General features: G+C 71.8%; 47 protein-coding genes and 1 other RNA gene. 32 read left to right on the forward strand and 16 right to left on the reverse strand.

The window, feature by feature from the left end:
- Positions 1-3: 3 nt before the first annotated feature.
- Together INP57_RS16415 and INP57_RS16420 are read right to left on the reverse strand one after the other, a co-directional pair.
- Positions 4-1152 (reverse strand): alpha/beta hydrolase, encoded by a 1149-nt coding sequence (locus tag INP57_RS16415; protein WP_200071086.1) that lies wholly within the window; start codon positions 1150-1152, stop codon positions 4-6.
- 175 nt (positions 1153-1327) lie between these two features.
- Positions 1328-2845, reverse strand: coding sequence for a peptide deformylase (locus INP57_RS16420; RefSeq protein ID WP_200071087.1), 1518 nt, complete (start codon positions 2843-2845; stop codon positions 1328-1330).
- 243 nt (positions 2846-3088) lie between these two features.
- On the opposite strand from INP57_RS16420, the gene INP57_RS16425 reads away from it, so the two are divergent.
- Positions 3089-4345, forward strand: coding sequence for a DegT/DnrJ/EryC1/StrS aminotransferase family protein (locus tag INP57_RS16425; RefSeq protein WP_307850116.1), 1257 nt, complete (start codon positions 3089-3091; stop codon positions 4343-4345).
- A 130-nt stretch (positions 4346-4475) separates the two neighbouring features.
- Here INP57_RS16425 and INP57_RS16430 read toward each other — a convergent pair whose 3' ends face one another.
- Together INP57_RS16430 and INP57_RS16435 are read right to left on the reverse strand one after the other, a co-directional pair.
- Positions 4476-5078 (reverse strand): response regulator transcription factor, encoded by a 603-nt coding sequence (locus INP57_RS16430; protein WP_200071088.1) that lies wholly within the window; start codon positions 5076-5078, stop codon positions 4476-4478.
- Positions 5075-6217 carry a sensor histidine kinase gene (locus INP57_RS16435; RefSeq protein WP_200071089.1) on the reverse strand — a complete coding sequence of 381 codons (1143 nt, stop codon included), beginning with the start codon at positions 6215-6217 and terminating at the stop codon, positions 5075-5077. Before INP57_RS16435 ends, INP57_RS16430 begins: the two co-directional genes overlap by 4 nt.
- Positions 6218-6428: 211 nt before the next feature.
- Here INP57_RS16435 and INP57_RS16440 point away from each other — a divergent pair, with 211 nt between their 5' ends.
- On the forward strand, positions 6429-7898 hold the full coding sequence (locus tag INP57_RS16440) for an alpha/beta hydrolase (protein WP_200071090.1): 1470 nt from the start codon (positions 6429-6431) through the stop codon (positions 7896-7898).
- A 184-nt stretch (positions 7899-8082) separates the two neighbouring features.
- Entirely contained in the window at positions 8083-10641 is a 2559-nt protein-coding gene (locus INP57_RS16445; RefSeq protein WP_200071091.1) for a tetratricopeptide repeat protein, read from the forward strand.
- A 4-nt stretch (positions 10642-10645) separates the two neighbouring features.
- Here the strand turns inward: INP57_RS16445 and INP57_RS16450 are convergent, their stop codons facing one another.
- The 4 genes from INP57_RS16450 to INP57_RS16465 all read right to left on the reverse strand — a co-directional run bounded on the left by INP57_RS16450 (position 10646) and on the right by INP57_RS16465 (position 19713).
- Entirely contained in the window at positions 10646-11935 is a 1290-nt protein-coding gene (locus INP57_RS16450) for a TIGR02679 family protein (protein WP_307850118.1), read from the reverse strand.
- A gap of 298 nt (positions 11936-12233) precedes the next feature.
- The gene (locus INP57_RS16455) at positions 12234-16574 is read right to left on the reverse strand and encodes a TIGR02680 family protein (protein ID WP_307850119.1); all 4341 of its coding nucleotides are present in this window, start codon (positions 16572-16574) and stop codon (positions 12234-12236) included.
- Complete coding sequence (locus INP57_RS16460) at positions 16571-17845, reverse strand: TIGR02678 family protein (protein WP_200071092.1); 1275 nt, start codon at positions 17843-17845, stop codon at positions 16571-16573. The genes INP57_RS16455 and INP57_RS16460 overlap by 4 nt, the downstream gene beginning before the upstream one ends.
- Positions 17842-19713, reverse strand: coding sequence for a DUF2397 domain-containing protein (locus INP57_RS16465; protein WP_200071093.1), 1872 nt, complete (start codon positions 19711-19713; stop codon positions 17842-17844). The genes INP57_RS16460 and INP57_RS16465 overlap by 4 nt, the downstream gene beginning before the upstream one ends.
- Positions 19714-19988: 275 nt before the next feature.
- Between INP57_RS16465 and INP57_RS16470 the strand changes: the two genes are divergently transcribed.
- Positions 19989-20924, forward strand: coding sequence for a cobalamin biosynthesis protein (locus INP57_RS16470; RefSeq protein WP_200071094.1), 936 nt, complete (start codon positions 19989-19991; stop codon positions 20922-20924).
- A 325-nt stretch (positions 20925-21249) separates the two neighbouring features.
- On the opposite strand, the gene INP57_RS16475 is transcribed toward INP57_RS16470, so the two are convergent.
- From INP57_RS16475 to INP57_RS16485, 3 genes are all read right to left on the reverse strand, one after another.
- Positions 21250-22116, reverse strand: coding sequence for an SURF1 family cytochrome oxidase biogenesis protein (locus INP57_RS16475; RefSeq protein ID WP_200071095.1), 867 nt, complete (start codon positions 22114-22116; stop codon positions 21250-21252).
- A gap of 57 nt (positions 22117-22173) precedes the next feature.
- On the reverse strand, positions 22174-23037 hold the full coding sequence (locus INP57_RS16480; protein ID WP_200071096.1) for a fructosamine kinase family protein: 864 nt from the start codon (positions 23035-23037) through the stop codon (positions 22174-22176).
- 242 nt (positions 23038-23279) lie between these two features.
- The gene (locus INP57_RS16485; RefSeq protein WP_200071097.1) at positions 23280-23747 is read right to left on the reverse strand and encodes a low molecular weight protein-tyrosine-phosphatase; all 468 of its coding nucleotides are present in this window, start codon (positions 23745-23747) and stop codon (positions 23280-23282) included.
- 156 nt (positions 23748-23903) lie between these two features.
- Between INP57_RS16485 and cobC the strand changes: the two genes are divergently transcribed.
- From cobC to INP57_RS16505, 4 genes are read left to right on the forward strand one after another with little or no spacing between them, the layout of a single operon-like run.
- On the forward strand, positions 23904-24941 hold the full coding sequence (cobC, locus tag INP57_RS16490) for an Rv2231c family histidinol phosphate aminotransferase CobC (protein ID WP_200071098.1): 1038 nt from the start codon (positions 23904-23906) through the stop codon (positions 24939-24941).
- Between the two features lie 31 nt (positions 24942-24972).
- On the forward strand, positions 24973-25833 hold the full coding sequence (locus INP57_RS16495; protein WP_200071099.1) for a Nif3-like dinuclear metal center hexameric protein: 861 nt from the start codon (positions 24973-24975) through the stop codon (positions 25831-25833).
- A complete protein-coding gene (locus INP57_RS16500) occupies positions 25830-26555 on the forward strand; it encodes a zinc ribbon domain-containing protein (RefSeq protein WP_200071100.1) in 726 nt (241 codons plus the stop codon). The genes INP57_RS16495 and INP57_RS16500 overlap by 4 nt, the downstream gene beginning before the upstream one ends.
- The gene (locus tag INP57_RS16505) at positions 26555-27772 is read left to right on the forward strand and encodes a bifunctional RNase H/acid phosphatase (protein ID WP_200071101.1); all 1218 of its coding nucleotides are present in this window, start codon (positions 26555-26557) and stop codon (positions 27770-27772) included. The genes INP57_RS16500 and INP57_RS16505 overlap by 1 nt, the downstream gene beginning before the upstream one ends.
- A 248-nt stretch (positions 27773-28020) precedes the next feature.
- Here the strand turns inward: INP57_RS16505 and rnpB are convergent.
- An RNA gene (rnpB, locus tag INP57_RS16510) (RNase P RNA component class A) lies at positions 28021-28418 on the reverse strand.
- A 268-nt stretch (positions 28419-28686) separates the two neighbouring features.
- Here rnpB and INP57_RS16515 point away from each other — a divergent pair.
- The 10 genes from INP57_RS16515 to INP57_RS16560 all read left to right on the forward strand — a co-directional run bounded on the left by INP57_RS16515 (position 28687) and on the right by INP57_RS16560 (position 39428).
- Positions 28687-29211 (forward strand): NAD(P)H-dependent oxidoreductase, encoded by a 525-nt coding sequence (locus INP57_RS16515; RefSeq protein WP_200071102.1) that lies wholly within the window; start codon positions 28687-28689, stop codon positions 29209-29211.
- A gap of 582 nt (positions 29212-29793) precedes the next feature.
- The gene (locus tag INP57_RS16520; protein WP_374220949.1) at positions 29794-30096 is read left to right on the forward strand and encodes a hypothetical protein; all 303 of its coding nucleotides are present in this window, start codon (positions 29794-29796) and stop codon (positions 30094-30096) included.
- 6 nt (positions 30097-30102) lie between these two features.
- Entirely contained in the window at positions 30103-30678 is a 576-nt protein-coding gene (locus tag INP57_RS16525; protein WP_200071103.1) for a hypothetical protein, read from the forward strand.
- Positions 30653-33550 carry an ATP-binding protein gene (locus INP57_RS16530; protein WP_200071104.1) on the forward strand — a complete coding sequence of 966 codons (2898 nt, stop codon included), beginning with the start codon at positions 30653-30655 and terminating at the stop codon, positions 33548-33550. The genes INP57_RS16525 and INP57_RS16530 overlap by 26 nt, the downstream gene beginning before the upstream one ends.
- Positions 33547-35496 carry a hypothetical protein gene (locus INP57_RS16535; protein WP_307850120.1) on the forward strand — a complete coding sequence of 650 codons (1950 nt, stop codon included), beginning with the start codon at positions 33547-33549 and terminating at the stop codon, positions 35494-35496. The genes INP57_RS16530 and INP57_RS16535 overlap by 4 nt, the downstream gene beginning before the upstream one ends.
- A 56-nt stretch (positions 35497-35552) precedes the next feature.
- Complete coding sequence (locus INP57_RS16540) at positions 35553-36134, forward strand: hypothetical protein (protein ID WP_200071105.1); 582 nt, start codon at positions 35553-35555, stop codon at positions 36132-36134.
- Between the two features lies 1 nt (position 36135).
- On the forward strand, positions 36136-37125 hold the full coding sequence (locus INP57_RS16545) for a C40 family peptidase (RefSeq protein ID WP_200071106.1): 990 nt from the start codon (positions 36136-36138) through the stop codon (positions 37123-37125).
- A gap of 98 nt (positions 37126-37223) precedes the next feature.
- Positions 37224-37682 carry a hypothetical protein gene (locus tag INP57_RS16550; protein ID WP_200071107.1) on the forward strand — a complete coding sequence of 153 codons (459 nt, stop codon included), beginning with the start codon at positions 37224-37226 and terminating at the stop codon, positions 37680-37682.
- An 84-nt stretch (positions 37683-37766) separates the two neighbouring features.
- Entirely contained in the window at positions 37767-37955 is a 189-nt protein-coding gene (locus INP57_RS16555) for a hypothetical protein (RefSeq protein WP_200071108.1), read from the forward strand.
- Positions 37956-37961: 6 nt separating this feature from the next.
- Entirely contained in the window at positions 37962-39428 is a 1467-nt protein-coding gene (locus INP57_RS16560; protein WP_200071109.1) for an RNB domain-containing ribonuclease, read from the forward strand.
- A gap of 89 nt (positions 39429-39517) precedes the next feature.
- Here INP57_RS16560 and INP57_RS16565 read toward each other — a convergent pair whose 3' ends face one another.
- Both INP57_RS16565 and INP57_RS16570 read right to left on the reverse strand, forming a co-directional pair.
- A complete protein-coding gene (locus INP57_RS16565; RefSeq protein WP_200071110.1) occupies positions 39518-40486 on the reverse strand; it encodes an SRPBCC family protein in 969 nt (322 codons plus the stop codon).
- A 45-nt stretch (positions 40487-40531) separates the two neighbouring features.
- The gene (locus tag INP57_RS16570) at positions 40532-40855 is read right to left on the reverse strand and encodes an ArsR/SmtB family transcription factor (protein WP_200071111.1); all 324 of its coding nucleotides are present in this window, start codon (positions 40853-40855) and stop codon (positions 40532-40534) included.
- A 213-nt stretch (positions 40856-41068) separates the two neighbouring features.
- Here INP57_RS16570 and npdG point away from each other — a divergent pair, with 213 nt between their 5' ends.
- The 11 genes from npdG to INP57_RS16625 all read left to right on the forward strand — a co-directional run bounded on the left by npdG (position 41069) and on the right by INP57_RS16625 (position 50559).
- Positions 41069-41746: an NADPH-dependent F420 reductase gene (gene npdG, locus INP57_RS16575; RefSeq protein WP_233627648.1), complete on the forward strand. Its 678-nt coding sequence runs from the start codon at positions 41069-41071 to the stop codon at positions 41744-41746.
- 44 nt (positions 41747-41790) lie between these two features.
- A complete protein-coding gene (locus INP57_RS16580) occupies positions 41791-42195 on the forward strand; it encodes a DUF4326 domain-containing protein (protein ID WP_200071113.1) in 405 nt (134 codons plus the stop codon).
- A gap of 189 nt (positions 42196-42384) precedes the next feature.
- Positions 42385-43344 carry a glutathione S-transferase family protein gene (locus tag INP57_RS16585; protein WP_200071114.1) on the forward strand — a complete coding sequence of 320 codons (960 nt, stop codon included), beginning with the start codon at positions 42385-42387 and terminating at the stop codon, positions 43342-43344.
- A 222-nt stretch (positions 43345-43566) separates the two neighbouring features.
- The gene (locus INP57_RS16590; RefSeq protein ID WP_200071115.1) at positions 43567-44445 is read left to right on the forward strand and encodes a helix-turn-helix domain-containing protein; all 879 of its coding nucleotides are present in this window, start codon (positions 43567-43569) and stop codon (positions 44443-44445) included.
- Positions 44432-44620, forward strand: coding sequence for a DUF397 domain-containing protein (locus INP57_RS16595; protein WP_200071116.1), 189 nt, complete (start codon positions 44432-44434; stop codon positions 44618-44620). The genes INP57_RS16590 and INP57_RS16595 overlap by 14 nt, the downstream gene beginning before the upstream one ends.
- Before the next feature lie 63 nt (positions 44621-44683).
- Positions 44684-45592, forward strand: a complete 909-nt coding sequence (locus INP57_RS16600; RefSeq protein WP_200071117.1) for a transporter substrate-binding domain-containing protein — start codon at positions 44684-44686, stop codon at positions 45590-45592.
- 277 nt (positions 45593-45869) lie between these two features.
- Positions 45870-47345 (forward strand): sensor histidine kinase, encoded by a 1476-nt coding sequence (locus tag INP57_RS16605; RefSeq protein WP_200071118.1) that lies wholly within the window; start codon positions 45870-45872, stop codon positions 47343-47345.
- A gap of 265 nt (positions 47346-47610) precedes the next feature.
- The gene (locus INP57_RS16610; RefSeq protein ID WP_200071119.1) at positions 47611-48021 is read left to right on the forward strand and encodes a roadblock/LC7 domain-containing protein; all 411 of its coding nucleotides are present in this window, start codon (positions 47611-47613) and stop codon (positions 48019-48021) included.
- The gene (locus tag INP57_RS16615) at positions 48018-48380 is read left to right on the forward strand and encodes a DUF742 domain-containing protein (RefSeq protein WP_200071120.1); all 363 of its coding nucleotides are present in this window, start codon (positions 48018-48020) and stop codon (positions 48378-48380) included. The genes INP57_RS16610 and INP57_RS16615 overlap by 4 nt, the downstream gene beginning before the upstream one ends.
- A complete protein-coding gene (locus tag INP57_RS16620) occupies positions 48361-48969 on the forward strand; it encodes a GTP-binding protein (protein ID WP_200071121.1) in 609 nt (202 codons plus the stop codon). The genes INP57_RS16615 and INP57_RS16620 overlap by 20 nt, the downstream gene beginning before the upstream one ends.
- Positions 48970-49284: 315 nt before the next feature.
- Positions 49285-50559: a cytochrome P450 gene (locus INP57_RS16625; RefSeq protein WP_233627649.1), complete on the forward strand. Its 1275-nt coding sequence runs from the start codon at positions 49285-49287 to the stop codon at positions 50557-50559.
- Positions 50560-50601: 42 nt separating this feature from the next.
- Here the strand turns inward: INP57_RS16625 and INP57_RS16630 are convergent, their stop codons facing one another.
- A complete protein-coding gene (locus tag INP57_RS16630) occupies positions 50602-51819 on the reverse strand; it encodes a cytochrome P450 (RefSeq protein ID WP_200071122.1) in 1218 nt (405 codons plus the stop codon).
- 376 nt (positions 51820-52195) lie between these two features.
- Between INP57_RS16630 and panB the strand changes: the two genes are divergently transcribed.
- Together panB and INP57_RS16640 are read left to right on the forward strand one after the other, a co-directional pair.
- Positions 52196-53050, forward strand: coding sequence for a 3-methyl-2-oxobutanoate hydroxymethyltransferase (gene panB, locus INP57_RS16635; protein WP_200071123.1), 855 nt, complete (start codon positions 52196-52198; stop codon positions 53048-53050).
- Between the two features lie 319 nt (positions 53051-53369).
- Entirely contained in the window at positions 53370-54155 is a 786-nt protein-coding gene (locus tag INP57_RS16640) for a DUF8817 family protein (protein WP_200071124.1), read from the forward strand.
- Between the two features lie 90 nt (positions 54156-54245).
- Here the strand turns inward: INP57_RS16640 and INP57_RS16645 are convergent, their stop codons facing one another.
- On the reverse strand, positions 54246-55991 hold the full coding sequence (locus INP57_RS16645; RefSeq protein ID WP_200071125.1) for an NAD+ synthase: 1746 nt from the start codon (positions 55989-55991) through the stop codon (positions 54246-54248).
- Positions 55992-56073: 82 nt separating this feature from the next.
- Between INP57_RS16645 and INP57_RS16650 the strand changes: the two genes are divergently transcribed.
- Positions 56074-57645: an alpha/beta hydrolase gene (locus INP57_RS16650; RefSeq protein WP_200071126.1), complete on the forward strand. Its 1572-nt coding sequence runs from the start codon at positions 56074-56076 to the stop codon at positions 57643-57645.
- Positions 57646-57671 lie beyond the last annotated feature (26 nt).

Raw genomic sequence — 57671 nt, forward strand, 5'->3', positions numbered from 1 at the left:
TCGTCAGGCCGCGGAGGCCACCTGCCGCGGCCCGGTCACGGCAGCACCGAGGGCGCTCCGCAGCGCGCGAGCGGCCAGCTGGCGGCGCACCGAACGCGGCGAGAGCTCCGCGAGCAGCCAGCCCACCGCAGCGGGCAGCACCCGCGGCAACCGTTCCGCAGCGCAATGCCCGGCATCGGCGACCAGCCACACCACCGCCTCCGGCCGGTCGCCCAGCGCCGTGGTGTCCCGCAACGGGATGTAGGGGTCGTTGCTGCCGTTGATCGCCAGCAGCGGGCAGCGCCCGATCGAATTCAGCAGGCCCTGCCTGCGCAGCGAGAACTCCTGCGAGAACCGGTTCGACTCGGCGCGGTGCGGCAACTGGTCCAGCCCGAGCGCGTTGCCGATGATCCCGGCCATCCCGCCGGGCAACCCGAGCACGTCCACCGCCGAACCGTTCGCGCCCACCGGCCCGCCGACCTCGATCGCCGCGTCCACCCGCCCGGTCAGTGCGAGCTTCGCGGCCCAGTGCCCGCCGAAGCTCAACCCGAGCATCGCCGTTCGCACGCAACCGGTGCGTTCCGCGAGCCGCCGAGCAGCCCCGGCCAGCACCAGATCCGAGTCCGCGGCCAGCGGTACCCGCGACTCACCGGTCCCCGGCATGTCGACCGCGGCCACGGTCAACCCGGTGCACAGCGAGATCGCCAGCGCGATGCGATGCAGCTCGATCTTCCAGGTGTCCACCCCGCCGCACAGCAGCAGCAACTGGTCGCTGACCGCGCGGGGGCGCCGGTACACGTGCGCGACCACGCTGGTGGGCTCGCCGCGGTACGGCACCTCCACCGCGTAGCGGCGGAACGTCACCGGGAGGCACGCCGAGGCGTGCCGGAAGCACTCCAACTGCCGCTGGTAGGCGTCGTGCCGATCCGAGGTGGCCAGGCAGGGGAAACGAGCCGCGCCCCAGCACGCCGCGGCGCGCGCCCACTCCTTCGCGGACTCGGCGTGCCTGGCCTCGGAGGCCCACACCGGGACCCAGCCGCTGCGTCCGCGGCCCCACACGTCGTCGATCCGCTCGCTCGCGCGTGCGATCACGTGCGCGGGGACTCCCCAAGCGCGGAACTGGCGGGCTCGTTCGGCGAACAGCTCCGTCGCCTGCACGGGAAAGGTGAACATGCCGCCTCGCCTCCCTGGTTCGGCCGCGGATACGGCGTGCGCAGGGAAAAACCGCCCGCGGTGAGCCCGATGGTGACGCACCGCGCCGCACCGGCCAAGGATCAGCCGCGCACGCAACCCCAATGTACGTGCGCATTCGTGCGTTGATCTCGCACTGTGCCTCCGTGCGGGTGGCTCAGCCCTCGGCCGGGTAGTGCCAGTTCGCCCCGCTGCCGCGGTACTGCTCGACCGGGATCGGGTGCACCTCCGGCAGCAGGTGGTCCCGGCACAGCACGCCGCAGAGGTGGTCCACCTCGTGCGCGACCAGCCGCGCGATGCCGCGCTCGAAGATGGTGATCCGCCGCTCGCCGCTGATGTCCTGGTGCTCCACGTGCACCACCAGCGGCCGCGGGACCAGGCAGCGCACGTCGAAGAAGCTCAGGCAGCCCTCGTACTGCTCGTCGCCCTGCTCGCTCGACTCGATGATCCGCGGGTTCAGCAGCGTGATCAGGTCGTCGCTGCCGGGCGGGCGCACGATCGCGGCGGCCCGCTCGATGCCGATCTGCGGCGCGGCGATCCCCATTCCTTTGCCGAAGGTGTGCGCCTTGGCGATCCGCTGCGTCGCCGCGTGCAGCTCGTTGATCACCCGGCGGGCGTCCTCGGCCTCCGCGGGCAGCGTGAACGGCCGGGAGGGCCTGCGCAGCATCGGGTCGCCTTCCTGCACGATGCCCAGCGCCGTCATCGTCTCGCTCGGTTTCGGTGGCCCGGAGCGCGCCGCGCGCACGTGATTGCGGAAATGCCATTCCAGCCGGTAGCGGGCGTGCATCGGCGGATCTTCGGTGGACCACGAGTAGATCGTGCGGTCGTCGTCGTGCCGGGTCTCGACCGCGGTCTGGAACGGCATGGACTCCGCGGTCATCGAGGTGTGCAGCCCCCACACCGCCGGGTCCAGATCGGTCGGGAAGTCCAAGGTCACCGATAATCGCCGGGTCGGCAGTCGCACCGCGCGCCGGAACCAGTGGCCCCACTTGTCGTCGCTGACCGTGTAGGTGTACTCGATCCACGCGCTTTCGCCGGGATACAGCGGAAATCGGCCGGAGTCGTTGGCGAACAGCAGCCACACCTCCTTGAAGGCGTCCCGGTCGTGCTGCACGCTCCAGCGCATCGGTTCCTGGCGCTGGTCCCCGTACCACGCCTGAAGATCGACTTCTTCCCAGGTCAGCGGGTTGTCCCGGTAGAGCTGGTTGGAGCGCTCCGGATCGCCGGGAAAGCGGTCCACCGAGATCCGGATCAGGTAGCGGGTGATCGGCTGCTGACCGTTGTTGACCAGAAGTCGCCGCATGGTGGCGCGGTAGGAACCGTTGTCGTAGAACAGTTCGGCGTGATCGTGCTCGACCACCAGACCGCCGGCGGGTTCCACCGGTGCCGGGGGAGCGGGTGGCGGCTTGCGCGGCGCCGGAACCGCGTTCTGCTCCCGCCAGGCCCGGCGCAGCGAGCCACCGGCGTTCAGGGCGCCGTCGGCGGCCTGGGCGAACTCCCGGGAAGCGTGCTCGCCGCCGCTCTCCACCTTCGACACGTACGACCGGCTGTAGCCCATCTCCCGCGCCAGCGCCGAGCGCGAGAGTCCCCGCACATCCCGCCACCTGCGGAATTCGGCCACGAACACGTCCTGCTGCGGCGCCGCGTCGAAGTCCGCTTTCGGTTGGCCGGTCATGAGGACCCCATCGCCGTCGCGTCCGGGCGTGCGTGTGCGTGAACGCACCGTGAGCAGTTGCTCAGACTACGCGCACACCGGGGGTCCGAGGTTCGCTCGAACTCGGGTTCCAGAACGTCGGCGGCAATTTCACGCAGATGGCGGGTAGCTGATCGGACCATGTCAACCGAAGTCTTTGTTTGCACAACGAGTGCGTGTTCATCGGACGCGTCCCGGTGGCGCCGCGCGGAAGGGGCTGATCACGTGAGCAGCCCGCTGGCCATCCACGGTGGGCCTCCGGTGCTGCGGACCATGGCGCCGCAGGTGCCGTGGCCGCCGATCGACATCAACACCGCCGTCGCGGTCACCGCCCAGCTCTACAACGCGGTGTCGCTGCCTGGCCGCACCGGTGTGGTCGCCGAGCTGGAGAGCAGACTCGCGGAGTTCTTCGGCGTGCGCCACGCGGTCGTCACCTCGTCCGGCACCGCGGCGCTGCACTCCGCCTACGCGGCGCTCGGCCTCGCCGACGGTGACGAGGTGATCGTGCCCGCCTACACCTCGCACGCCACCGCCACGCCACTGCTGCACCTGCGGGCGAAACCGGTGCTGGTCGACTGCGACGAGCTCGGCAACCTCGACCCGGAACGGGTGCGAGCGGCGATCACTCCGTTCACCAAGGCCATCGTCGCCACGCACATGTGGGGCGTGCCCGCGCGCATCGAAGCGCTCGCCGACCTCGCCCGGCAGCACGGCATCGCGCTCGTGGAGGACGGTTCGCACGCGCACGGTGCGGCGATCGGCGGCCAGCGGATCGGCACGTTCGGCAGCATCGCCGCGTTCAGCACGGGCGGGTCGAAACCGCTTTCCGGTGGGGAGGGCGGTTTCGTGCTCACCGATGATGATGATTTGTACTACCGGGTGCTGTTGCACGGCCAGGACGGCAGCCGCTGCCGCAGCGAGATCCCGATCGACCACCCGCTGCGCAGGTACGCCCTCACCGGCACCGGCCTCGCGCACCGGATGCATCCGCTGGCCGCGGCGCTGACGCTCGGCCAGCTCGGCGAACTGGACCGGCGGCTCGGCGGCCGCAGGCAGATCGCCGCCCGCGTGATCACCGAGCTGCGCGAACTGCCCGGGATCTCGGTGCCCGAGGTGCCCGGCCGCTACGCGCCGTCCTGGTACGCCGTGCCGCTGCTGCACCGGCCGGAGGAACTGGGCGGATTGCCGGTGGACGCGCTGGTCGCCGCGTTGCGCGCGGAAGGCTGCTTGGAAGTGGACCATCCGCGGGCACCGCGGCCGCTGAACGAGCACCCGCTGTTCGACGCGCCGAACCGGTTGTTCCCGAACCTCCCGGAGGGCTGGCCGCGCTACCGGCCGGGGCAGTATCCGCGGGCGGAGCGCAGGCATCGCAACACGCTCACGCTGAAGGTGCCGCACAACGACCCGGAACTGGCCGACGGCTACATCCGCGCGTTCCGCAAGGTGATCACCCACCACCGCACGCTGATCGGCCCGGACTAGCCTCGATCGCCCAGCCGCCCGTCACGAGCGGGCACCCGCTGCTGTTGAGATGCCTGCTGCTCGGATCCACTGAGGACAGTCGCGCGCTCTGCCGGTTCGCTTCGTCGACGGCCCAGCGGCGCGCGGGAGGCTAGAGCCAGTCGTGTTCGCGGGCGTAGCGGGCGGCTTCGTGGCGGGTGCGGGTCTGGGTTTTCTGCATCGCGTTCGAGAGGTAGTTGCGGACCGTTCCCTCCGCGAGGTGCAGCCGAGCGGCGGTGTCGGCGGCGGAGAACCCGTCGCGGGTGGCGCGCAGGACGTCGAGCTCGCGGTCGGTGAGCGGGCAGTCGTCGACGACGGCGAGCGCGGAGACCTCCGAGTCGATCCAGCGCTTGCCCGCGTGCAGCGTCTTGATCACCGAGGTGATGTGCGCGGGTTCGGCCGACTTGCTGACGAAGCCCTGCACGCCGAGCTTCAGCGCCTTGCGCAGCACGCCGGGCCGGGCGTGGCGGGTGAGCATGAGGACCACCTGCTGCGGCCGCGCCCTGCGGATCTCGGCGACGGCGCCGAGCCCGTCCACCCGCGGCATCTCCAGATCGATCACCAGCACGTCCGGCTCGTGCCGCAGCGTGGCGGCCACCGCGGATTCGCCGTCCTCGGCCTCGGCGAGCACGGTGATCTCGCCCTCCAGCGGTAGCAGGGCCGCCAATGCCTTGCGCAGCAAGGCTTCGTCGTCGGCTAGCACCACCGTGGTCATCGGTTCTCCTTCCGAGCAGGCCGGGCGGGGAAGGTCGCCGTGGTCCGGAACCGGCCGTCCCGCCGGGAGACCTCCAGCTCGCCGCCGTTGTCCGCGAGGCGTTGGCGCAGCGTGGAAAGCCCGCTCAGTTCCGGCGGCCCGGTCTCGTGCGCGCCGTCGTTGACGATGGTGATCCCGGAGGCCGACAGCGTGATCCGCACCTGGCGCGCTTGGGCGTGGCGCAGGATGTTGGTCGTCGTCTCGCGCAGGACCTGGCCGAGCAGTTCCCCCGCGTGCGGATCGGCGTCGGCTTCGCGGTCGATGTGCACGAAGATTCCCGCGGCCTCGAAGAGGTTCTTCGCGTTCTCCAGCTCCGCGGACAGGTTCAGCTGCCGCTGGGCGTGGGCGAGTTCCTTGGTCTGCGCAATGGTGTCGCCGACCAGGGCGTGCACCTCGCCCAGTTCCTCGCGTGCCCGGCCGGGATCGCGGTCGAGCAGCTTCTCGGCGAGCGCGACCTTCAGCTTGACCACGTGCAGGGTGTGGCCCTGGATGTCGTGCAGGTCGCTGGCGAACCGCATCCGCTCCCGCATGACCGCCAGCTCCGCCTCGCGCTGCCTGGACTGCTCACGCTCGACGATCAGGTCGGAGAACTTCTGGTTGAGCAACGCGAACACGGTCGCCACCGGGACGGTGAGCAGCGGCACCACGACGTAATGGAAGGCGCGTCCGCCCGGGTCGTCGCCGAACACGAGCAGATTCGTCGAGCCCAGCGCGGCGATGAACACGCACAGCGCGGAAAGGGTCGCGAGCCGACGGCGGGGCAGCTGCGGGATCAGCAACGACACCACGACGCAGATGCCGTAGACCGCGGCGGAGCTGTCCGTCAGCGCCCCGGCCAGCCAGGTGGCCGCGGTCACGACCAGGCAAGGCCGGGCGACGCGGCGGGAATCGTCCGCAGTCCAGCGCTCGGCCAGCACCAACGCGGCCGCCATTCCCACGAGCTGGAGGAGGACGTGTCCCCACGAGCGTGCGGTGAACGCCAGGAACACGCCGACGACGATCAGCGGCGGGAGCGTCGAGAACAGGTTCAGCGAGCGCACCCGGTCCTGCACGGCACGGCCGGTCCAGGTCCGGCGGTCCACCGGCAGCGCGGTTGGCATGGTCCTCCGAGGTCGGACGGTTCCCTGCCGATCATCTCTGCCGCGCCGGGTCGCCACCAGTGACGTCACGTCAGGTCTCGGTGGCCAGGAACGTCACGGCGCACCGGTGACGCCGCCGCACTACTGCGCGGGCGCGGATCTCGCTGGAATCGGGCAGCACGACGAGATCGACGACCTGGCGGTGGTTCTCCCACCGCGGAAAGGAAATCCGATGCGAAAACTTGCGCTGCCGGTGGCCTTCGCCGCCGTCGCCGCGGCGACCGCGGTGCTGGTCCCGGCGGTGTCCGCCGCGCCTGCGGCTCCGGAGGAGCTGAACTGGGGGCCGTGCCCGGACACCGGCATCCCGACGCCGGACCTGGAATGCACGACGGTGCAAGTGCCCCTGGACTACGCGGATCCGGACGGCCGCAAGATCGACCTCGCGATCTCGCGGCTGCCGAGCAAGAACCCGGACAAGCGACGCGGCGTGCTGCTGACCAATCCGGGCGGTCCCGGCGGTGCGGGCCTGAACTACCCGCAGCTGCTGACGAACCCGGCTTTCCCGGCGCCGCTGCCGCAAGGCGTGCGCGAGCAGTACGACGTGATCGGCATCGACCCGCGCGGCGTCGGGCACAGCGACCCGGTGACCTGCGACCTGACACCGGAGCAGCTGGCGATCGGCAACCTGCCGTACGCGAACGGCCCGGCGGACGTCGTGCGGCAGGCGGAGGTCGCGAAGGCGGAAGCCAGGCAGTGCGCGGACTCCGCGACCGGATCGATGCTGCCGCACATGACCACGGCGAACACCGCGCGGGACATGGACCGGGTCCGCGCGGCGCTCGGTGAGTCCAAGGTGTCCTACCTCGGCGCGTCGTACGGGACGTACCTGGGCGCGGTCTACACGACGATGTTCCCGCAGCGCAGCGACCGGTTCGTGCTGGACAGCAACCTCGGCCCGGGCGGCTACGACATCGAAGCGATGCGCGGCTTCGGCCGCGGCATGCAGGACCGGTTCCCGGACTTCGCGAAGTTCGCCGCCGCGCACCCGGAGCACGGGCTGGGCACGACTCCTGCCGAGGTGACCGCCAAGTACCACGAGCTGGCCGACCGGCTGGACCGGAATCCTGTCGCGGGCTACGACGGATCGATCTTCCGCGGCATGACGTTCACCTTGTTGTACAACGACGATCTGGGCACGTTGGCGCAGGGGTGGCGCGCCCTCGATCACGGCGAGGACCCGAAGCTGCCGGGTGGCGTCCCGACCGCGACGGACAACGTCATGGCCGCGCGGTTCGCCGTGGTCTGCGGCGAGTCGGATTGGCCGCGGTCGGTGCAGAGCTACCAGCGGGACGTGGCGGTCGACCGGAAGCGGTACCCGCTGATCGGCGCGGCCGCCGCGAACATCTCGGCGTGCGCGTACTGGTCGAAACCGGCGGCAGAGCCCCAGGTGCGGATCACCGACCGCGGCCCGTCGAACGTCCTCATGGTGCAGAACGAGCGGGACCCGGGAACACCGCTGGCCGGCGCCCGCGAGCTGCGCTCGGCGCTCGGCGACCGCGCCCGGATGGTGACGGCCGATCAGGGCGGGCACGGCGTCTACGTGTTCGGGGCCAACCAGTGCGCGAACAACGCGGTGAACGACTTCCTGGTCACCGGTGCGCGACCCGAGCAGGATTCCTCCTGCGCGGCGGAATCCCGCTGAACGAGCTCGGACGAAACCCGGCCGATCGCCATCCGCGGTCGGCCGGGTTCGCGTTCGGCGGCGAGTCCGCACGCGGAACCGGAGCCTGTCGGGCGGGGCGTGCACACCATCGGCATTCGATAGGCCCGCGCATCAGGTGTAGAAGTGGATGCCGAGATCAGGACGCACCGGCGGGAGGACGCGGGTGGAGAGCGAGGATTCGCGGAACGAGCCGGAAGACGTCGTGCTGAACTCGGTCGGTGGCGGAGTCAACGGCCCGGTGGTTAAGGCGAGCCGTATCCGGGACGTGATCATCCACCAGCACGCCGGTCCGCGGCCGAATCTGCCGCACCGCATCGGCGCGGTGCCTGCTCGCGTGGGGTGCTTTCAACAGCGCCGGCCGGTCGACGCGGGCGAGTTCGTGCCCGCGGGAACGGGACGAGTGCTCTCCGGCCTCGGCGGGGTGGGCAAGACGCAGCTCGCGGCCGAGCTGGCCGAACACTTGTGGTTCGAAGGCGAGATCGAGCTGCTGGTCTGGGTCGCGGCGAGCTCCCGAGAGGCGATCACCTCGGCCTACGCCGCCGCTGCCGCCGAACTCGGCTGGGACCCGGACGGGAACCCGGAGCGCGGGCCGGAACGGTTCCTGGCCGGACTCGCCTCGTCCTCGTGGCGTTGGCTGGTGGTGCTCGACGACCTGCGCAGTCCCGGCGACGCCACCGGTCTGTGGCCGCCGGACCGGCCGCAGGGCCGGACGCTCGCCACGACGCGGCGTCGCGACGCCGCGTTGGTGCACGATCGGCGCGAGCTGGTCGACATCGGCGTGTTCACCGCGGAACAGTCGCTCGCCTACCTGACGGCTCGGCTGGCCAACCGGCCGCAGGGTGCTGAAAGCGCCGCCGAGCTCACCGGTGCCGAAGGCGCCGCCGACTTCGCCGGTGCCGAAGGTGCCGCCGAGCTCGCCGCCGACCTCGGCCACCTCCCGCTGGCGCTGGCGCAGGCCGCCGCCTACCTGCTCGATGAGGATCTGGATTGCCACGAGTACCGGGCGCTGCTGGCCGATCGGAGCCGCAGGCTCGCCGACGTGCTTCCCGAGCAGGAGGCGCTGCCGGACGAGCAGGTCGATCCGGTGACCGCGACCTTGGCGCTGTCGGTCGAGCTGGCGGGGCGGCTGCGACCAGTGGGCTTGGCGCCGAAGGTGCTGGAAGTCGCCGCGATGCTCGACCCGCAAGGCATCCCCGCGGAAGTGTTCACCAGCACGGCGGTCCGCGCGTACCTGGAGCGGGTCACCGGTGACGCCGTGGATCAGCACGCAGTGCGCAGCGCGCTGCGGTGCCTGCATCGGCTGAACCTGATCACCGAGGACAGCGGCGCGAACTCGCGGCGAGTGCGGGTGCACGCACTGGTGCAGCGCGCGGCTCGGGACCAGCTCACAGCAGACCAGCTCGGTGCACTGGTGCACTCCGCAGCGGACGGGCTGTACGAGACGTGGCCGCGGGAACGTTCCGGGGACCTGATCCCTACCTTGCGCACGAACACCGAAGCGCTGCACCCGCATGCACCGGGTCATCTCTACGAGTGTTGCTGCCACCCCTTGCTGTTCCTGGTCGGGGCGAGCCTGGGCCGCAGCGGAGCGGTGACCGCCGCGGTCGAGCACTTCCAGCGGATGCGCGAGACCGCGGCGCGCTACTCCGATCCGGAACAGCACGGAGTGCTGACCATTCGCCTGGAACTCGCGTGGTGGCGCGGGGTGGCGGGCGACCTCGATGCCGCCGTCGCCGACACGGAGCAGGTGGCCGACGTCCGTGCGCAGGCGTTCGGGCCGGACAGCCCTGCGGCGTTGGAGGCCCGCGTCAACCTCGCCCGGCTGCGTTCCGAAAGCGGTGATGTGGCCGGTGGCCTGGCCGAGTTGAACAGCGTGGTGCCCGTCCTGATCCGGGTGCTCGGTGCCGATCACGATGACACGCTGAGTGCGCGGGTGTGCCTGGCCAACGATCAGGCCTCCCTCGGCGATATCGCGGGGTCCGTGACCGCGATGGAGGTGTTGCTGGCCGACATGCTGCGCACCCGCGAGAAGCAGGATCCGGGGGTGCTGAGCGTCCGGCACAGCCTGGCGCTGCGGCATGGTGAGGCCGGGCATGTCCAGCAGGCGGCAGCCGAATTCGGCGAGCTGCTCGAGGATCGGTTGCAGGTGCACGGACCGGACCACCCGAACACCTTGCAGACCCGCGGGTTGCTGGCCACCTATCGAGCGCGCGCGGGCGAGCCCGAGCACGCGGTGGAGGAGCTGGAGATCCTGGTGCAGGACCGGCTGCGGGTGCAGGGACCCGATCACCCGGACACGCTGTCCACCCGGGACGAGCTGGCCACGCAGCGCGCGGCCGCGGGCGATGCGCGGGGCGCGCTGGAGGAGATGGAAGGGCTGTTGCCCGATGCGCTGCGGGCATTGGGACGTTTGCACCCGACGACGTTGAGCATCCGGCAGGCTCTCGCCATCCGGCGCGGCGAGGCGGGCGACCCGCACGGGGCGGTCGAGTTGTTCGCCGATCTCGTTCCCGACACGCAGCGGGTGCTCGATCCACGTGCCCCCAATGCGCTGGCCGCCAGGCACAACTTCGCGTTCTGGCAGGCGGAGGCAGGCGACACCGCGCAGGCGCTGGCCGAGTTGGAGAGCCTGCTGCCCGAGATGCTCCAGGTGCTGGGCGAGGATCATCCGCACACCCGCGCGACCCGGCTCAACATCGACCGGCTGCGGGGCGAGGACTGACGGTTCAGCCGGGGCGCAGGTCGTTCAGCAGGGTGGACAGGACGATCTCCTCCTCGACCGCGCGGGAGGCCGTGGACATCAGCTCGGCCAGGTCCGGGTCCCACGGCGTCTCGACCGGGGAGCCGACGAGCTGCGGCAGGTCGAGGCGGTCGGCCGCGGCGAGGTTGACTGCTTCCCGGTAGTCGGCCGCCGACATCCGCCACAGCCCCACCTCGTGCGCGGACCACAACTGCCGGGCGATCGAGACGCCCGCCCAGTCGAAATCCCCGTGGTAGCGCAGCGCAGCCCCGTCCGCGCGCAGCCGCGAGAGCAGCGACAACGCCACCGTCGTCGGCTGCCCCGACACGCACACGACCGGATGCCGGATCTCTTCCTGCGCGGCGGCTTCCAGCACCCGCGGGTTCTCGCAGACGGCGACGACCGTGCCCGGCGCGACCAGATTCCCCGGCGCCGCGGCCAAATCCCGATGCGTCAGATGCGTCGGCAGACCCAGCTCACCGCGCCGCAGCACCATCCGGGACCACTCGTCGTCACCGGTCAGCGGCAGTGCCCAGCACAGCACCGTGGCGGAAACCTCGTCGAGCGCGACGCCGCAGCGCTCCCACAACGCCCGCCGGTCGCGTTCGTTCGCCGGGGGATCGATGCCGTGCGCGAGCGCCGCCGCGCGCAGCACGACGCGGCTCAGCGTCGTTCCGCTGTCGAGTTCGTGCGCGCGACCGACGCGGCTTGCGAGGTCGGCGCGCGAGGTGAACGACTCCGGTTCACCGGCCGCCGGATCCAGCACCATCGCGGAGAGCGCACCGGCCGCGTGCCGCAGCACCACGTCGAGCTCTTCCTCGGCGACCCGCCCGTACTGGTGCAGCCACTGCACCCACGGCTGCGCCCACTCGCGTTCGGCGAGGCCGTGCTCGGCGAGCGCGGCGAGGGCGGTTTCGGTGGTGCGGTCCCGCTTCTCGGCGCGCGCCGCGGTCGGCGACTCGCGCGGTTCGACGGGCCGCTCGTGCAGGATCTCCAGCACCTGCGCCAAACCGAGGCCGAAGCGGGTGTCCTCGCGCAGCACCTTGTCCAATTTGGACACCATGATGCGGGAGTGGCCGAGGTACAGCGACCGGCCGTAGACCTCGCTGACCGCCTGCCGGGTCTGCTCGTCCGGCAGCGCGACGCTGAACCTGTCCGGGTTCCGCGGTGACTCCAGCGCTTCCCGCGCAGCCGCCCAGAAATCCCGCAGCTGCTCGCCGCCCCACACCGCGCGGACGTCCGCGCGCACCTCGTCCGATCCGGGGTCGTCGCCCACTGCTTCCCACCTCTGCCGCGAGTTCGTACAAGTCACCACCGGCGGGGGCTGCTCGGCCTGCCGCCGTTCTCGGCGCAGCGCACCAGCGTAGTCGGCGCCGAAGTTTCGATCACTCGGGAAGCGCTCCGCGAGTTCGGCCGGACCGGGCAGCGGCCCACGTGCGTGGAGCGGAGGACGGCGTACGTCCGCCGCACCCGAGTCCGGAACAGTCGTGACAAGGCATGCCTTCCCCGCAGCGGCCCGGAGATCCCGCAGCTGCGCGACCGCATACGCGGGGACGTCCGCTTCGTTCGCCGGATCAGGTCTCGGCGCGCTCCATGTCGCGGCCGTCCCACGTGGTGTGCGTGCAGGCGATGCCGTGGCCGCTGCGGGGGCGCAGCACGTCGTAGATGTGCATCTTCGGGATCTTCGGCGACACGCCCCAACCGCTGGGCCAGGTGATCAACCAGTCCATGTCCAGGTCCACCAGCAGGCCCAGCATCCGCGCGATCGTCGGATCGTCGAGCCGCTCGAAGGCCTCGTCCAGCAGCACCAGCCGCAGCGGCCCGCGATCACCGGAGGCGACGCTGACCGCGTCGTAGAACGCCGCCGCCGCGGCGAACAGGGTGACGTAGGAGATCAGCCGCGTCTCGCCGGAGGAGAGCTGTCGCAGCCGCCGCACCCGGGGCTTGCCCTCCGGCCCGACATCGCGCACCCGCACGGTGAACGCGAACCACGAGCGGTAGTCCAGCGCCCGCGCAAGGATCTCCGCGTAGCCGCCGGTGGCGCTGTCCCGCTCGGCCTCGATCAGATCGGTGAACACGCGCCGCAGCAGCGCGTCCTGCTCCTCGCTGCGGTTGGCGAACGGGGTGCGCACCAGCTCGATGGCCTGCTTGATGTCGTCGCCCAGCGACGGCGCCGGTTCCCACTCCAGCTGCACGTGCACGCCTTGGCTGGAGCGGGCGCCGTCGAGCACCTCGTTCATCCGCTTGCACAGGTTCTCGGCCACCCGCATCTGCCCGCGCAGCCGCTCCGCGAGGTCGCGGATCAGGTAGTCGGCGAAGATCGAGCGGTAGCGCTCACCCAGATAGCTGCGCTGCTCGGCGAGCCGCTCGGCGACCCGGCGGGCGGCGTCGGCCACCGGCTGCGGACCTTCCTCGCCGGTCACCGTCACCGTGAGCACGCCGTGCTGGTCGCCCGCGCTGATGTCGTAGCCGCCGCTGAGCGACTGCTGCAACGCCTGGAACCGGTTGAGCACGGCGGTTTCGCCCGCGGTCTTGCGCTCGCCTGCGGCCGCCAGCAGCTCGGCGGCTCTGTCGAGTTCGGACGGAGCTTCGGCCTGCGGCGCGTCGTCGGCGTCCTCTTCGCCGACGACCTGCGCGGCCGCCCACAGCCCCGGGATGCGCAGCGCGGCGTCGAAGGCCTCCGCGGCGGAATCCGCCTCGGACTCGCGGCCTTCGAGCTGACCGTGCTTGGTCTCCCACTGCGTCTCCAGCCGGACCACCTGCTCGCGCGCGGTGCTGATCCGCTCCCGAGCGGCAGGCAGGTCCTCGCGCAGCTGCGCGCGCTCGCGGTCCAGCGCACCGACCTTGTCGGCGATCTCACGGGCTTCACCGCCGACGGCCTCGTTCAGCTCGGCCAGTCCGGCGGCCTGCTCGGCGAACTCGGAGCAGCGCTGCTCGGCCTGCGACTCGGCCTCCATCCGGTCGGCCACCGCCGCGTCGTGGTGCAGCGAGATGTCCCGCAGGTCGGCCAGCGTGGCCAGGCAGCGGGACTCGATCGCCTCGTGCAGCGCGTCGATCGCGGAGCGGGCGTCGGTGGCCGCGCGGTTGGCGTGCTCCAGCGCCTGCGTCTCCGGCGGCAGGTCGGCTTCACCGGCCGCGCGCACCAGTTCCGAGCGGGCGGCCTGCCACCGCTGATCGGCCTGGTCGTGCTGTTCGCGGGCTTGCGCGGCGTGCCGTTGGGCGTCCTCGGCGGCTTCGTTGGCGCTGGTGAGCTTGGCGTGCGCGGTGAGCAGGTCGCCGTCGTCGGGGTAGGACTCCAGGTGCTTGTCCAGTGCCTCGGCCTGCTCGGTCGCTTCGCGGTGGCGCCGCTCGACGTCGCCGATCCGCTCGCGCAGCGCGGCCAGTTCCTCTTCGAGCTCGGCGATCCGCCGCGCGCGTGATGCTTCCCGCGCGCCGGCGCCGACGTACTCCGCGGCGTCCTTGTGCCAGCGGCCCGCGAGCACGCCCGCCCGCCAGCGGCCGTCCACCGCGACGCCCAGCCCCCGCTCGTCCGAAGCGGCCGCCGCGTCCGAAGTGGACACCGACGCGAGCAGTGCGGCGACCCGCTCGGCGGGCACCGGCGAATCCGGCTCGGCGGCCGGAGTCAGCAGGTCGGCCAGCGTGCCGCCGGTCGCTGCGGCTGCGGGCACCGCCAGCAGGTCGGCAGGCTCGGCGAGCTCGCCGCGTTCCGTGACCCAGGCGTTGAGCAGCCCGCTGGCCTGCAACGCCGCCTCGAGACCGGCCTGCTCGTCCGCGCCGAGCGACGGCTGGAAGTCGACCAGCCGGTAGAAGGCGCGCCCGGCGGCGGAATCCCGCTCGGCCGTGGCCCAAGCCGGGCGATCCGGGACGCGCTCGTGCCCCGCCCGCAGCTCGGCGAGTTCCTGCTCGCCGGTGCGCGCACGGGTGCGCAGCTCGTCGAGCTCGCGGTCCACCTCGGAGATCCGCTGCCGCGCCTCCTGCAGTTTCGGCCGCGCCCAGCGGCGGGTGAGTTCCCGCGCCTGGCGCGTCGCCGCGCGGTCCGCCAGCAGCGCTTCGGCCTCCGGCGGCTCCGGCACCGGATCGTCCGAAGTGGACAGCGGCCAGTCGGCTGCCCAGCGCCGGACGTTGTCCCGCCACGTGCTCGCGGCCTCGGAGAGCCCCTGGTGCGCTTCGTTGCGCCGCCCGGCGGCTTCGGTGGCGATCAGCTGCGCTTGGCGCGCCTGCTGCTGCAGCTTGGCGACCTGCTCCTGCTGGCCGTCCAGTTCCACGGCCTGCTGGTGCAGCGCCAGCGTCAACGCGCCGCGCTGCTGCGCGACCGTGCCCGCGTGCGCGGCGCGATCGGCCGCGGCGCGGTACTGCTCGGCCAGCGCGTCGGTGCCGACCTCGGGGGCGCTGCGGCGTTCGATCTCCAGCGGCTCGGCGTCGGCCTCCGGCGCCGCACGCACCCGGTCCGGAGTGCTCACCGGCTCCGCCTTCGGCACCTCCGGCGGGCGCGGCACCAGGCCGCCGTCCAGCCCGGCCGCGGACAACTGCCGGTTCGCCCGCTGCGCCGCCTGCTCGGCCGACTCGCCGTCGCCGACCAGCCGCCGCAGCGTGCCCAGCACCGACTCCAGCGAGCGGTCCTCCTGCCCGCGCTGCCGCGCTGCGGTGTCCAGCGCCGACGCGGCCGCCGAGCGGGCGCCTTCCACGACCCGCTCGCGGTCGCGGAGGTTCTGCAGTTCGGCGTAGGCCGGGTGCGAGCGCAGCGCCTCGACACTCGATTCCAGGCGGCCTTCGCGCTGCTCCAGCTCGGTCACCGACTGCTGCGCGGCGTCCCGGTCCGCGCGGTGCGCGGTGAGCTGCTTCTCCAGCTTCGCCAGCTCGTTGCGCAGCGAGCGCAGCTTGTCGCGGGCGGTCCGCATCGCCTCCGCGCGCTCGCGCAGCGCTCCCAGCGCGTAACCGGAATAGGCGGACAGGAACGCGCCCAGCGCCTTGTCCGCGCCGGTGAGCCGGACGATGTTCTCCCGGATCGACTCCAGGTCGTCGAACGAGGTCGCCAGCCGCTCGATCAGCGCGGGCTCCAGCGGCGGCAGCGCATCGGAGAGGATCTGCTCCAGCTGTCCTTCCAGTACCTTCAGGCCGACGTCCGGGTTGCGCAGCGTCCGCTGCAGGTGCAGCAGATCGCCGTAGCGCGCCGCGGGCACGCCGTAGACCTGCGCGGCGATCTTCGCGCGGAACGCCTGGTCGTCGAGCACGCAGTCGGCGCCGAGCACGTCGCGCAGCTGCGCCGGGCCGAGCGGCACCCGCTCCGGGCCGATCAGGTGCAGCGTGTGGCCCACCCGGCGGGTGGTGATGAAGCGCCACGAGTCACTGACCGCCTGCGAGGTCTTCGACGCCTTCACGCCGACCCCGCAGGTCAGGAACTCCTCGCCGCCGTCGGGGCGATCGCGGCGCAGCTCCACCCACGCGTAGCCGATGCGGTTCGGGCCGCCGGGGTACTCGTCGAGCATCAGGCGGCGGATGCTGACCGTGTCGAAGCCCTTGGAACCGAGCTGGCGCAGGTCGCCGTCCAGGCACAGCGGCAGCAGCAGCTCCAGGGTGCGGGACTTGCCGGAGCCGTTGGTGCCCTGGAAGATCGCGCGGCCGCCGGAGAGGTCGAAGGTGTTCTCGGCGTACTGCCAGATGTTCACGATGCCGCCGCGGTGCAGGCGCCAGCGGTGCACCCCGGGCGCCGCGGGGTCGTCGGCGGCGAACTCGTGCGAGCCGTCCGCGGCGGAGTTCGCAGCCGGGAGATCCGGCGCCCGCATCGCATCGGTGGCCGAAGAGCTCGCGGGCGGGGCCGCACCACCGGCGCCATCGTCCGAGGTCGCGCCGTTCGACAGTGCGCCGTCGGAGATCGCGCCGTCCGGGTTCGCCGGGTTCGCCTCGTCGGGGGTCACCGTGGACCGTCCTCTTCCAAGTCGTCGAACAGGGACAAGCCGGGCGGTTCCGGCGCGGGAGCGGGCTCCGGTTCGCGGCCCGGTGCCGGAGTCGCGTCCGGCTCCGGCAGCCAGCGGTGCGCGGCCGGGCTCAGCCACCAGGTCTCGCCGTCGGCGGCCGAGCCTTGCGAGTCGGCTGCCGGGTCTCCGCCGCCCGGCTCCGCGGTGTCCGGCGCGCGCAGCAGCCCCAGCCGCTGCAGCAGTCCTGCGACGTCGCCGACCAGTTCCTCCTGGTCCTCGGTCGCCTGCCGGGACCACGCCGCCGGGTAGGACTCGACCAGCTCGCCGCAGACCTCCCGGAGATCCTGCCAGGTCACCGGATGCGCCCCGGTGCCCTCCCGCGGTTCGCCGCGGGCCAGCAGCTCCGGCAGCGCCAGCAGTGCGATACGCGCGACCGTGCCGGGGCCGGGGAACAGCGTGTCGGTCAGGTAGTCCTCCGGGTCGCTGACCACGACGCCTTCCGAGCGGACCTCGGTGACCAGCCCGAAGAACCGCTCCAGCAGCCGGGCTTCGGTCCCGAAGTGCTTGAGCAGCCATTCCCGCTGCTGCGCGGGCAGATCCTCGTAGAGCACCACGGGGTCCTCCACGAGCCTGCGCCGCACCGCGTGCTCCACGCTGCGCGGACCGGCCTGCGCGGCGGTCGCGACGAGGTCCTCCGGACCGTCGGCCTCGGCGATCGGTCCGGCCGGGAGCCTGCCCAGCAGGTCGGTGTCGATGGTGATCAGCGCCTCCGCCGAGGAGTCCGCGGCGTTCACGGTGCCCTCGGTCTCGGTGATCACTCCGAGGCTGACCAGGTGCCGCAGCGCGGCGGTGAGCGCGCGCCGATCGCCGGTGTCGTCGGCCACCGGCACCCCGGCCTCCACGGCCGCCGCGCGCACGTCGACGACCAGGCGGGACAGCAGCACCTGCCGGCCGATGCCGGTGAGCGTGGCCAGCGTCAACGCCAGGTACGCGTACCCGCGCGGGGACAGCGACGGTTCGCCGCGGGTGGCGTCCTCGCCGGGACCGGCCTTGTAGAGCCGCGCGAACCTGCGTTCCACCACGAGCCGGTAGCCCAGCAGCGAGGAGAACAACTCGTGCAGCGCCGCGCGCTGGCGGTAGATCATCGGCAGCAGGTCGCCGTCCGGCGAGCCGGGCCGCAGCAGCGGCCTGCGCAGCAGCGCACGCGCGCAGCGGACGACGTTGCCCGCGTCGATCTCGGAGAGTTCGTCGAAGACCTTGGTCGCGTTCACCGGGCGGCTCCGGTCGTTTCCGTCGCCTGCTCGGTGAACGCGCCGTCGTGGCGCTCCTCGGGCACCGCGTCGTCCCGGCGCTCATCGGACACCGTGCCGTCCGGGCGCCCATCGGACACCGCGCCGTCCCGGCGCTCATCCGAAGTCGCGTCGTCCCCGCCCGCGTCCGGCAGCGCGCCGTCGCCGCGCACGTCCACCACCGCGTGGTCGAGCGTGAGCGTGCCTCCGACGCTGCCGATCCTGGTGTGCTGCCCGTCCTCCGGCCGCACCGTCACCCGCAGCCGGTGCACCGGGTCCAGCGCCGAACCGGTGTCCTCGGAGCTGTCCCGCTGCGCCATCGCCAGCGTCAGCAGCTCGCACAGCACGCCGAGGGCGTCCCCGGACAGCCTGGTGCCCTGCAGGTCCGGCCCGGCGGCGGCCAGCTCCGAGATCGCCGCGCTGCGCCGCGCGTCCTCCTCGCGCGCCTCGGCCAGCAGCGTCTCCTCGGTCATCGGGTCGTCCAGCACCCGCGACGTGCGCCCGCGCGCGCCGCGATCGCCGCGGCTGCGCACGCTCACCGTCACGTCCTGCACCGGGCCGTCGCGCCACGGCACTTCGTGGTTGTCGCTGTCGTAGTCCGGGGCCGGCAGCAGGTGCCGGGCCGAGTACAGGCCGAACGCGGCCGCGTAGAGCCGGTGCGCCTGCTGCGGCTGCGACTCGTCGAACCAGCGGGCGAGCTTCAACAGCTCACCGCGCCTGCCCGGCAGCAGCCCGCCGCCCGAGGTCGCGCGCTTCACGCTGGCCAGCAGCGAACCGATGGCCCGCGCGGTGGCCTCCCGCAGCGCCGCCACCTGGCTGGGCCTGCCCGGCGCGTCCACGAACCAATCGGTGAGTTCCTGCCAGTCCGCCGCGGTGCGCCCGCGCGCCCGTTCCACCTCGGTGCCGAGCTGATCGGCCGGACCGAGCAGCCGCAGCAGCTCAGCGCGGTCGGCGGCCAGCCCGGCCAGCGAGGTCGCGATCGTCTCGGTGTGCCGCAGCACGTCCTCCACGACCATCTGGATGTACTCGACCAGCAGGTTGCGGAACCCGGAGATCTCCTCCGGCGCCAAGTGGTGGCGGGTGACGACCTCGCCGAGGTAGGCGTAGAAATCCCGCACCGTTGCGGCGAGTTCGGCGTGCTGCAGGAAGACGGTGGTGACCTGCTCGGCCAGCCGCTCGCGGGTCTGCTTGGCGCGCTGAGAGCGCGGTTCCGCGCTCTCCGACGGCGCTGAGCGCGGTTGCGTACTTTCCGACGGCGCTGAGCGCGGTTGCGTATTTTCCGACGACGCTGAGCGCGGTTCCGCACTTTCCGCGGCCAGCGCGTCGGACAGCAGCGAGCCGATCTGGCCGAGGCCGCGCTCGATCGCGGGCAGCAGCTCGCGGGACACCTCGCGGGCGCCTTCGGGCACCCGCAGCAGCGCGTCCACGTCCCGCTGGACCCGCACGGCGAGCTTGCTGACCTGGTAGCGGACGCTGCCGTGCTGGAACTCGGCGATGCTGGCGGCGATCGTCTCGCGGCGGCCGAGCACCAGGTTGCCCCAGCGGCGCAGCTGCTTCAGCCGGTCCACCACGGTGTCCACATCGGACTCACCGGGGTCGATGCGGCCGTCCCGCTCGGCGGCGGCCAGCGCCGCGGTCACCTCGCCGACCGACAGGTCAGCCAGCAGCGTCGAGGTGAACAACCGCATGATCGCCAGGTAGGTGCGGTGCTTCGGCTCGCCGAGGTAGGTGAACAGCGCGAGCCGCCGCTCATCGGCGCGCGCGTCCGAGGTGGCGTGCCCGGGCGCGGTGGCCTCGGTGCCCGCCACCCCCGCGCGCAGCACGTCGGCTTCATGATCCGGGGCGGTCACGGTCGGCCACGATAACCCGCCCACCCGACACGGCCGGTCACCTGTGCCTTTTCGGAGAGGCCGGGAAGGGTTCTGCGTAGGTGGTCGCTCGGCGGAACCGCAGGCGTCGGAGAACCCGCGGCGGTCCCGGTTGCCGAGGTGGCCGGCGCAAGCGGCTTCGCCGCTCCGGAGCAGAACCTGGTGCGGGTGCCCGCTTCGGGCGGGTGGCGCGGCGGTAGCGTGCTGCTGCCTGGACGGGTGAACGCTGTGGGTTGAACGAGGGGAGCGGGGCACCGGTGAGCGCGGGACGAGCGGTCGGGCTGCTACTCGGAGTGGCGGCCGATGCCGCGTTCGGCGACCCGCGGCGGTGCCATCCGGTGGCTGCTTTCGGGCGCGCTGCCCAGGCGGCGGAGCGGAGGCTGCACCGCGATCGCCGCAGCACCGGGATCGCCTACGCGGGCCTGCTCATCGGCGGTACCGCGGTGCTCGGCGCCACCGCCGAACGCGCGACCCGCCGCAGCCCCGTGCTGCAAGCCGCCTGCACCGGCCTCACCACCTGGATCGTGCTCGGCGGTGCTTCGCTGGCGGACGAAGGAACGGCGATGGGCCGCCTGCTCGACGCGGGCGACCTGGACGGCGCTCGGGAGCGGTTGGCGCACCTGTGCGGCCGGGAAGCCGAGCACCTCGACGAGCAGGGGCTGGCGCGGGCCACCGTCGAATCGATCGCGGAGAACACCAGCGACGCAGTGGTGGCGCCGCTGGTCTGGGGCGCCGTCGGGGGCATGCCCGGCCTGCTGGCCTACCGAGCGGCGAACACGCTCGACGCGATGGTCGGGCACCGCTCGCCGCGGTACGCGAAGTTCGGCTGGGCCGCCGCGCGGACCGACGACCTGCTGAACCTGGCACCGGCTCGGCTGGGCGCGCTGCTGACCGCGCTGTGCGCGCCGGTCGTCGGAGGTTCGGCGAGCGGGGCGTGGCGCACCCGGCGGCAGGACGCCGCAGCGCACCCGAGCCCGAACGCCGGGCAGATCGAGGCGGCGTTCGCCGGGGCGTTGCAGGTCCGGCTGGGCGGCCGGACCGTCTACGGGCAGGCCGTGGAGCACCGGCCGGTGATGGGCGAGGGGCGCACCGCGGACGCGGGCGACGTGACCCGCAGCGTCGAGTTGTCCCGCGTGATCGGCTCGGTCACCGGGCTGCTCGCCGCCGCTGCCGCACTGGCGCGCGGCCGCTGAGCGCATCGCTGCGCCTGCCGGAATGCCACCGCAGCGGCCAGCGGGAATGCTGGGGCGCGGCAGCGTTGCAGCGACGCGGGATGCCGGGCCATTGGGCCCTGTGCGCTGCGACGAAACCGCCCTTCACTGGCTTGTGACCCGCCGTGGGCGAGCGGCGATCAGCCGGGTGCGCGGGTAGGACTGGAGGCAGTGGAGGTGGTCGGAATGACCGATTTCCTGGCGATCGTGCCGTCGCTGATCGTGCTGTTCGCGGTGCTGGCGGTGGTGTGGCTGCTGACCTTCAGCTACCGGCGCCCGCCCGGCAAGCACTGAGCGCCGGGCGCGGTCAGCGCCCCTTCGTGGCGTCCTGCTGCGCGTCCTGCTGCTGTTCGCCCTGCTGCTCGCGCTGTTCCTGTTCGCGCCGCTCGTCCTCGGCGACCGCCTCCGCGACCGACATCTTGCGCGATTTGCGCACCGAGCCGACCCGCTCCTCCGGCCGCGTCTCCGCGTAGATCAGGTAGCCCACCCCGGCCACCGCCATGATCCCGAACGAGATCCACTGCAACGCGTACGAGAAGAACGGGCCCGACTCCAGCTGCGGCAGGGGCAGCGGCCCCAGCACTCCGGGCTGGCCGTCGACCAGCGCGAAGTAGCCCGGCCGCAACTGCATGCCGGTGCCCTGCGAGAGCACGCTCGAGTCGATCGAGTACGTCCAGCGATGCCCTTCCCGCTGGAAAGTCGGCCGGTTCTCGTCGTCGTGCTCGTCCACCCGGACCCGCGCGGTCAGCGTGACCCGGCCGGCGGGCGGCGCGTCGAAGTCCGGCGCGTGGGTGCCCCGCTGGCGCAGGAACCCGCGGTCGACCAGCAGCGTCTCGCCGGAGTCGGTGCGGAACGGGGTGAGCACCTCGAGCGCCGGTTCGCCCTGCACCGAACGCAGCCAGGCCAGCGTCTCGCCCGCGGGCAGGTAGTTCCCGGAGAAGGTGACCTTCGCCCACTCGTGCCGCTGGTCCGGCGCCCGGCCCGCGGGCAGCACCTCGGCCAGCGGTTTCGGGGCGGCGTGCAGCGATTCGGCGATGGCTTCGTTGCGCACCTTCCGCTCGTCGTTCCGGCCGAACTGCCACGGCGCGAGGAACGTGAAGCACAACGTGGTGAACGCCGCGACCAGCAAGATCAACGCGATCCAGCCGGGCTGCAGCAAGAACTTCAGGCGCACGCCCCCACGGTAGGCCGACGGTGCGCCGAGGTCCCTGGCGACCCCGTCACACCGCGCTCAGGCCGCGGAGCGCGCCGCGGCCACCGCTTGCCGCGCGTAACCGCCGCCGAACAGCACGGTGTGCACCAGCAGCGGGAACAGCTGGTGCAGGCCCACCCGCTGCCGCCAGCCGTCGGCCAGCGGGCTGACCTCCTCGTACGCCGCCAGCACCCGCTCCAGGTGGGGGCAGCCGAACAGCGCCAGCATCGCCAGGTCGGTCTCGCGGTGGCCGCCGTGCGCGGCAGGGTCGATGAGCCAGGCGCCGCTCGCGCCCCAGTGCACGTTCCCGGTCCACAGGTCGCCGTGCAGCCGGGACGGCGGCTCGGCGGAACCTTCGAGCTCGGGCAGCCCGTCGCAGGCGCGCTCGAAGATCTGCGCCTCGGAATCGCCGATCAGACCGGCGTCGACGGCTTGCCGCAGGTACGGGCGCACGCGGTGCTCGGCGTAGAACGACGGCCAGTCCGCGCACGGCTCGTTGCGCATCGGGGCGAGCCCGATCCAGGCGTCGGCCGGACCGCCGGGCGGCGGGGCGCCGTGCGCGGGCGCTCCGGCGGCGTGCAGCCGGGCGAGTCCGCGGCCCAGTTCTTCGGCGGCGGCCGCGGTGGGGCTGCCTGCATCGAGGTGTTCGGTGACCAGGTCCCGGTCGTTGTTGCCGTGCACAGCGGGAACCGGGATCACGCCCGGCTCGGCCAGCCAGCGCAGCGAGGCGGCCTCGGCTTCGGTGGCGCCCGGCAGTCCCGGCGGGTTCGTCTTGACGAACACGTCGCGGCCGTCGTCGAGCCGCACGCTGTAGGACGCGCCGGCGTCTCCGCCGCCCAGCGTGCGCACCTGCACGGCCGCGGACCCGGTGTAGTGCTCCGCGACCTCCGCGGTCCGTCCCATCCTGACCTCACCTCCGGCTTTGCTTGCGGCTTCCCCAGCCCTGCACAGCGCGCAGGAACCCGGCGCTCATTCCGATGCCCCCGCGCCTCGCGGCGGACCGGACACGCCCGCACATCACCCGTCGGCGAGCGCTCCGATCAGAGTGAACGGCCTGTTGGTCCGAATAGATTGGGCGACCGGTCCGTTCACTCCGAGAAGTTCTGCGCTGATCGTGTGGGACACGGGCGTGTCGGCTCGGAAGGTCACTCGTCGTGCAGGTGGGCGCGGACCCAGTCGAGCAGGGCGGGCATCGCCGCTTCGATCATCGCCAGCGAGTCCTCGAAGCCGCGGTCGCCGCCGAAGTACGGATCGGGCACCTCCGCCCACTCGTCCGCGGCCGGGTCGAAGGAGCGCAGCAGCCGCACCCGCGCCGGATCGTCCGCCTCGTCCCGCGCCACCCGCAGGTGCCCGGCGTCCATCGCCAGCAGCAGATCGGCGCCCGCGTGCTGCTCATCGAACTGCGCGGCGACGTGCTCGGTGGGGTAGCCGTGGTCGGCGAGGACCTTCGCGGTGCGCGGATCGGCGCCTTCCCCGACGTGCCACGGGCCGGTGCCCGCGCTGGTCACTTCGACCTGCCCGGCGAGCCCTTCCCGGCGCAGGTGCTCGCCGAACACCAGCGCCGCCATCGGCGAGCGGCAGATGTTCCCGGTGCAGACGAAGGAGATGTGCAAGGCGGTGCTCCCGCTCTGTCGTGGGTGCTCTCGTTGCGGCCGTCGTGTCGACGCGGCGGCGGAACCTCGGCTTCCACCGGGCTTCGACGGTACGTGCCGGAGCCGGAGCCGTTCCCGGCACCTGTCCCGCGCGCGCCGGTGGCTAAACTGCCCGGGATGACCAGCCGGGGGGACGACGAATCGCTGCGCCACCACGGCGACGTGGATGCCGAACCCGGCCTGCTCGACTTCGCGGTGAACGTGCGCCTGCAACAGCCGCCGCGATGGTTGCGGGACCGGCTCGCGGCTGCGCTGGACGATCTGGGCCGCTATCCCTCCGCCGCGGACGACCTGGCCGCGCGCACGGCGGTCGCCGAACGGCACGGCCGCGATCCCGGTGAGGTGCTGCTGCTGGCGGGCGCGGCCGAGTGCTTCGCGCTGCTGCCGCAGCTGAACCCGCGTTCGGCGGCCGTGGTGCACCCCTCGTTCACCGAACCGGAGTTCGCGCTGCGCTCCGCCGGTGTGCCGGTGACCAGGGTGCTGCTCGGCGAGGACTACCGGCTCGATCCCGCGCTGGTGCCCGAGGACGCCGACCTCGTCGTCCTCGGCAACCCCACGAACCCCACTTCGCTGCTGCACCCGGCCGACGCGATCCGGGAGCTGATCCGCCCCGGCAGGCTGGTGGTGGTGGACGAAGCGTTCCTGGACGCGGTGCCGGGGGAGCCGGAGGGACTGGCGAGCTCGCCGATCCCGGGCCTGCTGGTGGTCCGCAGCCTCACCAAGATGTGGGGGTTGCCCGGGCTGCGCGCCGGTTACGCCCTCGGCGAACCGGAGCTGCTGAGCAGCCTGGCCGCGCCCCGCCCGCACTGGCCGCTGGGCACCCTCGCGCTCGAGGCGATCAACGCGTGCTGCGCGCCGGAGGCGCTGGCCGAGTCCGCAGCGGCCGCCCGCGAACTCGACGCGCTGCGCGCCGGGCAGGCGGCCGATTTGGCAGCCGTGCCGGGGGTTTCGGTGATCGGCCCGGCCCGTGCACCGTTCCTGCTGCTGGACGTCCACAATGGCGCCAAGGTGCGATCGGCGCTGCGGGACCGCGGCATCGCGGTCCGGCGCGGGGACACCTTCCCCGGTCTGGGCCCGGACCACCTGCGGGTGGCGGTGCGGGACGCCGGGCGCAACGCCACGTTGGTCCGGGCGATGCGCGAACTGCTCGGATAGTGCGAGAACGGCAGCGAGGGGTGCGAATCGGATGACCGTGCGGATTCGGGACGTCGTGGAGTCGCTGGAGGCGGCGTACCCGCCGGAGCTGGCCGAGCAGTGGGACGCGGTCGGCCTGGTCTGCGGCGATCCGGCGGCCGCGGTGCAGCGGGTGCTGTTCTGCGTCGACCCGGTGGAGGCCACTGTGGACGAAGCCGCGGACTTCGGCGCACAACTGCTGGTCGCGCACCACCCGCTGCTGCTGCGCGGCGTGCACGGGGTGCCCGCCGACGACCCCAAGGGGCACCTGGTGCACCGGCTGATCCGCTCCGGGATCGGCCTGTACTGCGCGCACACCAACGCCGACACCGCCGCAGTCGGAGTCTCGGACGCGCTGGCCGACGCGCTCGGACTGACCGTCAGCGCGCCGCTGGCGCCGCACCAGGAGGGCGCGAGCACCGGCCTCGGCCGGATCGGTTCGCTGCCGCAGCCGGAACCGTTCGCGCGCTTCGTCGAGCGGGTGGCCACGAACCTGCCCAGCACCGCATGGGGCGTGCGCGGCGCGGGCGATCCGGAACGGGAGATCAAGACCGTCGCGGTCTGCGGCGGCGCGGGCGACTCGCAGCTGGACACCGCGCTGGCCGCCGAGGTGGACGCCTACGTGACCGCCGATCTGCGCCACCACCCGGCGGGCGAGCACATCGCTCGCGGCGACCTCCCCGGCAAGCAGGTGCCCGCGCTGGTGGACGTGGCGCACTGGGCCAGCGAGTGGCCGTGGTGCCAGCAGGCGGCCGACGTGGTCGGCGCGGCGCTGCCGGATACTGTCGAGGTTCTTGTCTCCACTCGCCGCACCGATCCGTGGACCACCCATGCCTCCGGTGCGGCCCCCGACGCAGGGAGGACGCTCGCGTGAAAGCCGACCCCGCCGTGCAGCACCGGTTGCTCGACCTCGCGGAGGTGGACGCCGAACTGAACCGGGTCAACCACCGGCGCCGGACGCTGCCCGAACTGGAGGAGATCGGCGGCGCCGAACGCGACGCGCAGGCGAAGCGGGACGCGCTGGTCGCCGCGCAGACCTCGTTCGGCGACATCGACCGGGACGCCAAGCGGCTGGAGACCGAGATCGAGCAGGTCCGCAAGCGCGAGCAGCGGGACCGGCAGCTGATGGATTCCGGCGGCTCGTCCAAGCAGCTGGAGGAGTTGCAGCACGAGCTGCAGACCCTCGCCCGCCGCCAGGGCAACCTGGAGGACGAGCTGCTGGAGGTCATGGAGCAGCGCGAGGCCGTGGAGACCGACGTCGAGCACGCCCGCGGCGAGGTCACCGCCGCCGAGGACAAGCTCGCCGACGCCCAGCACCGCCGGGACGAGGCGCTGGCCGACCTGGACAGCACCGAGGTCAAGCGCAAGTCCGAGCGCGAGGTGCTGACCGCGGACCTGCCGGAGCAGCTGCTGGCCACCTACGACCGGATCCGCGAGGCCAAGGGCGTCGGGGCCGGGCTGCTGCAGGGCAACCGCTGCGGCGCGTGCCGGATCGAGCTGGACCGCGCCAAGCTCACCGACCTGCGCGACGCCGCCGCCGATGACGTGGTCCGCTGCGAGGAGTGCGGCGCGATCCTGGTCCGCAAGGGCTCCTGATGCGGGTGGTCGTCGAAGCCGACGGCGGTTCGCGGGGCAACCCGGGACCGGCCGGCTGCGGTGCGGTGGTGCGCGACGCCGACGGGGCGGTGCTGGCCGAGCGCTCGCTCGGGCTCGGGGTCGCCACGAACAACGTGGCCGAGTACGAGGGGCTGCTGGCCGGATTGCGGGCCGCTGCCGAGCTCGGGGCGGACGAGGTCGACGTCCGGATGGACTCGAAGCTGGTCGTCGAGCAGCTCAGCGGGCGTTGGCGGATCAAGCACGCGGCGCTGCAACCCCTTGCGGCGCAGGCGAAGGATCTGGTGGCCGCGTTCGCCGCGGTGCGGTTCGAGTGGATCCCGCGGGAGCGCAACGCGCACGCGGACCGGCTGGCCAACGCGGCGATGGACAGCCAGGCCGGGATCGAGCGCACACCCGCTGCCGGGGCTGCGGACAGCGCTGCCGCGGACGATTTCGCCGGGTCGGAGGCGGATGTTTCGGCCGGTAGGGCTGCGGACGCTGCTGCCGGATCGGCTGCGGATGTTGCTGCGAAACCGGCGAAGGCCGAGTCCCGCACGCAGCCCGCGGGCTGGACCGGCGCCACCGGTTCCCCGACGAAGCTGCTGCTGCTGCGGCACGGGCAGACCGAGATGTCGGTGGACCGCCGCTACTCGGGGCGCGGCGACGTGCCGCTGACCGATCTCGGGCAGCGGCAGGCCGTGGCCGCGGCGAAACGCCTGGCCGGGATGGACGGCGTGCGCACCGAAGCGGGTGCGGCGCCGATCGTGGCCTCCCCGCTGACCCGCACCCGGCAGACCGCCGAGGCCGTGGCCGCGGCCACCGGCGGCGAGCCGTCGTACCTGGACGGCCTGCTGGAGACCGATTTCGGCGCGTGGGAAGGGCTGACGTTCTCGGAGGCCGCGGAGAAGTACGCCCAGCTGCACCGCCGCTGGCTCGGCGACTCCACCGTGGAACCGCCGGATGGCGAGAGCCTGGACGCCGCGTTCCGTCGGGTCACCGCGGCCCGCGACGAGATCCTGGACCGGCACGCGGGCAGCACGGTGATCGTGGTCAGCCACGTGACCCCGATCAAGGCGCTGCTGCGACTCGGACTCGGCGTCGGCCCGGAGATCTTCTACCGGCTGCACCTGGACCTCGCGTCGCTGTCGATCGTCGAGTTCTACCCCGACGCGAACGCTTCGGTCCGCCTGGTCAACGACATCTCCCACCTGCCCTGACCCGGCGGCCGTTTCCGAGTGAACGGCCTGTTCGTCCAATCTAGCCGGACCAACGGTCCGTTCACTCCGGGAAGTTCGCCCTGGATCGAGCGGTGTGCGCGCGTGTCGGCCAGTGCCCGAACAGCGCGGGGTTCACTCCGGACTCCGTTGCCGCCGCGGCGAGGTGAGGTGCGGGCGTCTCGGGCGGGCCGGCTTCGAGGAGTCAACGGATCCGGTCGATCGGGCCGCTCGTTCTTCCGGTTAGTGCGCGGATGAGCCGACCTGTAAGCCGGATCCTGTTCCCGGGGGCCTTGCGGCCGTCCCGTTCGGCGGTCATCCATCTCGGCCTGCCGTCGCCGGCAGGCTCCAGCGGCCTACCCGCAGGCTCGGGCGGGCAGCCCTCGAGCACCTGCGCAGGCACCTCGCGGTGCCCTCTTGGCCTTGCTCCGGGTGGGGTTTACCGAGCCGTCCCGGTCACCCGGGACGCTGGTGGTCTCTTACACCACCTTTTCACCCTTACCCGGCCCGAATCGGGCCGGGCGGTCTGGTTTCTGTGGCACTTTCCCGCGGGTCACCCCGGGTTGCCGTTAGCAACCACCCTGCCCTGTGGAGTCCGGACTTTCCTCGACGCGGGTCGCGCCCGCGCCGCGACCGCCCGGTCGACTCATCCGCGCCGGTCCATTCTAGTCGCCGCCTCCCGGTACCCCGGCACCCAGCGTCCCGGCACCCAGCGCCCCGGCGGCCGGCGTTCCCGGCACCCGGCGTTCCGATGCGCGGACGTCGTTGCCCGGGCCGCCGCGGCCGGTTCTACTGGCGCCATGACCGCCGCCGCGTTGACCCGTCGCCGCTACGTGGACTTCGCGCGCGTCAACGGTGCTCGTTGTTCTTCCTGCTGAACCCGTCGCGCCCGTGCACACCGAGCAGGAAGTCCGGTCATGTCACCGATCATCACCGTCGTCGCCGCCGCACGTCCCGGTTCGAAACTCGAAGAGCTGGCGCGGGTCAGCACCGAAGCGTTGCACGGCAACGGTTTCCGGATGCGCGCCGTCCCGCTGCACCAGCTGCCGGAGTCCGCGCTGCTGGCGGGCGACGCCGATGCGCCCGCGCTGCGCTGGACCCGGCGGCTGCTCACCGGCTCCGCAGGAGTCGTGTTGATCACGCCGTGTTACGAGGCGCCGATGAGCCGCCTGGTCCGGACCTGGCTGGAACTGATGCCCCCGCTGCGGGGAACGGTGCAGGTCGTGGGCCTGGGTGCGACGCAGGCTCAAGCATCGGGGGTGGATTACGCCGCGCGGCGGCTCCTGCGCGAGCACGGTGCGCAGCGGATCGCGCCCGCGTGCTTCGTGCGCGACCGGTCGCTGGAGTCCACCGTGGACGGATGGAGCCTCGGCGGGTCGGCGCAGGAGCACCTCGCTGCCGCCCTCGGTGTGTTCCGGGAGGAACTCGCGTCCGCGGCGTGATTTCCGCGGGGTGGCGCCACGGCTGGTGGTCCTCGAAGGGCGGATCGGGCGAAACCGGCGCCGCCTTAGCCGTCCTGAGTGGACGTTCAACGGCGCCGTCCGGCGGTGTTCGACCGCTCCCGCGTTCCGCCCACCGGGAGCCCGCTGGTCACCGCCCGTGCCGCGACCTGCGCGGCAGCGTGGCGGGCCGGAACGCTACGCTGGATGCAGTCAAGATCACCGCCGGACGGGTCCCGGAAGGGGCCGCAGGCGGCGGTCCGGCACGGCGGCGTGGTGTGCGCAATTCCACTGACCGGCCGTTTCGTGCACGGTGCGTGTGGAAGGGATTCGCAACAGGGTGAACGAGCAGGGATTCGCGATCCGGCACCGCGACCGGCCTCGCCCTTACCCGCCCGCTGCTCCGAACGAGCCAACCCCGAATGGACCAGCGGAGTGGTGATCCGCGGTCCGGGACGCCGAGCCCGCCCGGCCGAACACTACTGCTGGTGACCATGTCATGTTCTACTCGTACCGGCGTGCCGGGAAGATCCGGCGGGCCGCAGCACCTACCCGACGACCCTTCACGCACTCAGGGGTAACAAGATGACCGCCATGCCGCTGGAAACGTTGGCGCACGTGCAAGCTGCGATGGATCCGCTGGCGCAGCAGACAGGTCTCGGCACAGAAGGCATCCGCGGGTGGATCATCAACAATCTGTTGCCGCTGCTGCTGCTGACCGTTGCGCTGCTGCTGCTGTGGCTCGGCGGCGGCAAGGGCGACAACGCCGGAGTGATGCGCCGCGTCGTCGGCGTCTTCGTCGCGCTGGCGCTGATCGGCTTCGCGGTCACCGGGGCGGGCGTGGACATCGGCACCTTTATCGCCGGCCTGTTCAGCACCAGCGGGTGATCGGCCGTGCGGATCCGCACCGACGACGAGGTCTACCGGGTCGACGCCGTCTGGCTCGGCCCGCCGAAGGCGACCTTCCCGTGGCGAGCCCGCTACGTGGCATGGGGCGTGGGAACCGTGGTGTTCCTGGCCGTGCTCGCGGTGGAACGCCGGATGAACATCGGCTTCGGGTTCTTCTCCACCGCGTGGGCGGTGATCATCACGATCGTGGTTACGCGGATCGTGTGTTCCCGGATCACCCACGAACGGCCGCTAGGGGCGGTGCTGACCATGTGGTTGCGTGAGCTGACCGCGCCACGGGAGAGCACCGCGGGACGCGGCGGAGCGGCAGGCGCGGCCAAGCTGCGGGTGCGCGCCGAACGTCCCAGGCCCAAGCCCAAGCAGACCAGCAAGCGCACCGGCCCGGCCGAGCAGCAGGGCGCGGCCGGGCGGGGCGGGCGGCCCGCCCGATCCCAGCGCAGCACCGGGACGGGGCAGCAGCCCGTCCGCCGCCCCAGGAGGTCCGCGGGCCAAGGCAGGCCCACCCGCGGGCGAGCGCGTAGCAAGGAGGTTCGCGGTGTTCGGTCGCCGTCGCGGCGGTGAGCGCCAGGCTCAGGTTCCCGGCACGCCCCAGCGCGCCCGCGGCGCGGGGGCGAAGGGCGCCGGATCGAAGGGCAAGCGCAAGGACCGCAGGCTGCCCGACGAGCAGAGCCTGCCCAGCTACACGCCGTCGATCGCCGCCCGCTCCATCGACGGGCACCTGCTGCGCACCGGGCAGGACGTGTTCGCCTGGTACCGGTTGTCCTCGCAGCGCTGGTCGTTCCGCTCGGACTCGCAGCGCCAGGACCTGATCGCGGCGATCGCCGGGCAGTACGCGGAGCTGCAGGGCCGCTGGATGCACCTGCGGGTCACCAGCCGCCCGTACCCGATCCGGATGTGGGCCGAGGCGCACGTGCACAACGCCCGCGGTGCGCTGCCGGACAGCCCGGGTGCGCTGAGCTTCGACGACTACATGGTCGGCGAGCAGCAGCAGCTGATGGGCCGGTCGATGGCCGAGAAGGAGGTCTACCTCGGCGTCCAGGTACAGACCCGCAACGTGGTGGACCGCGCGGTCGAGCGCGCCGCGCCGCTGCTGCGCAGGGTGTTCCCGGAGGCCGTGGACGCCGAACTCGTCGCCCTGGACAGCGAGATCGAGCACCTGGACCAGGTGATCGGATCCGCCGGGCTGGACGGCCGCCCGGTCACCGCCGAGGAGATGTCCTGGCTGATGCACCGGTCCTGCTCGCTGGGCCTGCCCGCGCCGCGCAACATGCCCGCGGTGCCCGGCGCGGCGTGGGAGCCCGAGGACCTGGCCTCGTTCACCGATGCGGCCGACCTGCACCAGGAGCCGTACGCGCCGACCGCCACGGTGCGCGGCCGCACCGGCTCCAACGCCGGTGTCAGCAGGCACGTCGCGGTGCTGACCGTGGGCCAGACGCACGGCCTGCAGGTCCCGGAGGTCGACGACCCGTGGTTGCAGCACTCCGACCGGCTGCCCGCCCCGGTGGAGTGGTCCGCGCGGATTTACGTGCGCCGCCCGGAGGACGTCGGCGGCGAGCTGCAGCGCCAGATGAACAAGGTGCGCTCGCAGGTTCGCCACTACACCGAGGAACACGGCCTGGAGCCGCCGACCTCGCTGTCCCGCCAGGCGGGCCGGGTGCTGGAGATCGACGACGAGATGACCACCGGTTTCACCGCGCTCGCCACCCGCGTGCGCTCGTGGTGGCGGCTGGCGGTCTCCGGCCCCACCGAGCGCGACGCGCTCAAGCTGGCCCAGCAGATCCTTGACCTGTACAAGCCGAAGGTCGCCATCGAGCACCCCGAGGCGCAGTACGCGATGGCCCGCGAGTTCATCCCGGGCGAGCAGCTGGCCTCCGGTGCCTACCTGCGCCGCGGTTCGGTGGTGTGGGCGGCCGCGGCGGTGCCGCAGGCGACCGCGGAGGTCGGTGACCGGCGCGGCGTGATGCTCGGTGAGACCTGCACCGCGACTCGGCGGCCGGTGGCGTGGGACCCGTGGATGGCGCAGGAGATCCGCGACGCATCCGGGCTCACGGCCATGGTCGCCGGACTCGGTGGCGGCAAGTCGTTCCTCGGCGGCGGACTCGTCTACAAGACGTTGCGCGCCGGGGCGCACTGGACGCTGCTGGACCCGTCCGGGCCGCTGGCGGAACTGTGCAAGCTGCCCGAGCTGCGGCCGTACGCGCGCCCGATCAACCTGCTCAACGCCCAGCCGGGCATCCTCAACCCGTACCGGGTGGTGGCCGAGCCGCAGCTGGATCACTTCGTCGACGAGGAAGACCCCGAGCGCGGCTGGCGGCGCGAACGCGCGCTCGCCGCGGCGACCCGGCGGCGCCTGGTGCTGGACGTGCTCACCGGGCTGCTGCCCTACGAGGTGGCGCGGCTGCCGCAGACCAGGATCGTGCTGCTGCGCGCGGTGCGGGCGGTCGGCGGCCGCCCGGACGCGCACCCCGGCATGGTCTTCGAGGCGCTGCGCCGGGACGCGTCCGAACACCACGAGCACGCCGTGGTGGTGGCCGACTTCCTGGACGAGCTCCGCGAGCGGATGTCGCTGCTGATCCCGGAGGCCGACGCCGACCCGTACTCGGAGACCCGCGAGGACCGGCTCACGGTGCTGACCATGGCCGGGCTGACGCTGCCGAAGGACGGCGTCGGGCGCGAGCACTGGACCGACGCCGAAGCGCTCGGCGTGGAGATGCTGAACCTGGCGGCGTGGCTGACCCAGCGCTCGGTCTACGAGCGGCCGAAGAACGAGCGCAAGGGCGTCTGGATCGACGAGGCGTTCTTCCTGTCCGAGGTGCCGACCGGGCGGGTGCTGATGAACCGCTTCGCCCGCGACTCCCGCAAGTGGAACGTGCGGGTGCTGCTGTCCAGCCAGATCCCCGCGGACTTCCTGCGGATCCAGGGCTTCGTGTCCCTTTTGGACTCGGTGTTCGTGGGCAGGCTGGACGACGAGCAGGCCCAGGCCGACGCGCTGCGGCTGCTGAAGGTGCCGGTCGACGCGGGCTACGAGCAGGTGGTCTCGGCGCTGGGCCGCAGGCCGGGGCCGGCGCGCAACAACAGCGAGCGGGACCGCTCGCCGCGCCAGTTCATCTTCGGCGACGGCGCGGGCGGGGTGGAGCGCATCCGCATCGACTTCGGCGGCCCGCACCTGGAGCACCTGCGCAACGCGCTGGACACCACGCCGGTCGGCGAGGACGAGAGCTCCGAGCGGCTGTCGCTGCCCGGCGGCGAGGGTGCGGCGAACTCGGACAGGCCACCGCCACCGTCCGCGCCGCCCGAGGACGACTACGACGAAGAGCTCGAAGGCTTCGACGAGCTCGAACTGGAAACCGTCGGCATCGGGCAGGGTGAACAGCACGGCAACGGCACCGACCCGCAGCAGCGGTCCGGTCGAGGCGGAGAAGAGCAGCGGTGAGTTCGCTGGTCGCGCCCACGATCATGGCGGCGCTGATCGTGGCCGTGGCGCTGCTCGTCCGCCGCCGCACCCGCGGTCGCGCGAGCCGGTCGACGCTGCTGGTGCTGGCCGTGCTGGTCGGCATCCAGGCGCTGATCGGCGCACCCGCCTCCGCGCAGGGCTTCGACTGCAAGGAGGCGCCGAACCCGGAGCGGCCGGGGTCCGGGATGGTCGGCGAGCTCGACCGGGCGCCGTTGGGCGTGGGCACGCCCGGCAGCGCCTACGACGAGGTCGGTTACGCCGGTCTGGTGTGGAACACCTACGACCTCGGTTGCGGTCCGCAGGGCGTGACCAACCCGAACGCGCTGGTGGACACCTGGCTCGGCAACGAGCTGTTCAACCTCGCCAAGAACGTCGTCGGCATCACCAACGGGCTGCACTACTCGCTGCTCGGGACCGGGCTGGTCGCTCCGCTGGACGACCTGATCTCCACCGGCACCGTGGCGCTCTACGACAGCGTCTTCACGCCGTGGTTCGGGGTCGCCGCGCTGATCCTGGCGGTGCTGCTGTTCCGCTACATCTGGCAGGGCGACCTGGCCACGATCGGCAAGCGCACGATGTGGGCGCTCGCGGGGCTGTGGCTGGCTTCGGCGACCTACTTGACGCCGTTGCTCTACACCCACGCCCTGGACGAGGTCGTGATCAAGGGAACTTCGGCGGTGCAGGCCGGGTTCCTGCAGAACGTCGGCGTCGATCGGGTCAACGCGCTGCCGACGCTGCTGCACGACCAGGTCGTCTACCAGAACTGGCTGCGCGGCGAGTTCGGTGATCCGGAGGGGCCGCAGGCCCAGCAGCTCGGCCGGGAACTGCTGCGCGCGCAAGCCTGGACCAAGCAAGAGGTCCGGGCCGGATTGGACGCCGGTTCGCCGGAGCCGAAGAAGCAGGCGTTCGAGAACGTCGCGGGCCGGATGGGCAGCGCCTACGGCACCTTCCAAGGGGTGGAGGGCAGCCGCGTCGGCGCGTCGGTGCTCGCGCTGCTGCAGAGCTTCGCGTTCGCCTCGTTCCAGTTGATCGCCAAGGTCGCGATCCTGCTGGCGCAGGTGCTGCTGCGGGTGATCGTGCTGGCCGGTCCGCTGATCGGCCTGGTAGCGCTGCTCAACCAGCAGATCCTGCGGGCGGTCGGCCGGGTCGCGGGCGCGGCGATGCTCAACGTGCTGGTGATCTCCGCGATGGCCGGGCTGCACACCTGGGTGCTGGCGTGGATCTTCAACCCGCTGCGCGGATTCCAGCCGCTGGCGCAGATCCTGCTGGCCGGGCTGGTGACGGTCGTGTTCCTGATGGTCGGCAAACCGGTGCAGCGGATGGGCCAGATGGTGCAGCTCTCGGTCGGCGGCTCGGGCGGCGTCGCGCAGGCTTCCCGCGGCGTGTTCTCCCGGTTCCGCGGCCGTTCCGGCAGGCGCGACGATCCGAGCGGGGATTTCTGGGACCAGGTGCGGGAATCCGATCCGGACGCGCCGCCGCCCGACCCGGCCGCGCAGCGCGGCAGGCGCCAGGGCAGGCCGGAGGCCGAGCACCAGTCGGTTTCGGCCACTGCGCAACGCCTGGACCAGCAGGGTTCCCCGTGGACCGCGCTGCCGGGTGCCTCTGCCGCGACCGGGGGCGGCTCCTCCGGTCAGGCGTTGCCCGCGTCCGGACCGGCGGCGCCACGCCGGCCGGGTGGCGCCGCGGCGCTGCCGGAGGGCCGGGTCAGCCGGGTCGTGGACACCGCACCGGTGGCCGATGCCTCGTGGGACCGGCGCCACGACGAGGATCCGGTGCTCGTCCCGTCCCGTGTGGACAGCGGGGTGACTCCGGTGGTGCCGGAGCCCGCGACGTCGCGGCGGTCCGACATGGAAGTGGTCTCCGGCAGGTCGATGCACGTGGTGTACCGGCCATCGCGCGGCCTGGAGGTCGCCGATGAGGATTGAGCAGCAACGACCCGGGCGGGCGCGCACCCGCCCGGTGGTGTGAAGGGGAACGCGCGATGCCGATCCGAACGCACCGCGGGCGCGCCGCGGTCTACCGGAGGCTGTGGGGCTGGCCGCTGCGCTCGCCGAAGCACCTGGTGGGCACGGTGATCGTGCTGGCGGCGCTGGCCACGACCATCGGGATCCTGCTGCCCGATCCGCTGCCGGTGAGCCGCACCCCGCGGCCGGACACGACGGGCCAGCGCCAGGAAGTCCCGGCCGCGCCGAGCACGCCGGTCGCCGCGCCGCCGACGTTCCGGGTGCCGAACACCCCAGCCCCGCCCGCGCCGCCGAGCCCGCAGGGCTTATCGGTGGTCGAGGCGTGGGGCAAGCAGTGGGTGAACCACCCGCCGGGCACGGCCGCGCCGGAGTGGGTGCAGCGCCTCGCGCCGTACACCACCGAAGAGTTCATCACCGAGATGGCCACGATCGACCCGGCGAACGTGCCCGCCACGGCGGTGACCGGCCCGCCCGCGGCGCAGCGTTCCACCGCGAACTCGATGGACGTGCGGCTGCCCACCGACGGCGGGGACGTCCAGGTAGAAGTGATCAACACACCGCAGGGATGGCGCGTCTCCGGCTACGACAAGGTGAGCTGACATGCGAAAACTCCTGGTGGCGATCGTCGTGCTGGCCGGTTTCGCCGGGCTGGTCGGGGTCGGTGCGCTCAGCGTGCTGCTCACGGCCGGGCGCGGTGCGCAGAGCTGGGGGGATTGCAGCGCGAGCCTCGGCCCGTGGGGCGACGGCAAGGGGCGCGGAGAGCGCGACGCCGCCGCGCTGCAGCAGGAGTCGGTCGGCATCGCGCAGCGCATCATCGAGATCGGCCAGCAGCGCGGCATGTCGCCGCGGGCCATGCAGATCGCCATCCAGGCGGGCAAGACCGAGTCGAACCTGGCGAACCTGACCCACGGCGACCGGGATTCGCTGGGCATCTTCCAGATGCGGCCGTCGATGGGCTGGGGCAGCGTCGCCCAGATCACCGACGTGAACTACCAGATCAACAAGTTCTACGACACGTTGCTGGAGGTGCCGGGCTGGGAGGAGATGCGGCCCGGCGCCGCGGCCCAGCGGGTGGAGCGATCCGCCTACCCGATGCGCTACCACCAGTGGGAGCCGATGGCCGCGCACCTGGTCAGCACCAAGGGCCAGGTTCCCGGGTTCAGCGGTTGCGAGGACATGGCCTCGTCGAACGTGCTGGCCGGCAAGGCGATCGACTACGCCGACGACCAGGTCGGCAAGCCGTACGTGTGGGGCGCGGCCGGACCGACGGCGTTCGACTGCTCGGGGCTGACCCAGATGGCCTGGAAAGCGTCCGGTGTGGACATTCCGAAGTATTCGCAGTCCCAGTACACCCAGGGCGGCGCGCACATCGCGCTGGAGCAGGCGCAGCCGGGGGACCTGGTGTTCTGGGGCCACGGCCGGGAACCCGCGGCGATCCACCACGTGGCGCTCTACTTGGGCAACAACGAGGTGCTGCACGCGCCGCAGCCCGGTGAGTCGGTGGAGCGGACGAAGATGTGGGACGGCGGCGAGCTGCTTCCGACGGTGGTGCGCCCGGCCGCGGACACCCCCGCGCAGGCGGCCGGTTGATACCGACACGGGTGGTTCGGACCGGCTGATCGCGATCGCCAGGTGTGGCAACCTTGATCCGGGGCCGCGCCCCACGGCGTCCTACACCGGGAGGAAGCATGTTCACCCCTGACCCCATTCCGCGGCGTTCCGCACCCCCGGCCTCGAGCACGCCCCTGGGTGACTACTTGTCCCGGTCCGGGCACGGGGTCGACGGCAACTACGCGGTGCTGCCGCGTTCGCTGGCGGAGTCGATGCCGTTGCCGTGGCAGCAGCACATGCGCCACCTGCTGGCGGAGCTGCACCAGGCGTTCGGGCACCTGCAGTGGCCGGTGTACCGGGTGGTTCCCTCGCGCTACGAGCGGCTCTCGGACCTGGACGACGACCAGCTGGCCGAGGTCGGCTGCACCGTGGAGGTCGGTGACGACGGCGAGCTGGAGTACCGGATGCGCGACGGCAGGCGCGTCGACGACCCGGCCAACCACCACGTCCTGGTGTCCTGCCTCGACCCGATCCCGGGCAGGCCGCCGGGCGGATCGCAGCCCGCCCCAGGCGCCCCACCGCCTCCTGCGTGGTGATCGGCGCCCGATCGCTCGAGACGCGATGCGGCTTGGCGCGCTCAAGGCGTGACACGTGACGCCCCCGCGTGCGAGGCTCGGACCATGGCCGCCAAAGGTTGGTACTTCTGCCTGAAGCACCAGCAGGTCGAGCCCACCGCGGGATGCCGCGCAGCCGACCGGCTGGGGCCGTATGCCGACCGCGAGTCCGCCGAGCACGCCCTGGAGATAGCCCGGGAGCGCACGAAAGCCGCGGACGATGCCGAGCGCCGCTGGTCCGAGGGCGAGGACTGAGCCGCGATGGCGACGGCACAGGTTCCACGTGGTGGTACCGATGTCGTCGCCGGTCCGCCGGGCCGCACCCCGCGCCAGCGCCGTTCGCCCGATCGCGATTTCGCCGCCGTTCGCGCGGATTTCGGTTTGCCGGTGGAGTTCCCGGCAGCCGTGCTCAGCGAGGTGGAGCGCACCGTCGCCCAGCCGGAATCGACGGGTGAGCGCTTCGACGCCACGGACCTGCCGCTGGTGACGGTGGATCCGCCCGGGGCGAAGGACTTGGATCAGGCGGTGTTGCTGCGCCGTCGCCGCGGCGGGTTCCGGATCCATTACGCGATCGCGGACGTCGCCGCCTACCTGCCGGCCGGGGGAGCGCTGGACGCCGAGGTGCGGCGCCGGGGTCAGACGCTGTACCTGCCGGACGGCAACGTGCCGCTGCATCCGACGCTGCTGTCCGAAGGGGCCGCGAGCTTGCTCCCGGACCAGGTGCGCCCGGCTGCGCTCTGGACGATCGACCTGGACTCCGATGGCGTCGCGCAGCGGTGGGACGTGCGCCGCGCGCTGGTGCGCTCGGTGGCGCAGCTGGACTACGAGGGCGTGCAGCGGTCGCTGCGGGCCGGCCGCGCGCACCCGTCGATCGAGCTGTTGCCGCAGGTCGGCAAGCTGCGCCGCGCGCAGGCGTTAGCGCGCGGCGCGATCGAGCTGGGCGTGCCGGAGCAGCAGGTCGAGGCGGACAGCACCGGCGGCTGGCGGCTGGCGCTGCGGCCGCGGCTGGTGGTCGAGGAGTGGAACGCGGAGATCTCGCTGCTCACCGGCATGTGCGCGGCGGAGATGATGCTCGGTTCCGGCCTCGGCATCCTGCGCACGGTGCCCGACCCGGAGCCCGCGACGGTGGCTGCGCTGCGCCGCTCGGCGGCCGAGCTGGGCGTGGAGTGGCCGGAGGATCTGCCGCCCGCGGAGGCGCTGGCCGGGCTGGACCCGGTGCGTCCCGAGGCGCTGGCGGTGCACGTGGCCGCGACCCGGCTGCTGCGCGGTGCCGGTTACACCTCGTTCGAGCGCGGCGCACCGTCGAAACCGCGGCACGCCGGCATCGGAGCTCCTTACGCGCACGTCACCGCCCCGCTGCGGCGCCTGGTCGACCGCTACGGCGCGGAGGTCTGCCTCGCGGTCGACGCGGGCCGCGAGGTTCCGGAGTGGGTGCGTACGGCGCTGACCGCGCTGCCTTCGGCGATGGGCACTTCGGACCGGGTCGCCACCCAGGTGGACCGCGCGTGCCTGGCCCAGGCGCAGGCGTGGGCGTTGTCCGGCCGGGTCGGCGCTGTGTTCCCGGCGACGGTGCTGCGCAGCGGTTCCGGTGATGCCGAGGTGTTCGTGCCGGATCCGCCGGTGATCGCGCGTTGCACGGGCGACGGGCTCGCGGAGGGCAAGCGGGTGCGGGTGCGCCTCACCGACGCCGATCCGGTGCGCCGCTCGGTCGCCTTCTCCGCGGCCTGAACCCTTCCCCGGAAGCCCCGCGTTGGTCGCGAAGTCCCGGCTCACACTGCTGAAAGTCGCACTGCCCGATCTTGCGGCGGGCCTGCGGCTCAGGGTTCGAGTCGCCCGGCGTACATCGCGGCGAGCTGATCGGTTCGGTCCGCAGGCCAGCAGCGAGCCGTGCCGTTCAGCGTCGCGAAGAGCAATTCGAGGTGCGTTTGCCACGCCGCGAGGGCGGTGGGGACGAGCTCGGCCGATTCGGCGGGCAGCGCCTGGGTGACCACGAGGCGGCAGCCGAGCGGCTGCTGGCGGTTCAGTTCGAAGCGCACGTGGCCTGCCGTGGATCCACCCCGGATCCACACGTATTCGAGGGCGTGCGGTGCATCGGATGTCGTGACCGCACCGGCGTCGAAGTAGCCGTGCGTGAACCGGAGCGGGGGTACCTCGCCGGTGACCGGCTGGCGGCCGTCGATCAACACCGCCCACACCTGTTCGACCGACTGCGTCAGATCGCGCTCGAAGCGCACGAGGTACCCATCTCTTGCATCGCGGAGTTCGCCCTCACCCAGGCCGAACTCCTCGACGTAGCGCTCGGCGCGGTCGAGGAACCAGGCATCGTCCGGTTGGGGTGCAGGACCGCCATCCAGCCGTGCCGCCAGGAACGCGAGGCAGATGTCCCACCCCGGTCCGGTGCGCGCCACGGACGGCCGGTCGTTGGTGGTGTCCGTACCGCCCATGGTGTAGGTGAACACGAGCCGACATCCCGCACCGTCCGCGATGATCTCGAAGCACAGCACGTCGTCGACCCAGCGGAACGCGAAGACCTTCGGTGGGTCGAACTCGAGGACCTCGCCGTGCGCGTACTGCCCGCCACCGTCCAGCGCGTCGTCGCCGAAGCTGAACCGCATCGCTGCGCCGATCGCCGGTTCGGATTCGATGTTCGCCGGGAACCAGTGCGCCAGCTCGGCGGGGTCGGTGACGGCTTTCCAGACCTTCTCCGGCGGGTGGGCGAGTTCGCGTTCGAACCGCAGCACCGGCCGCCCGTCGACGGTGCGCAGGTTTCCGAGATGGTGCTCCATCTGTCCGGCCTCCTCGAGAAGTTCGCGCTGGTGGCGCCTCGGTGCTCAGTCCGTCGGGTCGGTGTCGGCCATCGTTTCCAGGTGTCGTTCGAGCGCGTCGAGGCGGTCCTCCCAGAGCTCGCGGTACGGGTTCAGCCACCGGTCGACTTCCGCGAGCGGTTCGGGTCGCAGTTCGTACCACCGGCGCTGGCCGTCCTGGCGGACCCGCACCAGACCGGCCTCGCGCAGCATCCGGAGGTGCTTGGACGTCCCGGGCTGGGTCAAGCCGGTTTGTTCGGTGAGGTCGCCGACCAGCCGCGGCCGTTCGAGCAGCAGGTCGAGGATTCGTCGGCGGTGAGGTTCCGCGAGCACCTCGAACGGGCTGGTCATGGGGTCAATATAACCAAACCGGTATATGACTGCAAGGGCATATGAACGTTGCGAGCGCCGGGGCAGTTGATCTTTCCGGCGGTGCGGATGGGACATTCATCCGCACCGGATCAGCGGCCCGCCGATGTGCGGTTCAGTGTCGCGAAGCACAGCGGGCCGCTCTGGCGCTGCCGCGCCGGGGTGCGGATGGTGGGAGTGCAGCGTTGCGAGTTGATGACGAGGAGGCCCGTCGTGGCTGAGGAGTTGACCATCGGGGTGCTCGGCGGCACCGGCGCGCAGGGCAAGGGCCTGGCGATCCGCTGGGCGAGCGAGGGCAGGCGGGTCGTCATCGGTTCCCGCAAGGCGGAGCGGGCGCAGGAGGCCGCCGCGGAGATCGCCGAGACCTCCGGCGGTTCGGTGACCGGTGCGGACAACGCGACCTGCGCCGCCGACGCGGACATCGTCATCGCGGCGCTGCCGTGGGACGGCCACGAGGACACGCTGCGGTCGGTGCGGGAGCAGCTCGCAGGCAAGATCGTCGTCGATTGCGCGAACCCGCTCGGTTTCGACAAGAAGGGGCCGTACGCGCTGGACGTGCCCGAGGGCTCCGCTGCCCAGCAGGCGGAGGCGCTGCTGCCGGACTCGCGGGTCACCGCGGCGTTCCACCACGTTTCGGCGGTCACCCTGGCGGACCTGTCGGTCACGCATGTCGACCTGGACGTGCTGGTGCTCGGCGACGACCGGGAGGCGACCGACGTGGTGCGCGGTCTCGCGGACGCGATCCCCGGAGTGCGCGGCATCTACGGCGGCCGGTTGCGCAACGCGCGCCAGGTGGAGGCACTGACCGCCAACATCATCGCGATCAACCGCCGCTACAAGGCGCACGCCGGGCTGCGCATCACCGACGTGTGAGCCGCGGCAGCCGCCGGGCATCCTGCGGCCGGGAGGTGGTGGACATGGCCAAGAAGGTCGAGCAGTTGCCCGCGGAGGCCGATCGCTGGACCGACGACGAGCGGGAACGCGCCGAGCAGCTGCTCGACGGCCACGCGGTCGTGGTCAACGTCCGCAAGAGCGGCCCGCACAAGCACCTGGTGCCTTGGTTGCAGGACGAGGACCTGCTCAGCTACGTCGGCCATTCCGGCAACCGGCATTCCTGGCCCGCTTCGGACTTCGCCAGCCCGTTCATCAAGGAGGCGAAGTCGGACCGCGAGGCGATGGTGCGCCACTACGACCAGTGGCTGGACGAACAGCCGAACCTGCTCGAGCGCATCCGCAAGGGCGAACTCTCCGGCCGCGCCCTCGGCTGCTGGTGCGCCCCCAAGCCCTGCCACGCCGACGTCCTGGCCCACCGCGCCGGCTGATCCTTCTTCGCGCCACAGGCGACCGCTCCCGGCGGATGACGTCCGCGCGTGTCGGGCCAACCCCGGCGGTTCCGGGTGAGCGGAACCTTCGCCTGATCTATCGGGACGAACGGTCCGTTCGCTCGGTACGTCCCCTCCGGGGAGTGGGAAAGGTCGTCGCGAAGCGGGGTCGGCTCCTAGGCTGGCGGTATGGCGACCGCGCAGTTCGGCAGTGAAACCTCCCGCGGCGGCGCGTGGGTGCGGCAGGCGAACCGGTTCACCGACCGCATCACCGCCGACGGCTCCTCCGGCAGGCCGGTGCAACCGGGCCGCTATCGGCTGATCGTGAGCCTGGCGTGCCCGTGGGCGCACCGCTCGGTGATCGTGCGCAGGTTGCTCGGCCTGCAGGACGCGATCTCGCTCGGCGTCGTCGATCCGCTGCGCGACGAGCGCGGCTGGCGGTTCACCCTCGACCCGCAGGGGCGCGACCCGGTCACCGGCCTGTCGTTCCTGTCCGAGGCGTACCTGGCGACCGACCCCGAGTTCAGCGGCCGCTACACCGTGCCCGCGATCGTCGACGTCGAATCCGGGCAGGTGGTCACCAACGACTACCCGCAGATCACGCTGGACTTCGCCACCGAGTGGGCCGAGCTGCACCAGCCCGGCGCTCCGGACCTCTACCCCGCGCACCTGCGCACGGAGATCGACGAGATCAACGCGGCGGTGTACCAGGACGTGAACAACGGCGTCTACCGATGCGGTTTCGCCACTTCGCAGCAGGCGTACGAGGAAGCTTTCGAGAAGCTGTTCAACCGCCTCGACGAGCTGTCCGACCGCCTGCAGAACCGCCGCTACCTGGTCGGCGAGCACATCACCGAGGCCGACGTGCGGCTGTTCACCACGCTGGTCCGCTTCGACGCCGTCTACCACGGGCACTTCAAGTGCAACCGGCACAAGCTCACCGAGCTTCCGGTGCTGTGGGCCTACGCGCGCGACCTGTTCCAGACGCCCGGGTTCGGCGAGACCGTGGACTTCGAGCACATCAAGCGGCACTACTACGGCACGCACGCGCAGATCAACCCGACCGGCATCATCCCCGCGGGCCCGGACCTGTCCGGCTGGCACACCCCGCACGGGCGCGAAGCCCTCGGCGGCTCGCCCTTCGGCTGATCACGGCAGCGCCGCGGGCGTCGCGGTGCTCGCGTGGCGCGTTCGGCGTGCACGGCTGGAAGTTCGTCCTCGCCGCTGCACGAACGAGCAGCGGACCCGCACTTGGATCACGTCCTCGCGGGGTGGCTATGATTACGTACCGCATGTTTTCGATCACGCTGCGGAATCGTGCGATAGCGGCCACGTGCGTTGCCACATGTCCCCGGAAGGCTGATCTTCGAGATGGGCAGAACCCGCGCCACCCTCGAGCGCCGGCAGCTCGGCGCCGAACTCCGCAGGCTCCGCGAAGCCGCCGAGAAGCAGCAGCAGGAGGTCGCGCGCGTCCTCGAATGCGACGTGAGCCAGGTCAGCCGCGTGGAAAGCGGCGACCGCTCGTTCAAGGTCCGCGAGATCGAAGCGCTGCTGGACCTCTACAGGGTGCCCGCCGCCGAGCGCGCGCAGATCACCGCGCTCGCCAGGATCGCGCGGCAGCGCCAGCCGCGCCGGATGTACTCCGATGCGATGCCCGGCGCGTTCCGGCGCCTCAGCGACCACGAACAGGACGCGACCGAGATCCTGTGCTCCGAGGGCGAACTCATCCCGGGGTTGTTGCAGACCGAGGATTATGCGCGAGCGGTGGTCGAGTTCGGCAGGCCGAGTGCTTTCAAACCGCACCAGGACGACGTCGAAGCCCGCGTCCAGTTCCGGATGGAGCGCAGCGAACTTCTCGCCAAGGCCGAACCGCCGCGGATGTGGTTCGTGATCGGCGAGGCGGCTCTGCGTCGCCCGGTCGGCGGAGAATCCGTACTCCGCGGCCAGCTCGCGCACCTGCTGGATTTGATCGAAGGGCACTCGCACGTCTTCGTGCAGGTTGCGCCATTGGCAGCAACGGACCATCCGCTGCTCGGATGCAATATCGAGATTCTTCGTTTCGGCGGGGTTGCCGCTGATGTCGCGCACCAGTCAACCTTCCTCGGAGGCGGCGCCTATCTCGTCGACGCTTCGGACGTGGACATGTGCTCGCACGCATTCGAAAAGCTGCGTGCCGTCGCGCTCGGCCTCGACGAATCTCGCGCCTTCGTCGCCCGGCAGGCAGAGGAGTTGGCAGATGCCCGCGTATGAGCGTGTGCAGGGCTGGTTCAAGAGCAGCTACAGCGGCACCTACAACAACAGCTGCGTGGAAGCTCGCCGCACCCCGCGCGGCATGGACGTCCGCGATTCCAAGGATCCGTCCGGCCCGCGGCTGAGCTTCGATTCCGCCGCATGGCGGCACTTTCTGGACCGGTTCATGCGCTGAGCCGGTCCGGATGTCCGATAGCGTGCCCACCGGCCGCGGCCGCGGCCGGAGGGGAGGTGCGCCATGGGTTGGCGGAAAGCCGTGTTCGGCGCGGCGCTGAGCGCGGTGCTCGCGATCGGCGGATGCAGTGTCCCTGCGGGCGGGCGCCCGGCGGGCGGGCGCGAGGACGCGGCGCCGCCGGAACGCGCAGCGGGCCAACCGAACGATGCAACAGGGCAACCGGACGATGCAACGGTGCAGCCGAACGGCCCCACTGCGGGAAATCCCGCTCCGTCCAGATTGGACGAAGTGATCCGCCGCGGGGAGCTGCGGGTGTGCAGCACCGGCGACTACCGGCCCTTCACCTACCGCGCCCCGGACGGCACGTGGAGCGGGATCGACATCGACATGTCGCGCGACTTGGCGCAAGAACTGGGTGTGCGCGCAACTATTGTGCCGACAACTTGGTCCGGTCTGAGTCGCGATTTCCAGCAGAACTGCGACATCGCCGCGGGCGGCGTGTCGGTGACCCTGAAGCGGGCGCGGGAGGCGTTCTTCAGCGAGCCCTACCTCGTCGACGGCAAGGCGCCGATCACGTTGTGCGCCAACGCATCCAGGTTCGGCGCGCTGGAGCGGATCGACCGGCCGGGTGTCCGCGCCGTGGTCAATCCCGGCGGCACCAACGAACAGTTCGCGCGGAAACATCTGCACCGCGCCGAGATCCGGCTGAACCCGGACAACAACCGGATCTTCGACGACATCCGCAGCGGCCGCGCCGATGTCATGCTCACCGACGCGACCGAGACGAAATGGCAGGCCAAGCAGCATCCGGAACTGTGCGCGGTGCACCCGGAGCGGCCGCTGAGCTTCAGCGAGAAGGCGTATCTGCTGCCGCGCGGCGACGTGGTCTTCCAGCAATTCGTGAACCAATGGCTGCACCTGCGCACGCACGACGGAACCTACGACCGCATCACCACGCCCTGGATCGGATGACCACCCGGTAACGATCCGCCAACCGAACCGTCCACATGGCACAACAATCTTCGGAACGCTCGCCGGCACACCTAGAATCACCCGCCGGTGTTCCCGCAGATCCGTTATTGAGTAGCATCGGCGAACCCGAGGGGTTGCCCGCGTGGTTCCGCTGTGGACGGTGCGCCGGAACAGGGGTCAGCCGGCTGACACCACCCACGCCCGGAACCCCTCGGCGCACCGCTAGCGCCAGCGGTGCGCCGGCCAGAGCCACCGACCGCGACGAGGACCTGATTCGATGTCCCCAACCACCCCCACCCAATCCGCGGCGAAACGCCGACATGCGGCTCGAACGCTGCTGGTAGTGCTGGTCTCCGCGGTCGTCACCGCCGGACTGTGCACCTGGGCCGCGTTAGCCGTGCCCGACTCGGCGAGCGTGCTGGTCGCGTGGAGCACCGGCGTCGCCGCCGTGCTGCTGACCGCCGCCGCCGGGCTCGCCGCATGGGGCCTGCAGACGGCTTCCTACTACCGCACCCGGGCCGAGAAGGCCGACGGTGCCGCGGGCAAGCTCGCCGACGAAACGCTGCCCGCGCTGGTCACCCGGCTCCGGTCCGGGTCCTCTGTGGACACTGCGCTCGCGGAGATCGAACACCCGCGCAATCCCGCCTTCCAGCGCATCCTGCGCACCCTCGGCCAGGAGATCGGGCACGGTGAACGCGCCCGTGCCGCGGCCATGCTCGCCTGCGCGAACGCCGCGGGCCGGATGCAGGCGCTGTCCACCGGGATGCTCGCCAGCCTGCGCGAGATGGAGGACCGGCACGAAGAATCCGTGCTCGGCGACCTGCTCGAACTCGACCACACCACCGCCCAGGCCGGCCGCCTCGCGGACAGCATCGCCGTGCTCACCGGTGCCCGCTCCGGGCGTCGCTGGACCAAACCGATCGTCATGGAAAGCGTGCTGCGCGGCGCTGTCGGCCGGATCGCCGCGTACAAGCGGGTGCGGCTGCACTCCACCAGCACCGCCGCGATCGTCGGCTACGCCGCGGAAGGCGTGATGCACGCGCTGGCCGAGGTGATGGACAACGCCACCAGCTTCTCGCCGCCGTCCGAGCTCGCGCACGTCTACGTCGAAGAAGTGCACTCCGGCATCGTCGTCACCGTCGAGGACGGCGGCCTGGTGATGAGCGAGGCCGCGATGAACCGCGCGGTGCACGCCGTCGGGCCCGAACCGCTGGACCTCACCACGCTCAACGGCACCCGGCTCGGGCTGGCCGTGGTCGGCTGCCTGGCGCGCAAGCACGGGCTCACCGTCTCGTTCCGGCCGTCCTCGCGCGGCGGGACCGGCGTGATCGTGATGATCCCGCGGAAACTGGTCACCCAGCCGCGCAAGCAGGACGAGCTGACCGTGCCGACCCGCTCGGTCGGCGCCGTCGGCAACCCGCAGCAGGCGGCGCAGGCCGCGCAATCCGCGCAGCCCGCAGCCGCAGGTTCCCGGCCGCCCGCCGCGACCGGCACCCTCACCCGCGACGAACGGCCCACCACCGAGCAACCCGCGGCCGAAGGCACGGAGGCGAACGTGCACGACCTGCCGAAACGGCGTCGCGGCGAAACCCTCGCCGCGACCTCGCCTGCGTTGTTGAACGACGAGACCGAATCCGCCGGCGACGCGTCATCCGAGCTGCCCAAGCGGCCCCGCCCCAACCCCGGCGACCGCTTCGGTGCGTTCCGCCAGGCCAGCAACCGCCAGCCCGGCGACTCCGACGACGCGCGCTAGGGGATGAAGTTGATTGAGAGTGGTTTGCTTAGTGGGTTGCGTAGCGGAACCTCAGACGCCTTCTGGCTCCGGGATCTCATCCTTAAGTAGCTCCCTACTCGGCGTCTGAGCTGTCCTCGCCAGAAGACGTCTGAGAACCCGCGGCGGTGCCGGCTGAGTCCCCCACCGCAAGCGGCTTCGCCGCTTACAAGACAACGGCTAGACCCCCACGAGCACACGAAGATTGGAGGTAGGGGCCGCCACCGCAGCGCCGGCTCCGACACTCATGACCGACCGCAATCTCGACTGGTTGCTGGAGAACCTCTTGGGGCGCACTCCGGGGACCAAGCACGCGCTGGTGCTGTCCAAGGACGGCCTGAAGGTCTGCCACTCGCCGGGCCTGTCCGTCGACCAGGCCGACCAGCTCGCCGCCATCGCCTCCGGCATCCAGAGCCTGTCCTACGGCGCATCCGTCGAATTCGGCGACGGCAGCGGCGGCGTCCGCCAGTCCATGAACGAGTTCCACGGCGGGCTGCTGTTCATCGTCGAGGCCGGTGAAGGCGCCCACCTGGCGGTGCTCGCCGAGGAGGACGCCGACGTCGGCGTGATCGGGCACAACATGAACGAACTGGTCGAGCAGATCGGGGAGTACCTCAGCGCGCCGCCCCGGCAAGCCCAGCCGAGCGGGTTGTCATGAGCCCGCGGCCCCTCGACAACGAAGACCCGGACCGGCTCTACACCGTCACCCAGGGCCGCAGCAGCGTCGACGAGGACTCGCTGGACCTGGTCACGCTGATCGTCAGCGAGTGCGACCCGTCCCCGGGGATGCAGTCCGAGCACGTCCGCATCCTGCAGCTGTGCCAGCAGCCGATGGCGGTCGTGGAGGTCTCCTCGCACCTGGGAATGCCGGTCGGCGTGGTGAAGATCCTGCTGTGCGACCTGCTGGACACCAACCGGATCACCGCCCGGCACCCGTCGTCCGCGTCGAAGAAGAAGGCGCAACTGCCCGATCCCGACATCTTGAAGCAGGTTCTCGTTGGACTCCACAACCTCTGAGCACACCCGCGCACCGCTGCGCAGCACCGCCAACGACGGCCTGAAGATCGTCATCGTCGGCGGTTTCGGGGTCGGCAAGACCACCATGGTCCGGTCGGTGAGCGAAATCCGGCCGCTGAGCACCGAAGAGACCATGACCCAGGCCAGCCTCGGCATCGACGACGCCAGCGGGGTGCAGGACAAGACCACCACCACCGTGGCGTTCGACTTCGGCCGGATCAGCCTGGACGCCAAGCGGGTGCTGTACCTGTTCGGCGCCCCCGGCCAGCAGCGGTTCTGGTTCCTGTGGGACCGGTTGTTCTCCGGCACGCTCGGCGCGGTCGTGCTGGTCGACACCCGCAGGCTGGAGGACTCCTGGTACGCGATCGACCGGCTGGAGCACCACGGGATGCCGTTCATCGTGGCGCGCAACAAGTTCGGCGATCAGGAGCACAGCCTGGACAGCGTGCGCGACGCGCTGTCGCTGCCCGAAGGCGTGCCGCTGATCGACTGCGACGCGCGGGCCCGCGACTCCAGCAAGCAGGTGCTGATCACGCTGGTCAACCACCTGTACGCGTTGTCGACGGCCACCCAGGAGGCCATGTCATGACCGAGCCCGTCGCCCGGCAGGCCCACCGCCGAGGACGGGGCGGGCCGGCCGGGCGAGGACGGCACCGCGGCCGGCGCGGATGCGCGGGCCGACCGCTCGAGTTCAGCTCGGGTTGAGCGCGCGGCGGATGCCGACTCCCGTCGCCGGCGGCAGCGGCGGCGCTCCGGCCTGTCTGCCGGGCACCGTCGAGCCGGCGTCGCCTGCCGACATCCGAACGCGCAGGCCCTCCGCAGCACCGGACCCCGACAGCACGGTGTTGCGAACCGGGCACGGCACGCCCTTCCAGTCCACGGAAATCCGGGAGTTCCCACCCCCATGACGAACCCTTCGGCCGACGAACAGATCTGGCCTCCGGCCACCGGCACCGACCCCGAACAGTGCCCGGTGCAAAACGGTTCCATCCCCCTCTACGGGCCGCGGTTCCAGCAGGACCCGGCCAGGCTCTACCGCGAAATGCGCAACCAGTACGGCCCGGTGGCGCCGATCGAGCTGGAAGGCGGGCTGCCCGCCTGGCTGGTGCTCGGCTACCGCGAGATCCACCAGGTCGAGACGAACCCCGAGTTGTTCGCCCGGGACACCCGGCGCTGGAACAGCTGGGACCGGGTCCCGGACAACTGGTCGCTGCTGCCGTTCGTCGGCTACCAGCCGTCGCTGATGTTCACCGAAGGCGCCGAGCACCAGCGCCGCACCGGCGCGATCGGGGAAGCGCTGGACGCGATGGACCAGTTCGAGCTGCGCCAGCTGTGCGAAGGGGTCGCCGACCGGCTGATCGACGGTTTCGCGGGCAGCGGCTCGGCGGACCTGATGAGCCAGTTCGCCCACCCGATGCCGCTGTACGTGATGGCGCGGCTGTTCGGGCTGTCCGAGGCCGAGGCCGCGCCGCTGATGCAGGACCTCACCGACACCGTCGCCAGCGATGACGGCGTCGCCGCGCACCAGCGCATCAACGACCGCATGGTGCGGCTGGTCGAGCGCAAGCGGGAGTGGCCCGGCCCGGACGTGCCGTCCCGCCTGCTGGCGCACTCCGCGGGGATGACCGCCGACGAGATCGTGCAGGACCTGCTGGTGGTGCTCACCGCCGCGCAGCAGCCGGTGGCGTACTGGATCGGCAACGCGCTGCGGCTGATGCTCACCGAGGAACGGTTCGCGATCACCCTGGCGGGCGGGCGCCGCAGTGTTGGCCAGGCGCTCAACGAGGTGCTGTGGGAGGACACCCCCACGCAGAACTTCATCGGCCGGTTCGCCAGCCGCGACACCCAGCTCGGCGGCCACCGCATCCAGACCGGCGACATGCTGGTGCTCGGTTTCGCCGGTGCCAACACCGACCCGCAGGTGCGCCCGGACGCCTACTCCGACTCGGTGGGCAACCACGCGCACATGTCGTTCGGGCACGGTGAGCACGGCTGCCCGCACCCGGGGCCGGAGATCGGTGCGGAGATCGCCCGCACCGCCATCGAGGTGCTGCTGGACCGGCTGCCCGACGTCGACCTGGCGGTCGAGCCGGAAGATCTGATGTGGCTGCCTTCGGTGTGGATGCGCGGGCTGGCGGCGCTGCCGGTCGAGTTCAGCGCGGGCAACGTCGCCGGGTGAGGCGCCGGCCGCGTCCGGCGCCTGCGCTCCCTCGGCCCAGCGTTATGCGGGCGTGAATCGGACCGGGACGGACACCGGGCCGCGGGTGAACACCCCGTGGTCCGCCGGTTCGTGGTCCGGTTCCAGTTCGGCGTTCGGCATCGCGTCCAGCAGGTGGTTGATCCCGACGTCGATCTCGGTCTTGGCCAGCAGCGCGCCGACGCAGAAGTGCCTGCCGAGCGCGAACGCCAGGTGGTCGGCGGCGGCGGTGAACGCGGTGCGCGCGGGCAGGTCCTCGCGGAAGATGTTGAAGCTCTCCGGCTCGGTGTAGTGCCGGTCGTCCCGGTTCGCCGCCCCGATCAGGCAGGTGAGGGTGCTGCCCGCGGGCACGACGCCGCCGGAGAGCTCCACGTCCTCGGCGGGCTGGCGCATGATCATGTGCACCGGCGGGGAGAACCGCAGCGACTCGGCGAACGCCTGCGGGATCAGCTCGCGGTCTCGCTGCACCGCCGCGTACTGCTCCGGGTTCTGCAGCAGGTCCCGGAACATGCTGGCGATGGCCTTGTCCGTGGTCTCCCCACCGGCGGCCAGCAGCAGGCTGCAGAACGCCTTGATGTCCTCGTCGCTCATCCGCGTGCCGTCGATCTCGGCGGTGCACAGCGTGGACAGCAGGTCGTCGCCCAGGTTCTCCCTGCGGTGCTGGATCATCGGGATCATGTACTCGGCGAATTCCTCGCGGGTGCGCAGGCCCGCCGCGGCGACCTCTTCGTCCTGGCTGAGGTTGCCGAGGAACGCGATGATCGAGGTGTACCAGCCGCGGAACCGGACGCGATCTTCCTCCGGCAGGCCCAGCATGTCCGCGATCACGTTGATCGGGAAGCGGGTCGCGTACTGGCTGACCAGGTCGACCCGGCCGGTCCCGCGGAATTCGTCGACCAGCGCGCGGGAATTGCGCTCGATCACCGGCAGGAACTTCTGCTGCAACTCGCTGCCGCGGAACGCGGGCGCGACCAGCGCGCGGCGCACGGCGTGCTCGCGCCCGTCCAGTTGCAGGATCGTGCGGCCGTGCACCGGTTCGAGCTGCCAGTCGTAGTTCTGCGTGGTGAACACGGGTTCGCGGAAAGCGCGTTTCACGTCGTCGTAGCGGGAGACGATGTAGCTCTGCGTCGGCTCGTGCCAAAGAAGCGGATATTCGTCCCGCAGGATCTGATACGACGGGTACGGGCAGGCGTGGAACTCCGGCGAAAGGATGTCCGGGGCTTCGCTGGGCGGGGCCGTCATGCTGCTCCCTCTATGGTGCGGTGCGAAACCTGATCAGGCTAAGCAGGCTCGCAGAACAGCGTCCAGTAGTGGATCTTGAAATGGCCCGGAGGGCGCAGCGCACTGCGCCGATCGGGATCCTGATACCCCTCCTTCGCTGCGCGCGGTCACCGCCGGATGGGCCCGCTGATGATCAGCTCCGCGCGCGGGCCCGACCCGAACCGGTTCACCGGCGCCCCGCGCTGCGGCCGCCCGGCGGCTGCCACCGCCCAGCGCTGTGACTTCCGTCGTCGAGCCCTCCGGATGCCGCGTGGACCGTGCGACGCTGGCGGTGCAAGACGTTCTCCAACGCCCAGGGACCCGCTCGGCGGGCCTTGAGGAAAAAGGACGGTCGACGATGACTGCTGCACATTCGCCCGGTGAGACCGCGGCGCCCTACGGCACCGGCCCGGCGCGCCGCCGTACCCGGATCCACCACCTGCAACAGCTCAAGGAGCGCGGCGAGAACTGGCCGATGCTCACTTCCTACGACATGTACACGGCGCGGATCTTCGATCAGGCCGGGATTCCGGTGCTGCTGGTCGGCGACTCGGCGGCGAACAACGTCTACGGCTACGAGTCCTCGCTACCGGTGACCGTGGACGAACTGCTGCCGCTGGTCCGCGCGGTGACCGGAGCCGCCGAGCACGCGCTGGTCGTGGCCGACCTGCCGTTCGGCTCCTACCAGGCATCGCCGGAGCAGGCGCTGGCCACCGCGAGCCGGTTCATGAAGGAAGGCCGCGCGCACGCGGTCAAGCTCGAAGGCGGCAGGCGCTACGCGCCGCAGGTCGAAGCGCTGGTCGCGGCCGGCATCCCGGTGATGGGCCACCTCGGGTTCACCCCGCAGAGCGAGCACGGGCTCGGCGGGTACCGGGTGCAGGGCCGCGGCGACCAGGCGGACGAACTGCTCGCGGACGCCGAGGCGCTGCAGGAGGCGGGCGCGTTCGCGGTGGTGCTGGAGATGGTTCCCGCCGAGTCGGCCAAGCGGCTCACCGCCGAGCTGCGGGTGCCGACCGTGGGCATCGGAGCCGGCCCGGACACCGACGCGCAGGTGCTGGTGTGGACCGACATGGCCGGGATGAACACCGGGCGCACCGCCCGGTTCGTGAAGCGCTACGCCGACATCGGCGGCCAGCTCGCCGACGCCGCGTCCCGCTACGCCGACGACGTCCGCAACGGCTCCTTCCCGGCCCCGGAGCACTCCTTCCACTGACCGGCACGGCTGCACAAGCCGTTGCCGACACGCCCGCACACCACCCGAACGCACCGCTCCCGATCGGAGTGAGCGGACCGTTCGCCGCAAGAACGGTCGTGCCGTCTCGGCTGAGCCGAGGCGGCCTCGGGTGGTGTGTTCCGGGTTCAAGCGCCGTGGTTGCCGAGCCGCGCTCGACGGCGGGATCGAAACCCATCGGCGCAGTGCTCGAAAGCATCGAGTTCGAGTGCTCGATAGCAAACTGTTTCCGCAGGCCAGCGCTGCGGGGAAGGATCACGAAAGGTCGCCGTCGGCGCCGCCGCGTCCTTAAAGTCGAGGAATGGCAACCGATCCCACCACGCCGGACGCCGCTGCTGGGCTGGGCCCGAGCGTCATCGCGAACGAGTCGACCACACCGATCCTGCCGTGCGTGTCCGTGGAAGAAACGAAGAACTTCTACGAGTGCCTGGGATTTCGCACCACCTACGAGCAGCACCGGCCGTACCGCTACCTGGTCGTCGCCTTCAGCGGATTCGAACTGCACTTCCGGAAGGCCCCGCGCGGCATCGACCCGGCCGATGAGGACGGCGGCGCGGCCATCGTGTTCGTGGACGCCGTCGCCCCGTACTACGCCGCCTTCGTGGCGGCGATGCAGGCCGCGCACGGCAAGATCCTCGCGAAGGGCCTGCCCAGGATCACCAGGCTGCGTCCCGGAGCCTCCAGGTTCAGCCTCTTCGACCCGTCGGGCAACAACATCGTCCTCGTCCGGCGCGACGAGCCTGTTGAACTGGAGTACGGCGGGTCTGCGACATTGACGGGCCTGGCCAAGGCACTGGACAACGCGCGCATCTACAGCGAGTTCAAAAGCGACGACCGCGCCGCCTTCCGGCATCTCAAATCCGCATTGCGCAGGCATCGCGACGATGCCCCGGCCGTGGACCGAGCACTCGCCATCGCAACACTGCTGACGCTCGCGGTCGCACTCGACGACGAGCGCGAAGCTCCTGCGCTGCGCCACGAGCTGGCCGGCATCTCGCTCACCCGGGCCGAACAGCAGCGGGTCGACGCCGCGCTCGCCGAGGTCGACGATGCTCGCGCGTTCGGGGACGAGCCCGCGCCGGGATGAGCTGCCGCGGTCCGCGCCCGACACACCCGGAGCTCACCGCACCGGGGATCGGAGTCGGCCACGTAGTCGTGCGGACTCCCGCAGCGAACGTCAGGGGCGGCTCTCCCGCCAGCGGTTGGTCATCGGCAGGCGGCGGTCCCGGCCGAACGCCTTCAACGTGATCTTCGTGCCTGGCGGGTACTGCCGCCGCTTGTACTCGGCCCGGTCCACGAGCTGGATCACCCGCTCCACCAGCTCCGCGTCGAACCCCTCGGAAACCAGGTCCGCGTACCCCAGATCGCCTTCCACGTAGCCGCTGAGCACCACGTCCAGCACCTCGTACGGCGGCAGCGAGTCCTGATCGACCTGGCCCGGCCGCAGCTCCGCCGACGGCTCCTTGCTGATCGAGTTCTCCGGGATCGGCGGCACCTCGCCGAGCTTTTCCGCCTCCGCGTTGCGCCACCGCGCCAGCTCCCACACCAGCGTCTTCGGCACGTCCTTGATCGGCGCGAAACCGCCGACCGCGTCGCCGTAGATGGTGGAGTAGCCGACCGCGAGCTCGGTCTTGTTGCCCGGCGCCAGCACCAGGTGCCCGTGCTGGTTCGACATCGCCATCAACGTCACGCCGCGGGCGCGGGCCTGCACGTTCTCCTCGGCCAGCCCGGTCAGCCCGAGCGGCTGCACGAAGGCCGTCACCTTGTCGGCGACCGGCACCTCCTCGAAGTGGCAGCCCAGCCGCCGCGCCAGGTCCGCGGCGTCCGACTTGGAGTGCTCCGAGGAGTAGTGCGAAGGCATCGAAACGCCGTAGAGCCGGTCCGGCCCGATCGCGTCCGCGGCCAAGGCCGCGCACAGCGCCGAGTCGATCCCGCCGGAGAACCCGAACGTCACCGACCGGAAACCGTTCTTGTGCGCGTAGTCCCGCAGCCCGGTCACCAGCGCCGCCCACACCTCGGCCGCGTCGGACAGCGGCTCGGCGGGCCGCGGAGCGGGCAGCGGCTCGTAGGCGGGCAGCGGATCCGGCGCCAGCACCGTGCGGCTCACGTCGAACGCGGGCATCCGGATCGGTCCCGGCTCGTCGGGGACCGTCGTCGAGGTGTGGCCGCCCGCGGCCAGGTCCACGTCCAGCACCGTCAAGTGCTCGGTGAACTGCGGCGCCCGCGTCAGCACCTCGCCGGCGGCGTCCACCACGATCGAATCGCCGTCGAAGACCAGCTCGTCCTGCGCGCCCACCATGTTCACGTAGGCGACCGGCGCGTCCGCCTCCGCGGCCCGGCGGGCCACCAGCGGCAGCCGCACGTCGTCCTTCGCGCGCTCGTACGGCGAGGCGTTCACGCACACCACCAGATCCACGCCCACCTGGCCCAGCGCGGCCACCGGCCCGCCGTTCTGCCAGATGTCCTCGCAGATCACCACGCCGACGTCCAGGCCGTGCAGCTTCACGATCGGCAGGTCGAAGCCCGGCGCGAAGTACCGCGCCTCGTCGAAAACGCCGTAGTTCGGCAGGTGGTACTTGTCGTAGGTCGCCACGACCTCGCCGCCGTGCAGCAGCGACGCGGAGTTGCGCACCCCTTCGTCGTCGCGGTCCAGGTGCCCGACCACGACCAGCGCGTCACCGCACCCGGCTTCGCGCAGCCGCACCGCCAGCGCCTCCACCTCGGCGCGGTTCGCCGCGGCGAAGGATTTGCGCAGCGCCAGGTCCTCCACCGGGTAGCCGGCCAGCACCGTCTCCGGGAAGGCCACCACGTGGGCGCCTTCCTGCACGGCCTTGCGGGTCCACTCCAGGACCATCGCGCTGTTCCCGGAAATGTCCCCGACCGTCGCGTTGACCTGGGCGAGAGCGAGTCGCAACTGCGGCATGGCGCAATCTTCGCGCACCAGCTCCGCGCTGGCCCACCGCCCGTGACGAACTCGACGCCGTGCGCGTGACACCATCCCCCGGATGAGTCGCCTGCTGCCCGCCATTTGCGCACTGCTGCTGCTCAGCGGCGCCGCCGCCTGTGGACCTTCCGAGGGACCCGAACTAGCGCCGCGGACGCAGCACAGCGGTCCGGCCGGGCCGGTGCCCGCCGGGCTGGAGCAGTACTACGGCCAGGAACTCGCCTGGGGGCCCTGCACCGAGTACGCCACCAGCAGCAGCGACCGCAGCGCCTACCAGGACCGCACGCTCGAATGCGCGCGCCTGCGCGTGCCGCTGGACTACAAGCAACCGCAGGGCAAGCAGGTCACCATCGGCGTGCTGCGCAAACCGGCCACCGACCAGGACTCCCGGATCGGCTCGCTCATGGTCAACCCGGGCGGGCCCGGTGCCTCCGGGATGAGCTCGGCCGCCAGCCTGGCCGGCACCGTGCGCAGCAACGACCTCGGCGAGCGGTTCGACCTCGTCGGTTTCGACCCGCGCGGCATCGGCGCCAGCGAGCCCGACGTCCAGTGCCTCAACGGCCCGGAGCAGGACGCCGACCGCCTGGGTTCCGGCTCCGACGGCTCCGGCTCCGGCGTGGCGCAGACCGCGCAGGAAGTGCGCGACTACACCGACAAGTGCGTGCAGCGCACCGGCGCGGACGTGCTCGCGCACGTCGGCACCCGCGACGTGGTCAAGGACATGGACGTGCTGCGCTCCGCGCTCGGCGACCCGAAGCTGAACTACCTCGGCTACTCCTACGGCACCCGCATCGGCTCCGAATACGCCGAGCAGTTCCCCGCGAACGTGCGCTCGATGATCCTGGACGGCGCGATCGACCCGACCCAGAACCCGATCGACTCGCAGGTCGCCCAAGGCGACGGTTTCCAGCGCGCGTTCGACTCGTTCGCGCGCTGGTGCGCCGGGGAGGACGACTGCGCGCTGGGCACCGACCCGGCGCAGGCGGTCGGCGAGTTCCAACGCCTCACCCGCCCGCTGCTGGAAAACCCCGCGCCGTCCGGTGACCGGCAGCTGTCCTACAGCGACGCCACCACCGCCACGATCCAGGCGCTGTACGCGCAGAGCCTCTGGCCCGCGCTGAACACCGGGCTCCAGCAGCTGAAGCAGGGCAACGGGAGCCTGCTGCTGTCGCTGGCCGACTCCTACTACGGGCGCGAACCGGACGGCTCCTACACCAACGTCACCGATGCGTTCAACGCCGTGCGCTGCGTCGACGACCAGCGGATCACCGATCCCGCGGTGCTGCGCGAAGCCGACCGCCGCTACCGCGAGGCGGCACCGTTCCTGGACGACGGCCGTCCGGCGGGCAGCGACACCGACAGCTGCGCGTTCTGGCCGGTGCCGGTGACCGGCGAGGCGGAGCAGCCGAAGGTGCAGGGCCTGCCGCCGACCCTGACGATCTCCACCACCGGCGATCCGGCCACGCCGTACCAGGCCGGGGTGAACCTGGCCAAGGCGCTGCACGGGCGGCTGCTGACCTACGAAGGCACCCAGCACACCGCCTTCCTGCAGGGCGACAGCTGCGTCGACGAGGCCGGGATCGACTACCTCACCGAACTCGAACTGCCCGCGGAAGGCACCCGGTGCGGCTGACCCCCGCGAGCAACATCCGGTCACGC

The organism is Saccharopolyspora galaxeae, from assembly GCF_016526145.1.
GTDB classification, from domain to species: domain Bacteria; phylum Actinomycetota; class Actinomycetes; order Mycobacteriales; family Pseudonocardiaceae; genus Saccharopolyspora_C; species Saccharopolyspora_C galaxeae.

Bases quoted from the DNA above. Each gene is read 5' to 3' on its own strand.
- INP57_RS16415 (WP_200071086.1), bottom strand. From the start codon at position 1,152: ATGTTCACCTTTCCCGTGCAGGCGACGGAGCTGTTCGCCGAACGAGCC.
- INP57_RS16420 (WP_200071087.1), bottom strand. From the start codon at position 2,845: ATGACCGGCCAACCGAAAGCGGACTTCGACGCGGCGCCGCAGCAGGAC.
- INP57_RS16430 (WP_200071088.1), bottom strand. From the start codon at position 5,078: ATGACCACGGTGGTGCTAGCCGACGACGAAGCCTTGCTGCGCAAGGCA.
- INP57_RS16435 (WP_200071089.1), bottom strand. From the start codon at position 6,217: ATGCCAACCGCGCTGCCGGTGGACCGCCGGACCTGGACCGGCCGTGCC.
- INP57_RS16440 (WP_200071090.1), top strand. From the start codon at position 6,429: ATGCGAAAACTTGCGCTGCCGGTGGCCTTCGCCGCCGTCGCCGCGGCG.
- INP57_RS16480 (WP_200071096.1), bottom strand. From the start codon at position 23,037: ATGGGACGGACCGCGGAGGTCGCGGAGCACTACACCGGGTCCGCGGCC.
- cobC (WP_200071098.1), top strand. From the start codon at position 23,904: ATGACCAGCCGGGGGGACGACGAATCGCTGCGCCACCACGGCGACGTG.
- INP57_RS16495 (WP_200071099.1), top strand. From the start codon at position 24,973: ATGACCGTGCGGATTCGGGACGTCGTGGAGTCGCTGGAGGCGGCGTAC.
- INP57_RS16505 (WP_200071101.1), top strand. From the start codon at position 26,555: ATGCGGGTGGTCGTCGAAGCCGACGGCGGTTCGCGGGGCAACCCGGGA.
- INP57_RS16515 (WP_200071102.1), top strand. From the start codon at position 28,687: ATGTCACCGATCATCACCGTCGTCGCCGCCGCACGTCCCGGTTCGAAA.
- INP57_RS16520 (WP_374220949.1), top strand. From the start codon at position 29,794: ATGACCGCCATGCCGCTGGAAACGTTGGCGCACGTGCAAGCTGCGATG.
- INP57_RS16540 (WP_200071105.1), top strand. From the start codon at position 35,553: ATGCCGATCCGAACGCACCGCGGGCGCGCCGCGGTCTACCGGAGGCTG.
- INP57_RS16545 (WP_200071106.1), top strand. From the start codon at position 36,136: ATGCGAAAACTCCTGGTGGCGATCGTCGTGCTGGCCGGTTTCGCCGGG.
- INP57_RS16550 (WP_200071107.1), top strand. From the start codon at position 37,224: ATGTTCACCCCTGACCCCATTCCGCGGCGTTCCGCACCCCCGGCCTCG.
- INP57_RS16555 (WP_200071108.1), top strand. From the start codon at position 37,767: ATGGCCGCCAAAGGTTGGTACTTCTGCCTGAAGCACCAGCAGGTCGAG.
- INP57_RS16560 (WP_200071109.1), top strand. From the start codon at position 37,962: ATGGCGACGGCACAGGTTCCACGTGGTGGTACCGATGTCGTCGCCGGT.
- INP57_RS16565 (WP_200071110.1), bottom strand. From the start codon at position 40,486: ATGGAGCACCATCTCGGAAACCTGCGCACCGTCGACGGGCGGCCGGTG.
- INP57_RS16570 (WP_200071111.1), bottom strand. From the start codon at position 40,855: ATGACCAGCCCGTTCGAGGTGCTCGCGGAACCTCACCGCCGACGAATC.
- npdG (WP_233627648.1), top strand. From the start codon at position 41,069: ATGACGAGGAGGCCCGTCGTGGCTGAGGAGTTGACCATCGGGGTGCTC.
- INP57_RS16580 (WP_200071113.1), top strand. From the start codon at position 41,791: ATGGCCAAGAAGGTCGAGCAGTTGCCCGCGGAGGCCGATCGCTGGACC.
- INP57_RS16585 (WP_200071114.1), top strand. From the start codon at position 42,385: ATGGCGACCGCGCAGTTCGGCAGTGAAACCTCCCGCGGCGGCGCGTGG.
- INP57_RS16590 (WP_200071115.1), top strand. From the start codon at position 43,567: ATGGGCAGAACCCGCGCCACCCTCGAGCGCCGGCAGCTCGGCGCCGAA.
- INP57_RS16595 (WP_200071116.1), top strand. From the start codon at position 44,432: ATGCCCGCGTATGAGCGTGTGCAGGGCTGGTTCAAGAGCAGCTACAGC.
- INP57_RS16600 (WP_200071117.1), top strand. From the start codon at position 44,684: ATGGGTTGGCGGAAAGCCGTGTTCGGCGCGGCGCTGAGCGCGGTGCTC.
- INP57_RS16605 (WP_200071118.1), top strand. From the start codon at position 45,870: ATGTCCCCAACCACCCCCACCCAATCCGCGGCGAAACGCCGACATGCG.
- INP57_RS16610 (WP_200071119.1), top strand. From the start codon at position 47,611: ATGACCGACCGCAATCTCGACTGGTTGCTGGAGAACCTCTTGGGGCGC.
- INP57_RS16615 (WP_200071120.1), top strand. From the start codon at position 48,018: ATGAGCCCGCGGCCCCTCGACAACGAAGACCCGGACCGGCTCTACACC.
- INP57_RS16625 (WP_233627649.1), top strand. From the start codon at position 49,285: ATGACGAACCCTTCGGCCGACGAACAGATCTGGCCTCCGGCCACCGGC.
- INP57_RS16630 (WP_200071122.1), bottom strand. From the start codon at position 51,819: ATGACGGCCCCGCCCAGCGAAGCCCCGGACATCCTTTCGCCGGAGTTC.
- panB (WP_200071123.1), top strand. From the start codon at position 52,196: ATGACTGCTGCACATTCGCCCGGTGAGACCGCGGCGCCCTACGGCACC.
- INP57_RS16640 (WP_200071124.1), top strand. From the start codon at position 53,370: ATGGCAACCGATCCCACCACGCCGGACGCCGCTGCTGGGCTGGGCCCG.
- INP57_RS16645 (WP_200071125.1), bottom strand. From the start codon at position 55,991: ATGCCGCAGTTGCGACTCGCTCTCGCCCAGGTCAACGCGACGGTCGGG.
- INP57_RS16650 (WP_200071126.1), top strand. From the start codon at position 56,074: ATGAGTCGCCTGCTGCCCGCCATTTGCGCACTGCTGCTGCTCAGCGGC.